This is a genomic window from Algibacter ulvanivorans (genome assembly GCF_048381495.1).
Lineage (GTDB): Bacteria > Bacteroidota > Bacteroidia > Flavobacteriales > Flavobacteriaceae > Algibacter_B > Algibacter_B ulvanivorans.
In genome coordinates, this window is sequence record NZ_JBLWGD010000001.1 from 692,058 (window position 1) to 749,728 (window position 57,671).

General features: G+C 31.7%; 57 protein-coding genes (2 of these 57 cut by a window edge). 27 read left to right on the forward strand and 30 right to left on the reverse strand.

The annotated features are described in order from the left end of the window. From secY to ctlX, 15 genes are all read left to right on the forward strand, one after another. A protein-coding gene (secY, locus tag ACNG5D_RS03215; RefSeq protein ID WP_418182047.1) for a preprotein translocase subunit SecY crosses the window boundary here: on the forward strand, nucleotides 1–343 show its 3' end. Its footprint begins 1,013 nt before the window's first position; 343 of the gene's 1,356 nt are visible here — the last part of the coding sequence; its start codon lies off the left edge, out of view; its stop codon occupies nucleotides 341–343. Between the two features lie 9 nt (nucleotides 344–352). After that, a complete protein-coding gene (gene infA, locus ACNG5D_RS03220; protein WP_007094967.1) occupies nucleotides 353–568 on the forward strand; it encodes a translation initiation factor IF-1 in 216 nt (71 codons plus the stop codon). Between the two features lie 4 nt (nucleotides 569–572). Further along, a complete protein-coding gene (ykgO, locus tag ACNG5D_RS03225) occupies nucleotides 573–689 on the forward strand; it encodes a type B 50S ribosomal protein L36 (protein WP_013305171.1) in 117 nt (38 codons plus the stop codon). 2 nt (nucleotides 690–691) lie between these two features. Further along, nucleotides 692–1,066, forward strand: a complete 375-nt coding sequence (gene rpsM, locus ACNG5D_RS03230; RefSeq protein ID WP_418182048.1) for a 30S ribosomal protein S13 — start codon at nucleotides 692–694, stop codon at nucleotides 1,064–1,066. Between the two features lie 100 nt (nucleotides 1,067–1,166). Further along, nucleotides 1,167–1,550 carry a 30S ribosomal protein S11 gene (gene rpsK / locus ACNG5D_RS03235; protein ID WP_418182049.1) on the forward strand — a complete coding sequence of 128 codons (384 nt, stop codon included), beginning with the start codon at nucleotides 1,167–1,169 and terminating at the stop codon, nucleotides 1,548–1,550. Between the two features lie 188 nt (nucleotides 1,551–1,738). Then, nucleotides 1,739–2,344: a 30S ribosomal protein S4 gene (rpsD, locus tag ACNG5D_RS03240; RefSeq protein WP_418182050.1), complete on the forward strand. Its 606-nt coding sequence runs from the start codon at nucleotides 1,739–1,741 to the stop codon at nucleotides 2,342–2,344. A gap of 95 nt (nucleotides 2,345–2,439) precedes the next feature. Next, the gene (locus tag ACNG5D_RS03245) at nucleotides 2,440–3,432 is read left to right on the forward strand and encodes a DNA-directed RNA polymerase subunit alpha (protein WP_418182051.1); all 993 of its coding nucleotides are present in this window, start codon (nucleotides 2,440–2,442) and stop codon (nucleotides 3,430–3,432) included. Between the two features lie 59 nt (nucleotides 3,433–3,491). Next, nucleotides 3,492–3,962 (forward strand): 50S ribosomal protein L17, encoded by a 471-nt coding sequence (gene rplQ / locus ACNG5D_RS03250; RefSeq protein WP_418182052.1) that lies wholly within the window; start codon nucleotides 3,492–3,494, stop codon nucleotides 3,960–3,962. 84 nt (nucleotides 3,963–4,046) lie between these two features. After that, the gene (locus ACNG5D_RS03255; RefSeq protein ID WP_418182053.1) at nucleotides 4,047–4,775 is read left to right on the forward strand and encodes a hypothetical protein; all 729 of its coding nucleotides are present in this window, start codon (nucleotides 4,047–4,049) and stop codon (nucleotides 4,773–4,775) included. Between the two features lie 7 nt (nucleotides 4,776–4,782). Beyond that, complete coding sequence (locus tag ACNG5D_RS03260) at nucleotides 4,783–5,508, forward strand: hypothetical protein (RefSeq protein ID WP_418182054.1); 726 nt, start codon at nucleotides 4,783–4,785, stop codon at nucleotides 5,506–5,508. A gap of 87 nt (nucleotides 5,509–5,595) precedes the next feature. Beyond that, the gene (gene carA / locus ACNG5D_RS03265) at nucleotides 5,596–6,699 is read left to right on the forward strand and encodes a glutamine-hydrolyzing carbamoyl-phosphate synthase small subunit (RefSeq protein ID WP_418182055.1); all 1,104 of its coding nucleotides are present in this window, start codon (nucleotides 5,596–5,598) and stop codon (nucleotides 6,697–6,699) included. A 157-nt stretch (nucleotides 6,700–6,856) separates the two neighbouring features. Further along, complete coding sequence (gene eno, locus ACNG5D_RS03270; RefSeq protein WP_418182056.1) at nucleotides 6,857–8,149, forward strand: phosphopyruvate hydratase; 1,293 nt, start codon at nucleotides 6,857–6,859, stop codon at nucleotides 8,147–8,149. A gap of 176 nt (nucleotides 8,150–8,325) precedes the next feature. Beyond that, on the forward strand, nucleotides 8,326–9,615 hold the full coding sequence (locus tag ACNG5D_RS03275) for a citrate synthase (protein ID WP_418182057.1): 1,290 nt from the start codon (nucleotides 8,326–8,328) through the stop codon (nucleotides 9,613–9,615). Nucleotides 9,616–9,766: 151 nt separating this feature from the next. Next, nucleotides 9,767–10,681, forward strand: a complete 915-nt coding sequence (locus tag ACNG5D_RS03280; protein WP_418182058.1) for a dimethylarginine dimethylaminohydrolase family protein — start codon at nucleotides 9,767–9,769, stop codon at nucleotides 10,679–10,681. A 7-nt stretch (nucleotides 10,682–10,688) separates the two neighbouring features. Beyond that, nucleotides 10,689–11,624 (forward strand): citrulline utilization hydrolase CtlX, encoded by a 936-nt coding sequence (ctlX, locus tag ACNG5D_RS03285; RefSeq protein ID WP_418182059.1) that lies wholly within the window; start codon nucleotides 10,689–10,691, stop codon nucleotides 11,622–11,624. Nucleotides 11,625–11,656: 32 nt separating this feature from the next. Here the strand turns inward: ctlX and ACNG5D_RS03290 are convergent, their stop codons facing one another. Continuing rightward, nucleotides 11,657–13,726 (reverse strand): tetratricopeptide repeat-containing sensor histidine kinase, encoded by a 2,070-nt coding sequence (locus ACNG5D_RS03290; protein WP_418182060.1) that lies wholly within the window; start codon nucleotides 13,724–13,726, stop codon nucleotides 11,657–11,659. 460 nt (nucleotides 13,727–14,186) lie between these two features. On the opposite strand from ACNG5D_RS03290, the gene argS reads away from it, so the two are divergent. Then, nucleotides 14,187–15,971: an arginine--tRNA ligase gene (gene argS, locus ACNG5D_RS03295; protein ID WP_418182061.1), complete on the forward strand. Its 1,785-nt coding sequence runs from the start codon at nucleotides 14,187–14,189 to the stop codon at nucleotides 15,969–15,971. Nucleotides 15,972–16,138: 167 nt separating this feature from the next. Here argS and ACNG5D_RS03300 read toward each other — a convergent pair whose 3' ends face one another. The 6 genes from ACNG5D_RS03300 to ACNG5D_RS03325 all read right to left on the reverse strand — a co-directional run bounded on the left by ACNG5D_RS03300 (nucleotide 16,139) and on the right by ACNG5D_RS03325 (nucleotide 21,437). Next, nucleotides 16,139–16,828, reverse strand: coding sequence for a T9SS type A sorting domain-containing protein (locus ACNG5D_RS03300; RefSeq protein ID WP_418182062.1), 690 nt, complete (start codon nucleotides 16,826–16,828; stop codon nucleotides 16,139–16,141). Nucleotides 16,829–16,935: 107 nt separating this feature from the next. After that, entirely contained in the window at nucleotides 16,936–17,115 is a 180-nt protein-coding gene (locus ACNG5D_RS03305) for a hypothetical protein (protein WP_418182063.1), read from the reverse strand. 98 nt (nucleotides 17,116–17,213) lie between these two features. Next, nucleotides 17,214–17,576 (reverse strand): hypothetical protein, encoded by a 363-nt coding sequence (locus tag ACNG5D_RS03310; protein WP_418182064.1) that lies wholly within the window; start codon nucleotides 17,574–17,576, stop codon nucleotides 17,214–17,216. Between the two features lie 20 nt (nucleotides 17,577–17,596). Then, complete coding sequence (locus ACNG5D_RS03315; protein WP_418182065.1) at nucleotides 17,597–19,951, reverse strand: TonB-dependent receptor plug domain-containing protein; 2,355 nt, start codon at nucleotides 19,949–19,951, stop codon at nucleotides 17,597–17,599. After that, nucleotides 19,944–20,840 (reverse strand): FecR family protein, encoded by an 897-nt coding sequence (locus tag ACNG5D_RS03320; protein WP_418182066.1) that lies wholly within the window; start codon nucleotides 20,838–20,840, stop codon nucleotides 19,944–19,946. Before ACNG5D_RS03320 ends, ACNG5D_RS03315 begins: the two co-directional genes overlap by 8 nt. An 81-nt stretch (nucleotides 20,841–20,921) precedes the next feature. Continuing rightward, nucleotides 20,922–21,437 (reverse strand): RNA polymerase sigma factor, encoded by a 516-nt coding sequence (locus ACNG5D_RS03325; protein WP_418182067.1) that lies wholly within the window; start codon nucleotides 21,435–21,437, stop codon nucleotides 20,922–20,924. A 147-nt stretch (nucleotides 21,438–21,584) separates the two neighbouring features. On the opposite strand from ACNG5D_RS03325, the gene ACNG5D_RS03330 reads away from it, so the two are divergent. From ACNG5D_RS03330 to ACNG5D_RS03345, 4 genes are all read left to right on the forward strand, one after another. Then, nucleotides 21,585–23,336 carry a hypothetical protein gene (locus tag ACNG5D_RS03330; RefSeq protein ID WP_418182068.1) on the forward strand — a complete coding sequence of 584 codons (1,752 nt, stop codon included), beginning with the start codon at nucleotides 21,585–21,587 and terminating at the stop codon, nucleotides 23,334–23,336. Nucleotides 23,337–23,702: 366 nt separating this feature from the next. Then, complete coding sequence (gene ffh / locus ACNG5D_RS03335; protein WP_418182069.1) at nucleotides 23,703–25,031, forward strand: signal recognition particle protein; 1,329 nt, start codon at nucleotides 23,703–23,705, stop codon at nucleotides 25,029–25,031. Between the two features lie 71 nt (nucleotides 25,032–25,102). Continuing rightward, a complete protein-coding gene (gene folD, locus ACNG5D_RS03340) occupies nucleotides 25,103–25,978 on the forward strand; it encodes a bifunctional methylenetetrahydrofolate dehydrogenase/methenyltetrahydrofolate cyclohydrolase FolD (protein ID WP_418182070.1) in 876 nt (291 codons plus the stop codon). A gap of 35 nt (nucleotides 25,979–26,013) precedes the next feature. Then, a complete protein-coding gene (locus ACNG5D_RS03345) occupies nucleotides 26,014–26,736 on the forward strand; it encodes a YwaF family protein (protein ID WP_418182071.1) in 723 nt (240 codons plus the stop codon). On the opposite strand, the gene ACNG5D_RS03350 is transcribed toward ACNG5D_RS03345, so the two are convergent. Then, nucleotides 26,729–28,108 (reverse strand): glycoside hydrolase family 99 protein, encoded by a 1,380-nt coding sequence (locus ACNG5D_RS03350; protein WP_418182072.1) that lies wholly within the window; start codon nucleotides 28,106–28,108, stop codon nucleotides 26,729–26,731. The genes ACNG5D_RS03345 and ACNG5D_RS03350 overlap by 8 nt on opposite strands. A 166-nt stretch (nucleotides 28,109–28,274) precedes the next feature. Next, nucleotides 28,275–29,147 (reverse strand): AraC family transcriptional regulator, encoded by an 873-nt coding sequence (locus tag ACNG5D_RS03355; protein ID WP_418182073.1) that lies wholly within the window; start codon nucleotides 29,145–29,147, stop codon nucleotides 28,275–28,277. 92 nt (nucleotides 29,148–29,239) lie between these two features. On the opposite strand from ACNG5D_RS03355, the gene ACNG5D_RS03360 reads away from it, so the two are divergent. Next, nucleotides 29,240–29,596, forward strand: coding sequence for a DUF983 domain-containing protein (locus ACNG5D_RS03360; protein ID WP_418182074.1), 357 nt, complete (start codon nucleotides 29,240–29,242; stop codon nucleotides 29,594–29,596). A 113-nt stretch (nucleotides 29,597–29,709) separates the two neighbouring features. Here the strand turns inward: ACNG5D_RS03360 and ACNG5D_RS03365 are convergent, their stop codons facing one another. The 10 genes from ACNG5D_RS03365 to ACNG5D_RS03410 form a co-directional block, all read right to left on the reverse strand. Continuing rightward, entirely contained in the window at nucleotides 29,710–30,396 is a 687-nt protein-coding gene (locus tag ACNG5D_RS03365; RefSeq protein WP_418182075.1) for a phospholipase D family protein, read from the reverse strand. A 66-nt stretch (nucleotides 30,397–30,462) separates the two neighbouring features. Further along, nucleotides 30,463–30,933: a RidA family protein gene (locus ACNG5D_RS03370; RefSeq protein WP_418182076.1), complete on the reverse strand. Its 471-nt coding sequence runs from the start codon at nucleotides 30,931–30,933 to the stop codon at nucleotides 30,463–30,465. Nucleotides 30,934–31,029: 96 nt separating this feature from the next. Further along, nucleotides 31,030–31,974, reverse strand: a complete 945-nt coding sequence (locus ACNG5D_RS03375; protein WP_418182077.1) for a hypothetical protein — start codon at nucleotides 31,972–31,974, stop codon at nucleotides 31,030–31,032. Between the two features lie 46 nt (nucleotides 31,975–32,020). Next, complete coding sequence (gene rluF / locus ACNG5D_RS03380; protein ID WP_418182078.1) at nucleotides 32,021–32,776, reverse strand: 23S rRNA pseudouridine(2604) synthase RluF; 756 nt, start codon at nucleotides 32,774–32,776, stop codon at nucleotides 32,021–32,023. A 20-nt stretch (nucleotides 32,777–32,796) separates the two neighbouring features. Further along, on the reverse strand, nucleotides 32,797–33,624 hold the full coding sequence (locus ACNG5D_RS03385; RefSeq protein WP_418182079.1) for an alpha/beta hydrolase: 828 nt from the start codon (nucleotides 33,622–33,624) through the stop codon (nucleotides 32,797–32,799). Beyond that, nucleotides 33,617–33,994: a cupin domain-containing protein gene (locus tag ACNG5D_RS03390; RefSeq protein WP_418182080.1), complete on the reverse strand. Its 378-nt coding sequence runs from the start codon at nucleotides 33,992–33,994 to the stop codon at nucleotides 33,617–33,619. The genes ACNG5D_RS03385 and ACNG5D_RS03390 overlap by 8 nt, the downstream gene beginning before the upstream one ends. Before the next feature lie 22 nt (nucleotides 33,995–34,016). Beyond that, nucleotides 34,017–34,997: a YitT family protein gene (locus ACNG5D_RS03395; RefSeq protein ID WP_418182081.1), complete on the reverse strand. Its 981-nt coding sequence runs from the start codon at nucleotides 34,995–34,997 to the stop codon at nucleotides 34,017–34,019. A gap of 14 nt (nucleotides 34,998–35,011) precedes the next feature. Beyond that, nucleotides 35,012–35,569, reverse strand: coding sequence for a hypothetical protein (locus tag ACNG5D_RS03400; RefSeq protein ID WP_418182082.1), 558 nt, complete (start codon nucleotides 35,567–35,569; stop codon nucleotides 35,012–35,014). A 35-nt stretch (nucleotides 35,570–35,604) separates the two neighbouring features. Further along, nucleotides 35,605–37,146, reverse strand: a complete 1,542-nt coding sequence (locus ACNG5D_RS03405; protein WP_418182083.1) for a helicase HerA-like domain-containing protein — start codon at nucleotides 37,144–37,146, stop codon at nucleotides 35,605–35,607. 78 nt (nucleotides 37,147–37,224) lie between these two features. Next, on the reverse strand, nucleotides 37,225–37,938 hold the full coding sequence (locus tag ACNG5D_RS03410) for a hypothetical protein (RefSeq protein WP_418182084.1): 714 nt from the start codon (nucleotides 37,936–37,938) through the stop codon (nucleotides 37,225–37,227). A 251-nt stretch (nucleotides 37,939–38,189) separates the two neighbouring features. Here ACNG5D_RS03410 and ACNG5D_RS03415 point away from each other — a divergent pair, with 251 nt between their 5' ends. After that, nucleotides 38,190–38,819 (forward strand): 7-carboxy-7-deazaguanine synthase QueE, encoded by a 630-nt coding sequence (locus ACNG5D_RS03415; protein WP_418182085.1) that lies wholly within the window; start codon nucleotides 38,190–38,192, stop codon nucleotides 38,817–38,819. Between the two features lie 77 nt (nucleotides 38,820–38,896). On the opposite strand, the gene ACNG5D_RS03420 is transcribed toward ACNG5D_RS03415, so the two are convergent. Further along, nucleotides 38,897–39,439 carry a DUF2911 domain-containing protein gene (locus ACNG5D_RS03420; protein WP_418182086.1) on the reverse strand — a complete coding sequence of 181 codons (543 nt, stop codon included), beginning with the start codon at nucleotides 39,437–39,439 and terminating at the stop codon, nucleotides 38,897–38,899. 178 nt (nucleotides 39,440–39,617) lie between these two features. On the opposite strand from ACNG5D_RS03420, the gene ACNG5D_RS03425 reads away from it, so the two are divergent. Then, nucleotides 39,618–39,932, forward strand: coding sequence for a DUF202 domain-containing protein (locus ACNG5D_RS03425; protein ID WP_418182087.1), 315 nt, complete (start codon nucleotides 39,618–39,620; stop codon nucleotides 39,930–39,932). A gap of 126 nt (nucleotides 39,933–40,058) precedes the next feature. Here the strand turns inward: ACNG5D_RS03425 and ACNG5D_RS03430 are convergent, their stop codons facing one another. The 5 genes from ACNG5D_RS03430 to ACNG5D_RS03450 form a co-directional block, all read right to left on the reverse strand. Beyond that, nucleotides 40,059–40,589: a VOC family protein gene (locus ACNG5D_RS03430; RefSeq protein ID WP_418182088.1), complete on the reverse strand. Its 531-nt coding sequence runs from the start codon at nucleotides 40,587–40,589 to the stop codon at nucleotides 40,059–40,061. A gap of 98 nt (nucleotides 40,590–40,687) precedes the next feature. Next, nucleotides 40,688–41,953 (reverse strand): YCF48-related protein, encoded by a 1,266-nt coding sequence (locus ACNG5D_RS03435; RefSeq protein WP_418182089.1) that lies wholly within the window; start codon nucleotides 41,951–41,953, stop codon nucleotides 40,688–40,690. Nucleotides 41,954–42,051: 98 nt separating this feature from the next. Continuing rightward, a complete protein-coding gene (gene gatB/aspS, locus ACNG5D_RS03440; protein ID WP_418182090.1) occupies nucleotides 42,052–45,384 on the reverse strand; it encodes a bifunctional amidotransferase subunit GatB/aspartate--tRNA ligase AspS in 3,333 nt (1,110 codons plus the stop codon). Beyond that, nucleotides 45,384–46,784 carry an amidase family protein gene (locus tag ACNG5D_RS03445; RefSeq protein ID WP_418182091.1) on the reverse strand — a complete coding sequence of 467 codons (1,401 nt, stop codon included), beginning with the start codon at nucleotides 46,782–46,784 and terminating at the stop codon, nucleotides 45,384–45,386. The genes gatB/aspS and ACNG5D_RS03445 overlap by 1 nt, the downstream gene beginning before the upstream one ends. Before the next feature lie 2 nt (nucleotides 46,785–46,786). Next, nucleotides 46,787–47,053: an Asp-tRNA(Asn)/Glu-tRNA(Gln) amidotransferase subunit GatC gene (locus ACNG5D_RS03450; RefSeq protein WP_418182092.1), complete on the reverse strand. Its 267-nt coding sequence runs from the start codon at nucleotides 47,051–47,053 to the stop codon at nucleotides 46,787–46,789. 624 nt (nucleotides 47,054–47,677) lie between these two features. Here ACNG5D_RS03450 and gyrB point away from each other — a divergent pair. Continuing rightward, on the forward strand, nucleotides 47,678–49,627 hold the full coding sequence (gene gyrB / locus ACNG5D_RS03455) for a DNA topoisomerase (ATP-hydrolyzing) subunit B (protein ID WP_418182093.1): 1,950 nt from the start codon (nucleotides 47,678–47,680) through the stop codon (nucleotides 49,625–49,627). Between the two features lie 82 nt (nucleotides 49,628–49,709). Here the strand turns inward: gyrB and ACNG5D_RS03460 are convergent, their stop codons facing one another. The 5 genes from ACNG5D_RS03460 to ACNG5D_RS03480 all read right to left on the reverse strand — a co-directional run bounded on the left by ACNG5D_RS03460 (nucleotide 49,710) and on the right by ACNG5D_RS03480 (nucleotide 54,138). Then, nucleotides 49,710–50,171, reverse strand: a complete 462-nt coding sequence (locus ACNG5D_RS03460; protein WP_418182094.1) for a hypothetical protein — start codon at nucleotides 50,169–50,171, stop codon at nucleotides 49,710–49,712. Nucleotides 50,172–50,324: 153 nt separating this feature from the next. Then, a complete protein-coding gene (locus ACNG5D_RS03465) occupies nucleotides 50,325–50,909 on the reverse strand; it encodes a porin family protein (protein WP_418182095.1) in 585 nt (194 codons plus the stop codon). A 33-nt stretch (nucleotides 50,910–50,942) separates the two neighbouring features. Next, on the reverse strand, nucleotides 50,943–51,725 hold the full coding sequence (locus tag ACNG5D_RS03470) for a membrane metalloprotease (protein ID WP_418182096.1): 783 nt from the start codon (nucleotides 51,723–51,725) through the stop codon (nucleotides 50,943–50,945). Between the two features lie 86 nt (nucleotides 51,726–51,811). Then, the gene (locus tag ACNG5D_RS03475) at nucleotides 51,812–52,864 is read right to left on the reverse strand and encodes a hypothetical protein (protein WP_418182097.1); all 1,053 of its coding nucleotides are present in this window, start codon (nucleotides 52,862–52,864) and stop codon (nucleotides 51,812–51,814) included. A 221-nt stretch (nucleotides 52,865–53,085) separates the two neighbouring features. Continuing rightward, on the reverse strand, nucleotides 53,086–54,138 hold the full coding sequence (locus ACNG5D_RS03480) for a hypothetical protein (protein WP_418182098.1): 1,053 nt from the start codon (nucleotides 54,136–54,138) through the stop codon (nucleotides 53,086–53,088). A 138-nt stretch (nucleotides 54,139–54,276) separates the two neighbouring features. Here ACNG5D_RS03480 and ACNG5D_RS03485 point away from each other — a divergent pair, with 138 nt between their 5' ends. The 3 genes in view from ACNG5D_RS03485 to ACNG5D_RS03495 are tightly spaced (at most 54 nt apart) and all read left to right on the forward strand, a layout consistent with a single transcriptional unit that may run on beyond the window. Next, complete coding sequence (locus ACNG5D_RS03485) at nucleotides 54,277–54,792, forward strand: RNA polymerase sigma factor (protein ID WP_418182099.1); 516 nt, start codon at nucleotides 54,277–54,279, stop codon at nucleotides 54,790–54,792. Between the two features lie 54 nt (nucleotides 54,793–54,846). Further along, nucleotides 54,847–55,761 (forward strand): FecR family protein, encoded by a 915-nt coding sequence (locus ACNG5D_RS03490; RefSeq protein ID WP_418182100.1) that lies wholly within the window; start codon nucleotides 54,847–54,849, stop codon nucleotides 55,759–55,761. Then, nucleotides 55,748–57,671 carry the 5' portion of a TonB-dependent receptor plug domain-containing protein gene (locus ACNG5D_RS03495; RefSeq protein WP_418182101.1) on the forward strand. 623 nt of this gene lie beyond the right edge of the window, so the window shows 1,924 of its 2,547 coding nt (coding positions 1–1,924); the start codon lies at nucleotides 55,748–55,750; the stop codon falls past the right edge of the window. Before ACNG5D_RS03490 ends, ACNG5D_RS03495 begins: the two co-directional genes overlap by 14 nt.

Below are 57,671 nucleotides of genomic sequence, written 5' to 3' on the forward strand. Positions count from 1 at the left end.
AATTACTGTTCCTACTAATAAAATGGCAGACGATTTAAAGCGTAGCGGAGGTTTTATACCAGGTATACGCCCAGGATCTGAAACATCTGAATATTTAGATAAAATAATGTCACAAATTACCTTACCAGGTTCTATATTTTTAGCACTTATAGCTGTGTTCCCAGCATTTATTGTTAAACTTATGGGAGTTCAACAAGGATGGGCTTTATTTTTTGGAGGTACATCATTATTAATTATGGTTGGAGTTGCAATTGACACTATGCAACAAATAAATTCTTATTTGTTGAATAGACACTATGATGGTTTGATGAAAACAGGTAAAAATAGAAAAGCAGTAGCTTAATTTTATACTATGGCAAAACAAGCAGCAATAGAACAAGACGGAACAATAATAGAAGCATTATCCAATGCTATGTTTCGTGTTGAGTTAGAAAATGGTCACATTGTGACAGCACACATTTCTGGTAAAATGCGTATGCATTATATTAAATTATTACCGGGAGATAAAGTAAAATTAGAAATGAGTCCTTATGATTTAACAAAGGCTCGAATAACTTATAGATACTAATACGATGAAAGTAAGAGCATCAGTTAAAAAAAGAAGCGCAGATTGTAAAATTGTGCGTAGAAAAGGAAGACTTTACGTAATTAACAAAAAGAATCCTAGATTTAAACAAAGACAAGGGTAATTATGGCAAGAATTGCAGGTGTAGACATACCAAAAAACAAAAGAGGAGTAATCTCTTTAACCTATATCTATGGAATAGGTAGAAGTAGAGCGAAAGAAATTTTAGCAACAGCTAAAGTTGATGAAAGTACAAAAGTTCAAGACTGGACCGATGACCAAATAGCTGGTATTCGTGATGCAGTAGGTACTTTTACTATCGAAGGTGAATTACGTTCTGAAACACAATTAAACATTAAAAGATTAATGGATATTGGTTGTTACAGAGGTATTCGTCATAGATCTGGTCTTCCATTAAGAGGGCAACGTACAAAAAACAACTCTAGAACGAGAAAAGGTAGAAGAAAAACGGTTGCTAACAAGAAGAAAGCAACTAAATAATAATTAGTCTTTAGGCTTTAGACGTTGGAAGGAATCTGTTTGAAATTATAATAGTTTAGGATTCTAGCGACTATAACTAAAACTAAAAGCTAAAAATAAAATGGCAAAAACAAGCACAAAAAAACGTAAAGTTATTATTGATGCAGTTGGTGAAGCACACGTTACTGCCTCATTTAACAACATCATAATTTCACTTACCAACAAAAAAGGAGATGTAATTTCTTGGTCTTCAGCTGGTAAAATGGGATTTAGAGGTTCAAAGAAAAACACACCTTACGCAGCTCAATTAGCTGCTGAAGATGCAGCAGCAGTAGCATCGGAAGCTGGATTGAAAAAAGTAAAGGTATATGTAAAAGGACCTGGAAATGGTAGAGAATCTGCTATTCGTTCTATCCATAACGCAGGAATTGAAGTAACAGAAATTATAGATGTTACACCTTTACCACATAATGGATGTCGTCCTCCAAAAAGAAGAAGAGTTTAATCTCGTTTAAACACGCGATTTAAATAAAGCAAAGGCTAAAATTAATATCATCTGATTTTCAGATGATATTAATTTTTTGTGTAAATTTGCAAACTGAAAAATAATAACAAGTATTAACGAGAGATTATTGGTTGTCGAAGGATAAGATTAAGACCTTAATTCATAATCACTCTCAAAACAAATTTAAAATGGCAAGATATACTGGTCCTAAAACTAAAATAGCTCGTAAATTTGGCGAAGCTATATTCGGAGATGATAAATCATTCGAAAAAAGAAATTACCCTCCTGGGCAACACGGAAACAACAGAAGACGTGGTAAAAAATCTGAGTACGCAATACAACTTCAAGAAAAACAAAAAGCTAAGTATACTTACGGTATCTTAGAGCGTCAATTTAGAGGATTGTTTAAAAAAGCAAGAGCAGCGCAAGGTATTACTGGTGAGGTGCTTTTACAACTTTGCGAATCTAGATTAGATAACGTGGTATTTAGAATGGGAATTGCTCCTACTAGAAGTGGGGCAAGACAATTAGTTTCTCACAGACATATTACAGTTAATGGTGAGTTAGTAAATATACCATCATACCAATTAAAAGCTGGCGATGTTGTAGCTGTAAGAGAAAAATCTAAATCACTTGAAACTATAGAAAGATCTCTTTCTAACTCAAGCAACGTTTATGAGTGGATAACTTGGAATTCTGACACAAAACAAGGAACTTATGTTTCTGTTCCTGCTAGAATTCAAATTCCAGAAAATATAAACGAACAATTCATAGTAGAATTATACTCTAAATAATAATTAATCACATTGGTATTTAGCCAAAGGATTTATTTGTTTTCTTCACACTTATAAATCGCGCAACTAAATAACAATTAAAACGAAGACACAATATGGCAGTATTTAATTTTCAAAAACCAGATAAAGTAATCATGATTGATTCTACTGATTTCGAAGGTAAATTCGAATTCAGACCTTTAGAGCCTGGTTATGGACTAACAGTAGGAAATGCTTTAAGAAGAGTATTATTATCTTCTTTAGAAGGGTTTGCAATTACATCGGTTAGAATTGAAGGTGTAGATCATGAATTTTCAGCAATAGCTGGAGTTGTTGAAGATGTAACAGAAATCATCTTAAACTTAAAACAAGTACGTTTTAAAAGACAAATTGAAGATATTGATAACGAATCAATTTCAATATCAATTTCTGGCCAAGATAAAATTACAGCTGGAGATTTTCAAAAGTTCATTTCTGGATTTCAAGTGTTAAACACAGAGTTAGTAATCTGTAACCTAGATCCAAAAGTGAATTTTAATATGGAAATCACTATTGAAAAAGGTAGAGGGTATGTTCCTGCAGAAGAGAATAAAAAAGCTTCAGCACCAATAGGAACAATTTTTACTGATTCAATTTACACACCTATAAAAAACGTTAAGTATAGTATTGAAAACTATCGTGTTGAACAAAAAACTGATTATGAAAAATTAGTTTTCGAAATCATAACAGATGGATCAATTACACCACAAGACGCTTTAACTGAAGGTGCTAAAACTTTAATTCACCACTTCATGTTATTCTCTGATGAGCGTATCACTTTAGAAGCTGATGAAATTGCACAAACTGAAACTTATGATGAAGAATCTCTTCATATGAGACAGTTACTTAAAACAAAGTTAATTGATATGGATTTATCGGTTCGTGCTCTTAACTGTTTAAAAGCTGCAGAAGTTGATACTTTAGGAGATTTAGTATCATTTAACAAAAATGATTTAATGAAATTCAGAAACTTTGGTAAAAAGTCTTTAACAGAGCTTGAAGAGCTAGTAAATGTTAAAGGACTAAACTTCGGGATGGATTTAAGTAAATATAAATTAGATAAAGATTAATTAATCATATTTTGCTCCTCGAATTGCGAGTTTGGTAGCAAGATGATAAAACAAAGGTCATGAGACACGGAAAAAAAGTAAACCACTTAGGTAGACAAACAGCCCACAGAAAAGCAATGTTAGCTAATATGGCTTGTTCTTTAATAGAGCATAAACGTATTAATACAACTGTAGCTAAAGCAAAAGCATTAAAACAATTTGTAGAGCCAATGATTACAAAATCAAAGGTAGATACAACGCATAACAGACGTTTAGTTATGGCTAAACTAAGACAAAAAAATGCTGTAGCAGAATTGTTTAGAGATGTTGCTGCTAAAATAGGTGACAGACCAGGTGGTTACACAAGAATTATTAAACTTGGTAATCGTTTAGGTGATAATGCTGATATGGCAATGATAGAGTTAGTTGATTACAACGAAATCTACAATGCTGGTAAAGAGAAAAAGAAAACAACTAGAAGAAGTAGAAGAGGTGGTTCTAAACCTGCAGCTGCTCCAGTTGAAGCTCAAGCATCAAACGAAGAAGAGTAAAAAATAACATATTTTTAACACTTTATACAAAAAGCAAACTTTTTTAAGTTTGCTTTTTTTTTAAATTTACTCAAATCTAAAATTATGAGAAAATTACTATTTTTTTTAGTGTTATCATCAAGTTTAATTGCAGCCCAAGGTCCTCAAGGAAGAGCTGTGAATTTATCTTCTGGTTCAAATGGTTTAGGTGGCAATGGTTATGGAACAAACAATTTATTAAACTTTGTTAAAGGCGAGTGGACTAAAACATCATCAACAAAAAACACAATTAGCGGGACTAATTATTTGTTTAACACATGGTCCAATACAGCAGAGATATATGATTTAAGTGGCAAAGGCTATAAATTGCCTAATTGTAATTTTAATGTAGCATCAAATTCGGTAGAGGCTATGTTTGATGATGCAACAAATAAAACATTTGTATTTAATACCAAAGATTTAAGTAAGGTTAGAATAGGAAACAAGGTGTTTATTAAAAAAGAAACAAATAATCAAAATAATTATTTATTAGAAATAATAGAAGAAAGCTCCAACGTATCCTTATATAAAAAATATGAAACCGAAGTGGTTTTAGCTAGTGTAAACCCTATGACACAACAAAAAATGGGGAAAGATAAAATAGATATTAAACATAGTTATTTAGTAGAAACAAATGGTAAGTTAAAAGCGCTAAAAATTAAAAAATCTACGATACTAAAATTAATGTCTGATAAAAAAGATTATATAAAAACTTTTATTAAAGACAATAAGTTGTCTGTAGCAAAAGAAAATGATTTAAAACAAATTTTTAAATATTATAACTCAATTAAATAAATTAAATATGAAAAAAATATTTTTATTAGTAACTGCATTTACAACACTTTACACATTTTCGCAAAATAGCAAAATTATTGGTTCAGGAACTTCAGCTTCAAATATGTATGGTGGTGTACAGGTAACTGCAGGTTCTAATAATGGTGTCTGGATAAAGTCAAGCGCATCAAAATCAAAAGTAGAAGGATCATATTATTTATTTAATAATTGGGTTAACAACGCATCGTTTTATTTATTAGGAAACGAAGGTTATAAAGTACCTCAGGTTAACTTTAATGTTAGGTTTAATCGTTTTGAGGCTAATATGAGTAAAAATATGGCAGTAGATTCTATTTTTGCATTTAATTCTCAATCAATAAAAAAGGTTGTAATAGGTGATAAAGAATTTGTTAAAAAGCAAATTGAAGGTAAAGGATCTAATTATTTTTTAGAAATGATTCAAGAAGGCGATAAAGTATCTTTGTTAAAATCATATAATACGGTTATAAACCCAGGAACTATTAACCCGATGACACAAAAAAAGATGCAGGCAGATAAGATAGATATTCAGTCAAGTTATTATATTGATAGAGGAGGAAACTTAGAAGAAGTTAAGTTGAAAAAATCAACGGTATTAAAGCTAATGGCAGATAAAAAGCAAGAAATAAAAAGCTTTTTAAGTGATAATAAAATATCGTTTAAAGTGGATGCCGATATTAAGAAAATTTTTAATTATTACAATTCAATCATATAATGTTAATAAGCATTTAATATATAAAGGATAAACTATTTTAGTTTATCCTTTTTTTTTAGCAATTTTGCAAAACTTTTCGAAAGACATATGAAATATCAAAAAAGACAAAAAGCCATCATTCTTCTAGCAGATGGTACTATTTTTTACGGTAAAGCAGTAGGTAATAAACAAGGAACTTCATTTGGCGAAGTATGTTTTAATACAGGTATGACAGGGTATCAGGAAATTTTTACAGACCCTTCATACTATGGGCAGCTTATGGTAGCCACTAATGCGCATATTGGTAATTATGGTGTAAATGACAATGAAGTAGAATCTAATTCTATAAAAATTGCAGGGCTAATAGTTAAAAACTTTAGTTACGAATACTCTAGAGAAGCAGCAGACGGATCATTAGAAGATTTTCTTGATAAAAATAATCTTTTAGCAATTTCGGATGTAGATACCAGAGCCTTGGTAAGTTATATTCGCGATAATGGTGCTATGAATGCTGTTATATCAACAGATGTTGATAATATTGAAGGCCTTAAAAAGCAGTTGGCAGAAGTGCCAAATATGGAAGGTTTAGAGTTAGCTTCAAAAGTATCAACCAAAGAACCATATTATTTTGGTGATGAAAATGCAACTTATAAAGTAGCCGCATTAGATATTGGAATAAAAAAGAATATTTTACGAAACATAGCAAGTCGAGATGCTTATATAAAAGTATTCCCTTATAATGCTAAGTTTGAAGATTTAGAAGCTTTTAAACCAGATGGTTACTTTTTGTCAAACGGCCCAGGAGACCCAGAACCACTAGTAGAGGCGCAAGAAGTAGCAAAAGAAATTATAAAAAGAAACTTACCATTGTTTGGAATATGTTTAGGCCATCAAGTAATAGCAAGAGCCAATGGTATTTCAACATATAAAATGCATAATGGCCATAGAGGTATAAATCATCCAGTAAAAAACTTAATTACGGGAAAAGGAGAAATTACATCTCAAAACCATGGATTTGCTGTAAATAGGCAAGAAGCCGAAGCAAATTCAGATTTAGAAATTACACACGTACATTTAAATGATAATACTGTAGCTGGTTTAGCCATGAAAAATAAGAAGATATTTTCAGTACAATATCACCCAGAAGCTAGTCCAGGTCCACACGATTCATCATATCTTTTTGATCAATTCATAGAAAATTTAAAAAAATAAAGTCAAGTAAACACCTCGGTAAATAAAATTTTTATCGAGGTTTATTTTTACTAAAACGTTGTAGAAGTAATTTCGTTAATTTCTTTAAAAACATCTAAAAATAAATAAGATTTAAACGTAAATTTGAAGTAATTAAAAGATTAAAAACAAACCAATTATGAGTATAATAATTAATATCCACGCAAGACAAATTCTAGATTCTAGAGGAAATCCAACGGTTGAAGTAGATGTAGTAACAGAAAATAATATATTAGGTAGAGCTGCTGTACCGTCGGGAGCATCAACAGGAGAACATGAAGCTGTTGAATTACGTGATGGTGGAAATACTTATATGGGTAAGGCTGTTTTAAAAGCTGTTGAAAATGTAAACACAATTATAGCCGAAGAGTTGTTAGGTGTTTCGGTTTTTGAACAAAACCTTATTGATAAAATAATGATTGATTTAGATGGTACCCCAAATAAATCAAAATTAGGAGCTAATGCCATATTAGGTGTGTCTTTAGCGGTGGCAAAAGCAGCGGCTAATGAATTGAGTATGCCATTATACCGTTACGTAGGTGGCGTTTCGGCAAACACACTTCCTTTGCCAATGATGAATATTATAAATGGAGGTTCTCATAGCGACGCTCCAATTGCATTTCAAGAATTTATGATTATGCCTGTTAAAGCTAAAACCTTTACACATGCTATGCAAATGGGAACCGAAATATTTCACAATCTTAAAAAAGTACTACACGACAGAAACCTTAGTACAGCTGTAGGAGACGAAGGCGGTTTTGCACCAAACCTAGAAGGTGGTACAGAAGATGCTCTAGATACCATTGCTAAAGCTGTTGAAAATGCAGGTTATAAATTTGGCGACGAGGTAAAAATTGCTTTAGATTGTGCTTCGGCAGAATTTTTTGTAAATGGTAAATATGATTACAAAAAGTTTGAAGGCGATTCAGGAGTAGTTAGAACAAGTAAAGAACAAGCAGAATACCTAGCAGAATTAACGTCTAAATACCCTATCATATCTATTGAAGATGGTATGGATGAAAACGATTGGGAAGGATGGAGTTATTTAACCGAATTAATTGGAGATAAAGTACAATTAGTTGGAGACGATTTATTTGTAACTAATGTAGAGCGTCTGTCTAGAGGTATTGAAAACGGTATTGCCAACTCAATTTTAATTAAAGTAAACCAAATAGGAACTTTAACAGAAACTATTGCAGCTGTAAATATGGCTCATAATGCTGGTTATACATCAGTAATGTCGCATCGTTCAGGAGAAACAGAAGACAATACTATTGCAGATCTTGCCGTAGCATTAAATACGGGACAAATAAAAACAGGTTCAGCGTCACGTAGCGATCGTATGGCAAAATACAATCAATTATTACGTATTGAAGAAGAACTAGGAGAAGTTGCTTATTTCCCTCAAGAAAAGGCATTTAAAATAAAATAAATATTATTTTAATTTCTATAGCAAAAGCGATTATTTTTTAATAATCGCTTTTTTTATATACATCAATTTTAATTTTTCTTAAATCGACGAAATCGTTATAGATAATCTTAAAAAAATAAAGAGATATTTCGTAAATTAGCGACCCGCATAACTAAATAACACTATATAGAAAAAACATGTCAGATAAAGCTATTCTAGAGATAAACGGAGAAAAACATGAATTCCCACTAATTACAGGAACAGAAAATGAAGTTGCAATGGATATTAAAGCGCTAAGAAGCGTTACAAAAGGAGTTACTACTCTCGATCCAGGATATAAAAACACAGGTTCTTGCGAAAGCGCAATTACGTTTTTAGATGGCGAAAAAGGTATTTTAAGGTATAGAGGATATTCAATAGAAGAATTGGCAGAAAAGGCCGATTTTTTAGAAGTAGCTTATCTGTTAATTTTTGGAGAATTACCCACTACAGAACAATTTGAAAAATTTCATTCAGATATCAAGAAACACTCTGTAGTTGATGATGATGTAAAAAAGATTTTAGACGCATTCCCAAAAGCAGCTCACCCAATGGGAGTTTTATCTTCATTAACAAGTGCATTAACCGCATTTAATCCATCTAGTGTTAATGTAGATTCTGAAGAAGATATGTATAACTCTGTTGTACGTATTTTAGGTAAATTTCCAATTTTAGTAGCATGGACCATGCGTAAAAAGAAAGGTTTGCCATTATATTATGGAGATTCATCATTGAGTTACGTAGAAAATGTATTAAAAATGATGTTTAAACAACCTCATGAAGAATCATATACTCAAAACCCAATTTTAGTTAATGCTTTAGATAAGTTACTAATTTTACATGCAGATCACGAACAAAATTGTTCAACATCAACTGTTAGAATTGTAGGATCATCTCATGCAGGTTTATTTGCTTCGCTATCAGCAGGTATTTCTGCTCTTTGGGGGCCATTACATGGAGGAGCTAATCAAGCTGTACTAGAAATGTTGGAAGCCATTAAAGAAGATGGAGGCGATACAAAAAAATATATGGCCAAAGCCAAAGATAAGAGCGATCCTTTCCGTTTAATGGGCTTTGGGCATCGTGTTTATAAAAATTTCGACCCTAGAGCAAAAATTATAAAAGTAGCCGCAGATGAAGTACTAGGAGATTTAGGAGTAGAAGATCCTATTTTAGATATAGCCAAAGGGTTAGAGAAAGAAGCTTTAGAAGATAAATATTTTGTAGACAGAAAACTATACCCTAATGTAGATTTTTATTCAGGTATAATATACAGAGCCATGGGTATTCCAACCGATATGTTTACAGTAATGTTTGCTTTAGGTCGTTTGCCAGGATGGATAGCACAATGGCGAGAAATGCGTTTAAAGAAGGAACCAATTGGGCGCCCAAGACAATTATATATTGGCGAAAACGAAAGATTTTTTAAAGATATCTCTGAAAGATAAATAACAATTTATTTATGTTATTAATAAGCTTCATGAAACTTTCATGAAGCTTTTTCTTTTTTTAAGCATTATTTTAAGAATAATGTAAAAAGTCTTTAATTATTCTTAGTTTTGAAGTTTATAATATGATAATGTGCTTTAAATAGAAAGTATGATAAAATTAAAGGTTAATAACGAAATAAATAGATTGCAAGCAGTAATACTCGGAACAGCACAAAGCAATGGCCCAATACCCAAAATAGAAGATTGTTACGACCCAAAAAGTGTAGAGCATATACTAGCAGGAACTTACCCAACAGAGAACGATATGGTTAAGGAAATGGAAGCTGTAGCTAAAGTTTTTAAAAAGTATAATGTTAAAGTCTATAGACCTGAAATTATTAAAGATTGTAATCAAATATTTGCCAGAGATATAGCCTTTGTAATTGACGATATAATAATAAAAGCAAACATACTTCCAGACAGAGAAGACGAATTTCAAGCCATAGATTATATTTGGAATCAAATAGCAGAAGAAAAGCGTATAGTATTACCAGAAGATTGCCATGTAGAAGGCGGAGACGTTATGCCATGGAATGATTATATATTCATAGGTACATATTCTGGACAAGATTATCCAGATATAATAACAGCAAGAACAAATACCAATGCAGTAAAAGCAATAAAAGCATTGTTTCCTAATAAAAAAATAAAATCTTTCGAATTAAGAAAATCAAATACCAACCCTAAAGAAAATGCTTTACATTTAGATTGTTGCTTTAACCCTTTAGGAAAAGGAAAAGCTATAATACATAAAAATGGTTTTTTAATAGAAGATGATTATAATTGGTTGGTTAATTTCTTCGGAAAAGACAATGTTTTTGAAATTACTAAAGATGAAATGTACCAAATGTGCAGCAATGTATTTTCAATTTCAGACAATGTTATCATTTCAGAACAAAACTTCACAAGGCTTAATACTTGGCTGCGTGAACAAGGTTTTACTGTAGAAGAAGTACCTTATGCTGAAATTGGTAAGCAAGAAGGTTTATTAAGATGTACAACAATGCCATTAATTAGAGATTAAAAATAAAATGCAACAAACAACAAATACAATTTTAATGGTTCGTCCTGTAAATTTTAGGATGAATGAACAAACCGCAGTTAATAACTATTATCAAGAATCAATTGATGGTGTTTTGCCAGAAACTATTAACACAAAAGCACAACAAGAGTTTGATAATTATGTTACTAAATTAAAGGCTATTGGTGTTAATGTAGTTGTTGTTAATGACAGGATTGAAAAAGACACTCCCGATTCTATATTCCCTAATAATTGGGTGTCATTTCATGAAAATGGAGATGTAGGTTTATATCCTATGTTTGCAGAAAATAGACGTTTAGAACGTAGAGAAGATATACTAGAAACCTTAGAAGAACAAGGTTTTGTAATTAATAATATTGTTGATTATACTAGTGCTGAAGATGAACATGTATTTTTAGAAGGCACAGGAAGTATTATACTAGATCGTGTTAATCGAAAAGCATATTGCGCATTGTCGCCTCGTGCCGATGAAGATTTATTTATAGAGTTTTGTGAAGATTTTGAATATACACCAGTAGTATTTAATGCTTACCAAACAGTAAACGGAAAGCGTAAAGCTATATATCATACAAATGTTATGATGTGTATAGGCGAAACATTCGCAGTTATTTGTTTAAATAGTATTGACGATAAAAAAGAGCGCAAAAGTGTTATTAAACACCTTAAAGAAGATGGGAAAACCATTATAGATATAACAGAAGAGCAAGTAAATAGTTTTGCCGGTAATATGCTACAAGTAAAAGGCATCAATGATGAGCGATACTTAATTATGAGCCAAGCAGCATATAATATTCTAACAGAAGCTCAAATTAAAATTATTGAAAAACACACAAAAATATTATCTAGTACTTTAAACACGATAGAAACTTGTGGTGGCGGAAGCGCACGTTGTATGATGGCCGAAGTGTTTTTACCTAAAAAGTAAGTATTAAGTAAAATAACGTTAACAAATAGTAATTAAGATGATGGCCTAGATTTTGGTAACTGTACGTAAAATGTACTACCAACACCTTTAGTGCTTTCTACCCAAATTTTTCCATGGTTTAGTTCTACTAGCTCTTTGCAAATAGAAAGCCCTAAACCAGTTCCTTTTTCATTATCTGTTCCCATAGTAGTAAACGAACTACTATTAAATAATTTACTCATATTTTCTTTAGATATACCTATACCAGTATCTGCAATACTTATAATACAACTTCCATTGCTTATATGGTTTGAAATGGTAATGGTATCTCCATTATCACTAAACTTAAGGGCGTTTGCTAATAGGTTTTGGATAACTATTTCAAACATACTTCTATCTGCATAAGCAAAATCTCGTAACGAGTGGTCAACAAGTTCTATACCTTTATTTTCCATGCGTTGTTCTATTAGCTTAACCTTAGTTTCAAAAACCTCTTGAATATCAAACAAACTTGGTTTAGGTTCTAAAGATTGCATTTGAGATTTAGACCAATTTAACAGATTAAAAAGTAGTAAAGATGCATTATTAGCATTTTCGCTTAATTCTGGTATTAAATTATCAAACTCTTCTCTAGATAGAGAGCCGTCTTTTAATAAATCAATAAAACCATTAATGGAAGATAACGAGTCTTTTAAATCATGAGAAACAATCGAGAAAAGTTTGTCTTTAACATTATTTACGCTTTCAAGGTGTTTGGTTTGTTCTAAAAAGGTTTGGTTTTCTAGTTCAATCTTAATATTTTTTTCTTCAAGATTTTGCATGTATTTAATATTGCTATTTCGTTTTAAATAAACTAAAACTAACAGCGCAGAAACTACAATTAGGGCGGCAAGTAAACCATAAAGAATAAGCTTGTGCTTGTTTGAAATTTTGTTTGTTTCAGCCATATTATTACTAGGCGTAATTTGGTTTATAGCTTGATTTGTTTCTATTTGGTTTATAGCTAAATTTTGGTCTAATTCTAAAGTGTTTTTGGTTTGGTTATTTAGCTTTATACTGCTTTTTTTTAGGCTATTGTTTAATTCGTAATATTCGCGTTGCCAAATAAATGCTCTATCAAAACGTTTGTTTGTAGAGTCTAAAGCCCGCATTAGTTTATAATGCTTTAGCAGTTCTGTTTTATTGTTTAATGTTTTTGCAATTTCTCCAGCTTCTAAAAGTTGTTTTTCAGCTATTTTTAATCGGCCTTGTTGTAAGTTTAAATGGCCTAAATTATTTAAAGCTAGCAGTAAACCTGTTTTATCTTTACTACGAATATTAATGTTATAACCTTGTACTAAATATTTTGTAGCTCGGTCGTAATCATTAAATTTTAAATACTCGCCACCAAGTTTTGGAAATATTTTTCCACGAATAGAGTCGTTATTAGTTGCGGTATTTTCTAAAACTTTTTCGTAGTATTCAATGGCTTTTCTGTGTTCCTTTTTATTAGAGTATAATTCTGCTAGTTTACCGTGCGATTCATTAATGGCTTTAGTGTCTTTAAGTTTTAATTGGATGCTTAAAGCCTTCTCGTAATAGGTAATAGCCTTTTCAAATAAATTAATGTTGTAATAAGCTTTAGCTAAATTACTATAAGCTAAATTAAGCTCGCTAGTAAGATTTCTTTTTTCAAGCTCATGTATTGCTGCTAAAGAAAACTGTAACCCTTTGTTGTAATTACCTCGTTTTATTTCTATTAAGCCAATGCTGTTATTAACTTTAGCAATGCTTAAAGTGTCTTTTAGTGAGTTAAAAAGTGTTTTAGATTTTTCGTAACCGCTAATTGCATTAATATAATCGTTTTTTTGAGCATAAATTAAAGCTTTATAAAAAGTGATTTCTGCAATTGCTATTTTGTAGTTTATAGCATTAGAAAGTTTTTCGCTTTCTATAATATATTTAATAGCCCTTTCGTAATCATTATTATCATAAAGTGCTTTAATAAGCTTTAAGGAAGTGTCTATTTTAAGAGAATCTTGCTCCTGAAATGCTAATTCTAAAGCAAGACTATCTATATCATTAGTTTGCGAAAAACTAATAAACACAGATAACATAAATAATAAAGTTGTTATTCTCCTCATTTTAACATTTAAATCGCAACTAGTTATAAAGCAAGGTAAAAGGGGTCTTAGATTTTGAGGGAATATAAGATTGCTTTATTTAATTACAACTCTTTGTTAGGTTTATTTTTTATCCGATTAAATCGAATTAATAGCATTACCACACAAAAGTTGAAAAAAGGATAATTAAAATCTAATTTTTGGGTTTTAATACCAAAAAATTAGATAAAAGGATGTCGAGAAAAACCTCTAAAAATCGACGAATAGATAAACGGTAAAAATCATAGAAAAAGAGCACTTTTGTCGATGAAATACAGCACCATAAATTTATATTAAAAACAACTTGTTTAATGTAAGAAATTTTGTGTATTTGTGTGTGTAAAAGGATTATAGAAAAAAATAATATTTATAATTTCAAAATAAATTAAAGGTTAAACTTAGATTTAAAATTCTATCTTTGCAGCCTTAAAAAAATAGTAAAATGAGCCTTCAAGACACATTATCAAAATACGTAAAACAAGCTATAAAATCAGACTTTGATGTTTCTTTAGAAACTGTAGAATTTCAAGCGACTAGAAAAGAGTTTGCTGGAGATATTACTGTAGTTATTTTTCCTATGTTACGTTTTATAAAAGGTAATCCTGTAAAAATAGGAGAAACTATAGGGCGTTATTTGGTTGATAATGTAAACGCAGTAAAAGCGTACAATGTAGTGAAAGGCTTTTTAAATATTGAAATTGATGATAGTTATTACATTAATTTTTTTAATACTGTAAAGCATAATAATAAATACGGATTTGTTTTTCCAAAGGAAGGAGATAAAGCCATTATGGTAGAATATTCGTCTCCAAACACTAATAAACCGTTGCATTTAGGGCATATAAGAAATAATCTTTTAGGGTATAGTGTTGCCGAAATTTTAAAGGCTTCAGGAAAAAAGGTTTATAAAACTCAAATTATAAACGATCGAGGTATTCATATTTGTAAAAGCATGATAGCTTGGGAGAAATTTGGTAACGGAGAAACTCCACAATCAACAGGCTTAAAAGGTGATAAACTTGTTGGTAATTATTATGTGAAGTTTGATCAAGAATATAAAAAAGAAATCCAAAGTTTAATAGCAAGTGGGAGTTCTGAGGAGGAAGCCAAAAAGAATGCACCTCTATTATTAGAAGCCCAAAAAATGCTTTTAAAGTGGGAAGCAGGAGATAACGAAGTAGTTGCACTCTGGAAAAAAATGAATGGTTGGGTTTATGATGGTTTTGCCGAAACATATCAAAACTTAGGTGTAAATTTTGATACGTTATATTACGAAAGTAATACTTATTTATTAGGAAAAGAGTTTGTAGCAGAAGGTTTAAAATCGGGTGTATTTCATAAAGAAGAAGACGGCTCGGTTTGGTGCGATTTAACAGATAATGGGCTTGATAAAAAAATAGTACAACGTGCTGATGGTACTGCGGTTTATATGACCCAAGATATAGGAACTGCTATACAACGTATTAAAGATTTTCCAGATGTTGGAGGTATGGTTTATACTGTAGGTAATGAGCAAGATTATCACTTTCAAGTACTGTTTTTAATCTTAAAGAAATTAGGTTTCGAGTGGGCAAAAAACTTATATCATTTAAGTTATGGTATGGTAGACTTACCAAGCGGAAAAATGAAAAGTAGAGAAGGCACTGTTGTTGATGCAGATGATTTAATTGAGGATATGGCAGCCACAGCTGAAGAGATTTCAGAAGAACTTGGTAAATTGGATGGGTATTCAACGAGTGAAAAGAAAACGCTCTACAAAACCATTGGCTTAGGAGCTTTGAAATACTATATTTTAAAAGTAGACCCTAAAAAACGTATTTTGTTTGACCCCAAAGAGTCTATCGATTTTCAAGGCAATACTGGACCTTTTATTCAATACACCTACGCTAGAATTCAATCTATATTAAGAAAAGCTAATTTAGACGATTCTGTAGTTATAAGTGATGTTGAAACGTCGTTACACCCTAAAGAAAAAGAACTCATTAAGCAAATTCAATTATTTCCAGAGATAATTCAAAATGCTGCCGATAACCATAGCCCAGCCTTAATTGCTAATTACACTTACGATTTGGTTAAAGAGTTTAACTCGTTTTATCAAAACGTTTCAATTCTAGGAGCCGATAACGAAACAGAAAAGGTGTTTAGAGTACAACTATCAAATATGGTAGCTAATACAATTAAAAATAGTTTTGGTTTATTAGGTGTTGATGTTCCTGAACGTATGTAGAATTTTGGTGTTCGTTTAACGTGTTTGTATATGGTTTTTGCGTTTTTAACGCACTTAATTTAGCAAATCAAGCCAAATAGAAAATCAGTAAGGATTTTTGTAAGTAGGCTAGAACTAGCAATAAATTATATACGGTGTTGGCAACTGGCTTTTTATAAATCAAAATTTTATTTTTTAATAATTCTTTTATTAAGAGTTCCAAATTCCGAGTCAATTTTCATTATGTAAAACCCATTAGATAAATCAGTAATATCTATTGTATCAAATTTGTTTTCAATAGTTTTAATACTTTGTCCTAATGAATTAAATATTTCTATTTTTATAATAGGACTATTTTGGGATTTTAAATAAATTAAAGAACTCGTTGGGTTGGGGTAAATGTCAATTTGAGGTAATTCAAATTTTGTTGTGTTTAGTGGGAAATTTTTAAAAACTGCTCCTCCGAAAACAGGCGTGTAAATGTCTAAAACCATACCATTATCTACTGAATATATCGAATATCCAGCAGCCAATAGTATAAAGTTAAAGTATTCGTTTTCAAAATTATTATGGATTTCAACTCCGCAGTCATCAGTTGTGTTTGAAAATTGGTCTGTTTCTAAAACATTAGAAAATGGTAAATTGAAAGTTCCATTAAATGTGTTACAAGCTCCTATTCCATTAAAAGTTAAATCTTCCATAATAGTTAGGGAAGGCGTTATAGTAGGTTCAATTTCTGAAACTATATAAGGTCCTGGGCTTCCATCGCTAGCCATAACAGAATATAAATACCAAGTTTGAAATAAGTCGGGATTTGGTTCTTGTGCAAAACAGTTTATTGAACAAATAATTGAAATCGAAAGTAATAATTGTTTCATAGTTCTTATTTTTCAGCTTGTTGCCAATTGTCCGTTAATATAAAATCGTTAATGTTTTATATTAAACGTTAAACGAAGGTAGCTGAAATTATTTACAAAATCAACCATTAAAAAATGACTTTTGTATCACTTTTATCTTGGTCTTCTTGTTTTTTATCAATTTGTTCAGTTTTAAATTTGGGCATATTATCTTTTCGGTAAAAGATAATAGGTATAGGTAATACAGCAGCTAAGCCTAGCATTAATAATAAGGCAAAAAAGCCTAAGTTTTTTTTAAAGGACTTCATTATAAGGTAATGCGTTTAACACCAGAATCTTGATGTTAAATGGTTAAATATGTAGTGAAAATTGCTATTTAATAGCAAGTGAAAATGACTCTATGAAGTTATTTTTGGTAGCAAACGGTTTTAATTTGCACCATAAGATTTTGCTCTAAAACTAGGTGGTTTAAAAATTGTAATAATATTACCTTTTGAGATTTTAAGGCATTAGATACATTACTAAGTTTATTGTTTAAAAGAGCCTTAAAGTTGAATTTAATAAAATATTTTAAGCTAACTTTTAATGGTAATTTGGTTAAATAGTAATTTTTAGTAACAGTATTATAAATAGAATTGTTACTTGCAAGAATTTCGGTTTGTGGTTTTTCAATTCCCGTAGGTGCATTAACATGCCCAGAAAAAGAGCTAAGAGTAATAAGTAGAATAAGGCTACTTAAGTAAAGCTTTATTTTGTTAGTATTTAACATGTTACAAATATAAATATTTTTTAAAAATGCACTCTAAAGCTAATGTTTGGTGTAATTCCTAAAGAGATATTTTCAACGGGGTTAACGTTATTGTTTTCATCTAAAATGTAGTATTTATTAATTGTGTTTTTCTTATTTAAAAGATTCCAAATAGAAGCACCAATAGTAGCTTTTGCCGTATTAGAAAGATTAAACGCATAAGTTGCAGAGCAATCTACACGTAAATAATTGTTTAAACGAGTGCTATTTGGCGAAGCGTAAACTATTAAATGGTCCTCAGGATTAGTGTTGTTAGCAGGCTGGGTATGTGGTATTCCGGTATGCCAATTTAGCCCTGAAGCAAATTTTATGTTGTTATTAGTGTATGTTCCAGCAAAGGTAAAGGCATGGGTTATATCTGCGTTATTAGGAAACTTTTTGCCTTCATTTAAATGATTAAATATATAATTGTTTTTGCTATACGAATAAGATAGCCAACCACTAATAATTTTGTTAAATTGTTTGTTTATAAGTACATCTACGCCCTTAATGTTGTAACTTCCAGTACTATTAATAAACAGGTATTGGTTTTGAAAACCTTGACTTCTTGTTGTAATACCATCAACTTTTTTTATGTAGGTTTCTGCACTTATTAAGAGTTTATTTTTGTTAAAATGTAAACCTGCAGAAAATTGTTTGCTTTTTAAAACAGGAATTGGGTGAATAACTTGATTATCATTAATAATAACCTCTTTGTTGTTATTTGAAAGTACCCAACGTCGTTTTTCAATACCTAAAAAGTCGTTTTGTAAATCTATAATTTGTGTAGTTGTCTGGCTTTTAAATTCGCCTAAAACTTCAAACCTAAAATGGTTTAAAAAACGCTGAGAAAAACTTAATCTGGGTTCTGCGAAAAGCATATTAAATTTTTCAATAAAGTTTAAACGTCCGCCAATAGTAAGTTTAGTTTTAGCATTGTTAGAAAGAAACCCAGTTTCGGCATAAGCAGCATGACTTCTTATTACATTTTTAACAAAACTTCTAAAAACAGGATTATTTACATCTTCTAAATTACTAATGCCAACTTCTGTAAATTGATAGCCTGTGTTTATTTTAAATTGATTAGTTGCTTGATAGTTAACATTTAATTTTACAGAACCATCAAACACTTCATTTTCTTGAATTAAACGTTGGTTGTTTAAGACATCAAAATTTGTTGCATCCAAATCGTAGTTTGTAACATAAATTTGCGCTGTGGTTGATAGTTTCTCATTCCAGTCTCTGACGTAAGTAACTCCAAAAGCTAAATTTTGTTGAGACAATTTGCTGTTTAAAGCTTCATCAACGTCGTTTATTGTAGATTGTTCTTCGTAATTTAAACGATTGTTTACGTTTAAAAAATGAAAACGAAGCTTGTCTTTTTTTGAAATATCATATAAAAATTTTACGGCAATATCATAAAAATAGAAAGACTCATTTTGTGTTATAGAATTGTTGTTGCTTTTCCCTTTTGAGAAATCTGAATCTTGAAAAATACGCTTAAAATATTGATCGTAAGTCGAGGTGTTTATTAAATCTGTTATAGAGCGACGAGTAGATAATTGTAACTCTATTTTTTTTGATAAAGGCACTTTTATATAACCATCGGCATTAATTAAATTGAAACCTAATCCTGCTTTAAACTTATTATCAATATCATTTGGTAATCGCATATCTATAACGCTAGAAATACCATCGCCATATTTTGCGCTAGTACCATTTTTATAAACTTTAATCTGTTTGGTTGTATAGGGGTTAAACGCAGAAATTAACCCGAAAAAATGACCAGATTGATACATTTTTATGCCATCCCAAAGTAGTAGGTTTTGATCGTGAGTGCCACCACGTACATTTATATTCGATACGGTTTCGTCTGTACTTTGTATACCAGGTATAGCTTGTATGGTTTGTAAAACATCGGGTTCAATAAGGCCTGGTAATATGCCAAAAGCTTCAGGCCTAATAGTTATTGCTCCATCGTTTAATTTGGTAATACCTGTAGTTAAATAATTATTTACAATAACCTCGTTAAGGTTTTGTATTTTAAATTCATTTTGTGTTTTTTTCTTAGATCTTATAACAACAAAACGATTATCTAGTAATTCAAAATCTAATAATGTTTCGTTTTTAAGAAATTCTAAAAGTGCTTTTATCGATAAGTTTTTATTTGGAGTATTAGCTGTTTTGTCTTTAATAGTTTTATCAGTATAAGAAAAGCTAATGTTGTAGGTTACAGAAAGTGCTTTTAAAATGGAAACAAGCGGTTGCTTTTCTTTTTGAACGGTTTGCGCTTTTAAAGAAACAGCATTCAAAAAAAATACAGATAAAACAATAGAAAAAATAAAATTTCTATTCACCTTTTAATATAATCGTATTATTTGATTTGCTATACGTTGCATGTAAAGGCAATGTAATTGATTTTAGAGCCATATCTATATTATCATGAGCAAAACTACCTGTAAATAATTGCTCAGAATCTATGTTAAGCAAAGTTATGTTTACATGGTATTGTCTTTCAAACTCTGCAATAACAGTTTTGTAAGGTAAGCTTGTAAATGTACTTGCGTTATTTAACCACGAAGGCATGGTGCGGTTTTCTTTTTCTTTAGCAATTACTTTTCCATCAATAATTAAAAAACGGTTTCCCGGTTTTAATTTTGTTTCTTTAGCGTTGTAAGTAACACCAACTAATCCTTCGTAGCAAATAACCTCAAAATAATTGTCCCTTTGTTTTACATTAAATTGAGTACCGTAAACCATAACAGTTCCTAATGTTGTTTTTACTTTAAAAGCAGAGCCTTTAGCAACTTTAAAAAAAGCTTCGCCTTCAAGTTTTACTTCACGATCATGTTTCCAATCTTTTTTATTAAAAACTAAATACGATTTTGCGTTAAGCGAAACACTAGAGGCATCTGGTAACTCTATAGTTGTTTTTTGTGCAAACTCTGTAGTAATGGTTGTGTTTAAAGTAGTTGTATAATAATATAAACTAAAACATACTGCTAGTAAGGCAGCTACTTGTATAAGAGGTTTTAACCATTTAATAGGGGGTTGCTTTTTCGTTTTTATGGCCAATAATACGTTTTCAAGTTCTTTAGATGTATTGTAATTATCTGCCTTAAAAGCTTGTAAGTTAGAGTTTAACTTTACTAAATCATCATAGTCATCAAGGTTTTTAAAAGCCTTAAGTTCTTGTTCATTTAGGTTGTTATCTAACCATTTTGATATGAGTTCTTCTCTGTTCATGATTTCTATTCAACTATATAACAGTTAACTTTAATTTTTTCCTACCCTTTAAAAAGAAATTTTTAAGCTCAATTTAAAAAGTTACAACTCTTTAATTTCTTTTCTTAATTTAATTAAAGCACCATAAATTCTTTTTTCAACCGCTTTTGTAGAAATATCTAAAATTTCTGCAATTTCTTTAAAGCGTTTACCCTCAACCCTATTCATCATAAAAGCTTCACGTTGTGCATGGGTTAAATTAGAAAGGGCTTTTTGTAATTTATTATTATACTCGGCCTCTTGCATTAAAAATTCAGGGTTTTCGTTTGTAAAAGTTTTAGGCTTAGTTTGCTTATGCTTTAAAACTACTTTTTGGTGTGCAGCTTCATTTAACATTAAGTTGTTTGCGGTAGTAAACACAAAGCTTTTTGCCTTATTAGGCGCAATTTTAGAGCAGTTTTCCCATAACTTAATAAAAGCCTCTTGTACTTTATCTTTAGGGTTTAATAAATCGCCAAATTTATAGTATAAAAAGCTATGTAAATCTTTAGCGTGTTTATTGAAGATGGATGAAAATAAATGTTCTTCACAAATGTTTTCATGTAATTTTTTCTTCATAGCAATATTCGATTCTTGCTACTAAAATAGCCTTTTTTTAAAATTTAGTTTTTACTTTTTTTAAGTTTTTTAAAATATGAGGGTAGGAATTTTTAAAGTTATCTTGTTTTATAATCAAAAGCTATGTTTAACCCAAAATCAATGACCATGAAAATTAATATGAAAACAGTATTGCTAATACCTTTTTTTGCCCTTTTACTTTTTGTTTCTTGTCAAGACGAAGTAACCGAAATTACTCAACCAGAAGAAAAAGAAGCTTTAACAGCCGAATCTGAACTAACAAATTTAATGTTCTCTACCTCTATCATGGACGGTTCTGCAGATAACATTATAGACCATGCAAGTTGCACAGCTGTAAAATTACCAGTAACGGTCGAAATTAATGGTCTTCAAATTATTATAGATTCAGAAGAAGACTTTAAAGTAATCGAAGCCATTTTTAATGAATTTGATGATGATGAAGACGAACTAGATATTATTTTCCCAATAACCATAATTCTTTCAGACCACGAAGAAATTGTACTTAACAATCAAGACGAATTAGAAGCTTTAATTGAAGATTGTAAAGAAGAAAACGAAGAGGATGACGATATAGAATGCATCGATTTTCAATACCCAATATCATTTTCGGTTTTTAATACCGATTTTCAAATTATTGATGTTGTAACCATAGAAAACGACAGGCAATTATATCGGTTTTTAAAACGCGTAAAAAATGCCGAAGTTATAGCAAGTCTTAACTTTCCAATAACTTTAGAGTATGCAGACGGAACAACACTACAAGTTAACAATAATGAAGAACTTGCAAAAACAATTAAAGAAGCAAAAAACATTTGCGACGAAGATGATGATAACGATTATGGCGACGACGATTTTACAAAAGAACACTTAGACGAATACTTGCAAATTTGCCCATGGGTAGTTTACGAGTTTAAAAGAAACGATATAAATAAAACCGAAACCTATAAAGAATACGCATTAAATTTTAAAGAAGACGGCGTAGTTGTTATGCGAGCTAGAGGCGGCAATGTGTTAACAGGAACATGGAACACTCGAGTAACCGATAGAGGCGCGCTTTTAAAGTTAGAGTTCGATACCTTAGTAGATTTTAATCTAGAATGGGTAGTTTACGATATCGAGTACGGAAAAATAAAACTTTTCGAAGTAGGAGGTAACAGAGTTATTATGAAGAAAAACTGCGATGTTGTTATAGACATTACAAAAGAACGAATTAAAGACTATTTACAAGAATGTTTATGGCGAATAGCGCGTTTAAACATTGAGGGAGTCGATACCGAAAAAAATTACATAGGCACACCACTAAAATTTTACGACGATAATATTGTAAAAATAAGAATAAACGGCAATTTCATACAAGGCAGCTATCAAATAAGCGAAAAAGATGCAGGCTTTGCATTACAAATAGAATTAGAAGACCGACCAGAATTAAAACTTGTCTGGATAATAACCTTGCTACAAGAAAACTTAATAAAACTAGAAAACATAAACAACCAAATGGTTTTAATGAGACATTGCCCAGATGAAGATGACGATCTAGAATACATAGATAACGTACTAATTTCTGGCGAGTGGGAAGTCGCAGCCTACCATATCGATGGCGAAAATAAACCAGAAGAATTCTACATGTACACCCTAAACTTTATGGAAACCGGAAACATAAAAGTAACAGACCCTAACGACGGTATTTTTAATGGCTCTTGGTTAGCATACAGAAACGAAGGCTTACATTTAGGCTTGTTTTTTGGCGACAATGCACCCTTTAACGATTTAAACCACCGCTGGAAAATACTAGAAATAACAACAGAAAGAATCGAGCTAAAAGACCTAAGCGCAAGCGGAACAATAGAACGTATTCTAGTACTAGAAAAACGCATATAAACAAACATGTTTGGTAAAAAACGAAACTTATTTTCGGTTGGTTAAGTAACTTAACAAAGTTTCATTTTTAAGGCTGTCATTCCCCATTGGCAGCCTTTTTTTATAAATCATTATAGAGTTACCACAAGGGTCGGGCTTTCACTACTCGCTCCTCCCATGTCGGGAGCTCAAACAGGCCGTTCAATCCCTAACTCGGGTAAGTTTGCACAAACCAGTAATAAATCTGCCAAAAGCAAGTAAACTTGTTAAAGTTAAAGGCAAAATCAAGCCCGAAAAAACAAAATAATTAGTTATTTTTGCATCTTTAATTGCAATTATAAATAGCAAACTACAACACTAGAATGCTAGCAGAATACACAAAACACTATGTTTAATAATTTAAGCGATAAGTTAGATAAAGCCTTACACGTTTTAAAAGGGCACGGAAGCATCACCGAAGTAAATGTAGCCGAAACATTAAAAGAAGTTCGTCGAGCATTACTAGATGCCGATGTAAACTTTAAAATAGCCAAACAATTTACCAATAGCGTAAAAGAAAAAGCCCTTGGGCAAAACGTATTAACCACGTTACAACCAGGGCAATTAATGGTTAAAATTGTAAAAGACGAGTTAACCCAACTTATGGGTGGCGATGCCGAAGGCATTAACCTATCAGGAAAGCCAAGTATTATATTAATGTCTGGTTTGCAAGGTTCTGGTAAAACCACCTTCTCAGGTAAATTAGCTAACTACCTTAAAAACAAAAAAACAAAAAAACCATTATTAGTAGCCTGCGATGTATATCGTCCAGCCGCAATAGATCAATTACATGTTGTAGGAAAGCAAATAGGCGTTGAGGTTTTTAGCGATAAAGGCAATAACGATCCAGTAGCCATATCGCAAGCAGCCATAGCACATGCAAAAGCAAATGGGCATAATGTGGTTATTATAGATACCGCAGGTCGTTTAGCTGTCGATGAGGCCATGATGACCGAAATATCAAACATCCATAAAGCCATAAACCCACAAGAAACCCTATTTGTTGTAGATTCTATGACAGGGCAAGATGCTGTAAATACAGCAAAAGCCTTTAACGATGTATTAAATTTCGATGGGGTTATCCTTACCAAATTAGATGGAGATACGCGTGGAGGTGCAGCCATATCAATAAAATCGGTAGTAAATAAGCCTATTAAATTTATAGGAACCGGCGAGAAAATGGAAGCTATAGATGTGTTTTACCCATCACGTATGGCAGACCGTATTCTAGGCATGGGAGATGTTGTATCTTTAGTAGAAAGAGCACAAGAACAATTTGATGAGCAAGAAGCACGAAAGCTTCAAAAGAAAATAGCCAAAAACCAGTTTGGATTTGATGATTTCTTAAAACAAATTCAACAAATTAAAAAAATGGGAAACATGAAAGACCTTATGGGTATGATTCCTGGAGCTGGTAAAATGTTAAAAGATGTAGATATTGATGATGATGCTTTTAAAGGCATTGAAGCCATAATACACTCAATGACACCAAAAGAACGCACCAATCCATCTGTATTAAACGCCAGCAGAAAAAAGCGAGTTGCAAAAGGTTCAGGTACTTCGGTACAAGAAGTAAATCAACTTTTAAAACAATTTAACCAAATGAGCAAAATGATGAAGATGATGCAAGGCGGTGGCGGTAAAAAGATGATGCAGATGATGAAGAATATGCGCTAATCTAATACAAAGCTATAAACAATAAATTTGAGTTACTAAAGGCAAGCCCGATAGTTAACACCCTTCAAAACATGACAATATTAGACGGAAAGAAAGTAAGTAACGACATAAAAAATGAAATTGCAGAACATGTAACTTCTATGATTTCTAAAGGAGAAAAAGTACCGCATCTTGCTGCTATTTTAGTAGGTAACGATGGTGCCAGTATGACCTATGTTAATGCTAAAGTAAAAGCCTGCGAAAAAATAGGTTTTAACTCTACACTTATAGAATTACCAGACTATACTTCTGAAGAAGAGTTACTTGGAAAAATAAACGAACTAAATACTAATAACGATATTGATGGTTTTATTGTACAATTGCCACTACCAGATCAAATAGATGAGCAAAAAGTATTAATGGCAATCGATCCAGATAAAGATGTAGACGGGTTTCATCCTGTAAATGTAGGGCGAATGGCTTTAGATTTACCAACATTTTTGCCAGCAACACCTTATGGCATTATGGAGCTGTTAGAAAGATACCAAATAGAAACATCGGGAAAAAATGTAGTGGTTTTAGGAAGAAGCCATATTGTTGGCAGACCAATGAGTATTTTAATGAGCCAAAAACGCAAAGCTGGCGATGCTACAGTAACCGTAGTCCATAGCCGATCTAAAAACTTAGAAGAAATTACTAAAGATGCAGATATTATTGTAGCAGCTATTGGTATTTCAGAGTTTTTAACTGGCGATATGGTTAAAGAAAATGTTGTAATTATTGATGTTGGTATTACAAGAGTGCCAGATGCTACAAAAAAGAATGGTTACAGGCTTGCTGGCGATGTGCATTTTGAGAGTGTAAGCAAAAAAGCAAGTTACATTACACCCGTTCCTGGCGGCGTTGGCCCAATGACTATTGCCATGTTGCTTAAAAATACGTTGTTAGCTAGAGAAAGGCATAATTAACGTAAAAAAGTATTTAACTTTAATTAAATTGCATTATGAGTTTTTTAATTTTTAATGCAATTTTTTTGTTAACAAGAGTTACTATTGGTAGTTTTCAGCATATTTTTCCAATAGTAGTTTCACTTTTATTTTGTGTTTTATTTATCAATTACGCAAAACGTAAATTAAAAAAAAACAAACAACAAAAAGTACTTCATGTTTTTGCTTGTTTAGTAAGTCTTACAGTATTAGTATTCCATTTGCACAAAATTAGTATAGGTAATTATTTGGTTTCTACAGATTTGCCTTTGTATTTATGCAGCTTAATGGGCTTAATTATTCCTGTTTTTACCTACTACAGAAAGTTTTGGATGTACGAAATTTTACTTTTCTGGATAATAGGAGGCACCTTACAAGGAGTAATAACACCCGATATAGAATTTGGTTACCCAAGCTTCGATTATTTTAGATATTGGGTTGTGCATTTAGGGCTTTTAATCATTATTTTTTATGCCACTTTTGTATTTAAAATGCGACCTAAGCTTAAAAGTGTATTTAAGTCATGTTTTGCATTGCAGGTTTATGTTGTAGTTATTGTAATTATTAATATGCTTTTAAAAGCGAATTATTTTTACCTTAATAAAAAACCAGAATCGGCATCGGTATTGGATTATTTTGGCGATTGGCCGTGGTATATTATTGTGGTACAAATAATAATTATACCGCTATTTTTACTTATTTATTTACCATTTTATCTTACTAAAAAAAAGTTTAAATAGCGTTATTAAACCTTTCAATAGCTTGTAAAATTTGGTTTACGCGTTTTATTTTTAATTGTTTCATATACACATAACTATTATCTAATAACTGTTGTATGGTAGCGTTGTTAGCATATTCTTTTCTTAATTGGTATAGTCTTGTTGCGGTTATTAAATCGTCTTCAGAGTGTGCAGAACCGGTATATTCTTGTAACATGGTTAAATAAGTAAAGCCAAATTGTGTGGTTGGTTCAATGATGGTGCCTTCGCCAAAATCATTCCAAGTTACTATTTGTATAAAATCGGCACTTTCAAAACTCGAATTGTTTAACGATTCAATAAAAGTTAATCCGTCGTTATTTGGTAAAACCCATTCGTTAGCTCCATTACCCCAACCGCCTTCAGTATAAAAACTTTTAAAACCTGGGTATGTAGAGCCTATTGTTATTGAATTGCCATTGGCATAGGTGGCATAATAATAGTCTTGCGCAGCTAGGTGGTCTGGTGCTACCCATAAAAACTCGCCAGAAAAAAGGTTACCTAGGTTGTTACTAAGCCCCCATAACGAGATTAAGGTAGGTTGTTCTTCAGTAAAAACATTATAAATGGTATTCCAATCGTTTTCATTTGTTAGATGGTGGGGCCCGAAAATGGATATAAATTTTGAACCATTAAATTCTAAGTAATTAGAACTTTCAAAATATACATTTTTAATGTAGTTAAAATCTTCTTGTGCTCTTAAAACAGGATTGTTGTTGGTATTGTTGGTTTCCATAAAAGCCACTCTATCTTCGTACATAATCGAAAAATCTAAATCTATATTGGCTAGTTTAGGAATAAAAGTTTCAGTAGCGTTTTTTATTAGTCCATAATCATGGATGTTTCTGCTGCCATACCAATCAAATATTACACCATCAATGCCAGCTAATTTCATTAATAAAAAGTGGTATTCTTGTAAGTCGGGATCAGATGAGGAATAAGGCCCTATTAATGGGTTGTAGTAAGAAGCTATTTCATTTTGTCCGTTTTCATCTATAATATCTGGGTTTTTATTTGTCATGGTCCAATGTTGACCCCAATAACCATCGTAAGGTTTAGACTGAAACCAAGGCATATAGTGTACATATACTTTTTTGGGGTTAGATTTATTTATTGTCATACCTTGATTTGCTTTTGCTGTAAAGCCTTTAGGTTTATTGTTTATAAAATTAAGTTCCTCATTTAATATTTGTTGAAGTATAGAATCGTTATATACATGAGTATATTCTGGAATTTTATAGCTTTTGTTAATACTAGAATCTGTTAGTTCTATATTATTTTCGCATGAAATGCATAAAAATATAGCGCAAATAAAGTAGTAGGCATATTGCCTTTTTTTAAGAAAATAAAACATAAGTAGGTGGTTTGGTTATTACAAATGTATTAATAAATTTAAATAAAATAGATTAAAAGCTTAATTTTTCGATGAAATGTAATTTTTGTAAGAAAATAAATAAAACGTAATTTATTAATTTTATAGTGTAAATTAAGTTGTCGTTTTTTATATTAGTAAAATGTAATTAAAAATATTTTCTTCTAAAATCTAAAGGGGTAACGCCTGTTTTAGATTTAAAAAACTTTGAGAAATATGCATAGTCCGAGAATTCGAGCGTATATGCAATATTGGCTAAATTATCTTTAGAGTGTACAATTAACCGTTTTGCTTCTAGTATTAACCTTTCGGCAATTAATTGGCTTGTTGTTTTATTTAATGTTTTTTGTACCACTCTGTTAAGGTGTTTGGTAGTTATGTTTAATTTATGGGCATAAAATTTTGGTAGTTTTTCTTTATAGAAATGGGTGTTTATTAAATGCTCTAGGGTTTCAAGTATATTAGTGTAATTTGAAGTATAAAGTTTTTCTAAATTAATATTAGCTGTATAAGCTCTTGTTAATTCTATATAAATACTATTTAAGGAATTTACTATTTTAAGTTCTCTTAAAATATTGGATTGTAAATATTCTGTATAAACTTCTTGAAATTTAATACTTAATATATCAAATTGACTAGAATTTAATTCTAGTACTGGAGGGTTTTGGTACGAGTAAAAAAAAGGAAATGCCTGTAGAGTATGGCTTAAAAAATTAAGTTCATAAAACGCTTGCGAATGAAAAAATATAAATCCTTCGGGCTGGGTTTCGAATTTCCAAAAATGAGTTTGACCTGGTTTTAAAAAGAATACCTTGCCAGGACTTATTGTGTATTGATTAAAATCGATTTCGTGCGTACCTGTGCCTTTAGTAAAGAGCACACATAGATAGAAATTATGACTATGGGGTTTGTTTATTAAACTTTTGTTGCGTTGAATGTGGTTTGAAAAAGCGTTTATATACACGCCACTAAGGTGTGTTGACTCTTTAAATTGATTGATATTTAAAACGGGTATTTTCATAAAAGATGTCCTAAAAGTACAAAAAATAGTGTGTATATTATAAGAATATATATGCTTTAGGTTATAATTTTGCAGTATAATAAATTAGTATTATGAGTACATTTTTAGATGCTTTAAATTGTAAGTGTCCCAATTGTAAAAAAGGACATATGTTTAGTAATAAGGGGAATATTTTGCTGTTTAATATTCCTAAAATGCATAATACATGCCTTGTTTGTAATTATAAATTTGAGAGAGAAACAGGTTTCTTTTTTGGTGCTATGTTTGTAAGTTACGCGCTAGCAGCTGCACAAATGATAGCAAGTCTTATGGTGTTTTGGTATTTTATTGATTTATCGCCTTTAAGAGTTTTTGCCATTATAGTTGTAATAGCATTTTTATTAAGCACTATTAATTTTAAACTGTCAAGATCTATTTGGATATATTTGTTTTATAAGAATGAAACGTGAAGTGGTTTTGTGTATGGTTTAATAGCGTCTAACATCAACTATTATTTATAGAGGAATTTTCGAGTAGACCAGAACCAAGCAATGAATTATATGAGTTGTTGTGAGTATTGTTTTTAGTTCGATAATTTCTTTAATTCTTTCTCTAATTTTTGATATCGTGCTTTTCCAAGTTCTGTTGCTCTTAAAATTGCTGTTCCGTCTTGATATAATTCATCTTTTTCGAAGTCTACTATTTCTCTTGCCTTGTTAGAGATGAATTCATATAAGTACTGTGAACCACTACTATAGTTTTTAAAAGAGTATTTTTTATTTAAATTAAAGAATAACCGTCTCATAGAGTAATCTTCTGTACTGTCGATAATGTCTTGAAAATTATGATTTGAATGTTCTGATTCTAAAATGATTCTAACTTCGTTTAATGTATCTTTATAATTTTCATTGTCATTAAGATAGTCTAGCTTCACTCCAATTTCGTGATTGTTAATTTGTGAGTATTCATAAAGGTTCATTGATGAAATTAATGCAATTTTATCGTTTATATATATTTTAGAATGCAAATTTCTAATTGAAAAAATATTTACATTTTTAAAAGATTTTAACCATTTTGATTCGTTGAAATTCAATTCTTTTTCACGATGTAAAAAATATACGTTTTCCACTCTCTTAAAAGCATCCGATAATCTAACTTTTAGTCTTTGATTTAATTTTAAGTATGGTGTAACTAAAATAAGATGTTTTTCAGCATTATTTAGAATTTGTTCTATCTCATATGATATTTCAGTAGTTCCAATTATTTTCAATTTTTAATTTTTTTTGGTTATATGTTCTAACTAACAATGAATTATACTCGTTTTAGTGAGTCGTTTTTAATCTTTTTTTATTGTAAATGTTGCAGTTAATCCAACACTAAAGTTTCGAGGTAGTTTTTCAACACCGAAAATAGCTCTTGAATGTTTGCCCTTTTCTTCTAATGCGTTTACAAACAAGTCTGAAGCTCCATTTACTACAATTGGCGAGTCGTCCCAGTCAATTCCTGATTGAAAATATGCATCAATATGATTAAGTCCGATAACGTTGTTAAATCCTATTTTATTTTCTATTTGGGCCAAAACATTCAAAGCACACAATTGCATTGCTTTGTAGCCTTGTTCTGTTGTAATTTCATTTCCTAAACGCCCTTGATAAAGGTATTTTTCATTTAAAATAGGAAATTGAATAGCAATATAAGCAATGTTATCTCGCACATTTACCGAAACGTAATTTCCACCTGGTGCTGAGATTTTAGGAAGTTTAAGACCGAGATTTTTTAAATTTTCTTTTGGGTTTAAATTTTTCACTTCTGTTAGTTTTCAGACAATTTATTGTTTTCTGGTGCTTTTCTGTGATTTAGCAACTTTAAATTATTGTTGTTAAACAAAAATTATAAGGTTTTGTTAGCTGTAGTTGTTTTCTTCTAATTGATTTAATATGCTTTCCCAACTATAAGAATTTCTTAAGTATTCAAATAATTCAGTTAACCATTCTGTTTGTTCAATTGTATTTAGATTCCATTTAAGAAGTCGTTTTGGGCGTATTTCCATTTTTAAAACATATCCATAAAAATTTAGTCTATAACTGTCATCTAATGGCAGACTTAATTTTTTTCTAATTAATGACGCAGTTTTACCAGTATTATGTGGTAGAGTTCCTGGTCCAATGCTTTCAATTGATATATTAGTTGAAATGTATTTGTTTTTAATTAGAATAGTCCTTTTGTTTTCATTACCCAATACACTATATTTTGTTTTGCTTGGTAAGACAAATTTTATTTCAGAATTGATTTTTTGAATTAAATGGTTTTCTGGATAAATACTGTGTAAAGTTTTTTCATCCATAATAGTTATATCATTGTCAGCATCATTTTTTCGAGAAGTAACGGATGAAGTCATATCAAAGAAAGGCTCACTTTCTTCATAGTCAACTTGCCAATGTTGTGAATATCTCTTGTTAATTAAATGAAGTAAAATAATCTCTGCAATTTCTATTTTGTTTTTATCAGATGTGAGTGGTAAGCTGTCTTTGTTATGTGCATAGAAAACAGTTGTTTCCATTGTGCCACGATTTACTAGTTCAGAAGTTCCTTCGTGATGAGTTACTAATCTATTCAATATAAACGGGTCTTCTGTAATGCTAAACACCATTTTGTCTTTTTTAATTTCAAGTGGTTTGAATAACTCAAAAAGAAATAGCCCAAAAGCTATAACGACTGGTACTAAAAGAGATTTAAAGCTTAATTCGATAACCTTTTCGTTTCCTTGATTTTCAAAAAGAAACCAAATGCATAAAGCGACAAGAATTGTTACCAATCCGATTATAATTATTAATTGCCAATTATTCATTTTCATTAGGTTATTTGTTCTAATTACTGCCAACAAGCGTATACCATTATTTTTTTTGTTTATTAGAAACAAATGCTTTAGTTGAATTTTCTAGTAATTTGGTTAAGTTGTTAAACTCTTCTTTGGTTAATTCTCGATACTCACCAATTGGGGTGTCTAACTTAATATTCATTATTCTAACACGTTTTAAGGTTTTTACTTCGTAGTTTAAATAATCGCACATACGGCGAATTTGCCTGTTTAAACCTTGGGTTAAAATAATTTTAAAAGTATAAGTGCTTAGCTTTTGTACTTTGCATTTATTTGTGGTTTTATTAAGCTCGGCTAACGGAATTCCTCCAGACATGCGCTCTATAAATGTTTGAGAAATGGGCTTGTCTACAGTTACTATATATTCTTTTTCATGATTATTGCTGGCACGCAAAATTTTATTTACAATATCACCATCATCAGTTAAAAGAATTAAACCTTCGCTTGGTTTATCTAATCTGCCAATAGGGAAAATACGTTTTGGGTAGTTTATAAAATCTATAATATTATCTTTTTCTACCGTAGTATCGGTTGTACAAACAATACCTACAGGTTTGTTAAATGCTAAATAAACAAATGCGGTTTTTGTATTTTTTATTTCTTCACCATCAACTGCAACAACATCATTTGGCGCAATTTTGGTACCCATTTCTGGTACTTTACCATTTATAGTAACTCTACCAGCGTTTATAAGCTTATCGGCTTCTCTTCGAGAGCAATATCCAACTTCGCTTAAAAATTTATTGATGCGTTTTAATATAATTTCTGCCATGCTTCAAAAATACAATAATCTTAAGCGTTTAAAAAGTTTAAAATGTGTTGATATACAGGTGCAGACTTAAGCCCGTGTCCAAAACCATTTGTGGTTATAAAACTAGAGTTGTTATAATTTTGTTTAAACATTAAGCCATCGTTGTAAGGAATAATTTTATCTTTTGTATCGTGAATTACAAGACCTTTGGCAGTAATGGTTTTAGAAAAGTTGGCTGGAGAAAAATATTCTGGTAATTGATTAAAGTGTTTTAATATGTAATTTTTTAATGCTTCTGAAACCCGTTTGTTATAGCCCATCATGTTTTCATAACGGTTAAAAACTCCAATAAAATTGGCGGGCGAACCTAATAAAACTAGTTTTTTAATAGATTTTAATTGGTATTTATGCTGAAAAAAAACAGTAGCCATTCCGCCAACCGAGTGCCCAATTATGGTGTGTACGTTAAATTTTTTTACAACAAGGTTTATACATTCAGAATATATTAAAGCATTAAATGTTTTTCCGCCAGATTTTCCGTGTGCCGGCGCATCAAGGGCTACAATATTGTAATTTTTATTTTTTAATTCTTCAATTAAATCTTTCCACCTATACGCATTGCTTTCCCAGCCGTGGGCTAGTAAAATGGTTTCTTTTTCGCCTTTCCAATAATAGGTTTGTATTAATGTGTTTTCAAACTTAATATAGTCTTGCGAGGCGGTTTTTAAATACTCTAATTCTGTTGTAGTTGTTTTGCCTTTACGCGGCGTAGAGAATAATTTAATAGCTAATTTAGCGGCGTATTTTGATGAAAAATAACTAATACAGTTTATAAAGAATCCTAAAATTTTTGGTAGGTATTTATTCATCTATATCTTCTCTGTTTACTAAATTTATAGAAAATGCAGGGGTACATATTGCTATGTATTCGCATACTTCTGTAAACGGATTTGAATATTGTACTCTTGTATTTTTTTCTATTTTAATAGATTGGCCAGCTTCTAAAACAATTTGTTCGCCTTCAATTATAAATTGTTTTTTGCCGCGTATTATAAATGTGTATTCATCAAATTCTGGTGTTTGAAAAGGCTCGCTCCAACCAGCTGGAGCTTTCATATGCGCAATACTTATTTTAGAATTGCCGTTTGTAGTGTTGCCAAAATGCTCTTTTATAATTTTTCCATCGGTTGTTGGAACAATAAATGGATTGTTTTGAATGGTGTATTTTTTTTGAGACATATTTAATTTTTATAGTAAAATATTAATGCTGGTCTTGAAGCGGTTTTTTCTTAATCATACCGCCTTTTAAATCTTTAACAACCCCCATAATAACAAAGGCATTTTTGTCAATTTTATCAATTTCGGTTTGAAACTTTGCAAGTTCTAAACGGGTTATAACAGTATAAATAATGTCTTTGTCGTAGCTATCTCCGCTTTTGCCATAACCGCCTTTTCCTGCGTAAATGGTGCAAGCTCTTCTAAGTTCTTGTGTAAGCATGATTCTTAATTCTTCATGCTTGTTTGATATTATGGTTACGCCTACATATTCTTCTACACCATCAACAACAAAATCTACAGTTTTTGCTGCTGCCAAATAAGTTAAAATAGCATATAGCGCAGTTTCTATAGATAATACATAGGCGCCAACAGAAAATATTAAAATGTTAATTAGTAGAAGCACATCTCCAATGGTTAGTGCTAGTTTTCTGCCTAAATATATGGCTAAAACTTCTGTGCCGTCAATAACACTGCCTCCTCTCATAGATAAACCAATGCCTAAGCCTAAAAAAAAGCCTCCAAATACTGCTATTAGTAATTTATCGTCGGTTATAGTTGGGTAATTAACGTAATGAACAACAATAGCTAAAAAAGTAATGGCAACTATACTTTTAATGGCAAATTTGTTTCCTATGGTTTTTGATGCTAAAATGATAAAGGGCAGGTTAACAATAATTAATAAAATACCCAGTTTAATTGAGGTTAGGTTTTCTAGAAGTAGAGAAATACCTGTTGCGCCCCCATCAATAAAGTTATTAGGAAGTAAAAAGCCTTTTAAACCAAAACCTGCAGAAAATACGCCTATAGTAATAAAAATAAACTCTCTTATAGCATGGGCTATTTCTACTTCATACTTTCTTACCAAGGGCACTATTTGTTTTTTAGATACTGGTGCATTGGCTTGCTTTTTTTCAAGCCTTTTACGTGCTATATCTATTAGTATTTTTGATAAGAAAGGATTCATTTATAGGCTTTTTATTAATGATTCCAGTTAATAAAAAAGTACTTTACTTTAGCGTTATCTGGAATGTGTGTTGCTTCAAACTTTAAATTCATATCAAACCTTAAGTTTGCAGGAAGCTCTTTTTTGTCGATAGTAAAGCTGGCATTAATTTTGTCTATGCCTACAACTACAGAGTTAATTAAATTACTAATTCTCGATATTTTATAATGATCTTTAATATCTTTAAAAGTGCTTATTGTTGTTATATTTTTATCGGTTTTGTATCGCTCGTCTATAATATGAATACTGCCTATTGTAGATGTAGAGTCTAAAGCATATTTTGGTGTAAGTGTTAATAGTTTTTTTCCGCCTTTTTCAAAAATATCTATATTGTTTATATTACCTGTAAACTCGTCGCCACTAATAAATTTAACTATAGAGTCGTTTGCGTAAATATTTTTTAAATCTTTAACTTGGGTAGAGTCTGTTAACAAACCTATATGCTGTTTACTAACCTCAAAAGGGTTTTGTGTATTGTTACAGCTAATAAATATTAGGGCTAAGGCTATTAAGCCTAAAAATGATTGGCGCATAAAAATGTATTTGTTATTAAATGTTAATTGTAAATTTATTTTTTCATGACTTTAGTTAAAATACCAAATACGCTTCTTATAAAAGTAGCGCTTGTAAGCACTTTAACAATAGGATTCATGGCAGTACTTTTACGTCTTGTACGTGTTGTTCTTTTTTTAGATTCGGCTTTTTGTAATGCTTCTTTTTCTTTTTTTGCTTTTTCTTTAGCTTCTTCAGCTTCAGCTCGTTTTATTTTTTCATTAAGCATTTCGTAAGCACTTTCCCTGTCAATGGTTTCGTTGTATTTTTTTACCATTTTAGATGTTGCGAGTAAATGGCTTAATTCTGTATCGGTTAAAACATCCATTCTGCTCATTGGAGCTCGCATCATTGTAGCCGCAAGTGGTGTTGGACGTCCTTTTTCATCTAGAGCAGATACTAAAGCTTCTCCAATACCTAAAGATGTTAAAACTTCTGTGGTGTTGTAATACTCTGAGTCTGGATAGTTTTGTGCGGTAAGTTTTATTGCCTTTCTGTCTTTTGCAGTAAAGGCTCTTAGTGCATGTTGAATTTTTAAACCTAATTGACCTAAAACAGCTTCGGGAACATCGGTAGGGTTTTGTGTTACAAAATATAAACCAACGCCTTTGCTTCGTATTAGTTTTACAATGCTTTCTATTTGATTTAATAGCGCTTTTGATGCTTCGTTAAAAATTAAATGTGCTTCATCTATAAATAGCACTAATTCTGGCCTGTCGCTATCTCCTTGTTCTGGAAATGTAGAGTATATCTCGGCTAGTAAGCTTAGCATAAATGTAGAAAACAGTTTTGGTCTGTCTTGAATATCTGTTAGTCTTAATATGTTTATATAACCTCTACCGTGTTCATCAACACGTAATAAATCGTCAACATCAAAAGAGGTTTCGCCAAAAAATAAATCGGCACCTTGTTGTTCAAGTTCAACTATTTTTCTTAAAATAGCTCCGGTTGAAGCTGTTGAAATTCTTCCGTAAGATTCTGTAAATTCTGCCTTGCCTTCTTGAGTAGCGTACTGTAATATTTTTTTAAAGTCTTTTAAATCTAGAAGGGGCAATTTATTATCGTCGCAATACTGAAAAATAACGGCTACTATGCCAGATTGAGTTTCGGTTAAATCTAAAATTCTAGAAAGTAAAACCGGACCAAACTCGCTAACTGTAGCTCTTAAACGTACTCCATCTTGTTCAGAAAGTGTTAAAATTTCTACAGGAAAAGGTTTGGCTTCAAAGGGTAAGCCAATTTTTTCGTGACGTTCGTCTATTTTTGGGTGGCCAGGACTTGGTTGCGCCAAACCACTTAAATCGCCTTTAATATCCATTAGTAAAACAGGAACCCCTTTATCACTTAAATTTTCGGCTAAAACTTGTAACGATTTTGTTTTTCCAGTACCCGTTGCGCCTGCAATTAATCCATGACGGTTCATGGTTTTTAATGGTATTTTTACATGTGCGCCAGTTACGGTTTCGCTATTTAACATAGCAGCACCAACAGGAATAAAATCGCCCTTAGTTTTGTTGCCTTCTGTAATATAATTGAAAAAAGTTTCCTTGTTACTCATGCGTTATAATTTTGCATAAAAATAAAGGAAATTAAAAGAAGAAAAAAATTAGACTAAGGCTAAAAATGATGATAAAAACTATCTGTAAGCTTCAAAAATAACAACGATGTCTTCGGTATGGTCTGTAACATCAATAGTAAAACCATTATTATTAAAACTAGCAATAGATGCAGCTGTTAACCCAAGGTTATTACCATTTTGGTTAGAGTATCTAATACCAATAGCTCTAGCGTTTGATGCATATCTAGATATATCGTTAATAGAATTGCCATTGCCACCAACATAAATAACTTGTTGTTGTATACCTCCGTTATAGTTCGTGGCAAACCCCATCATGGTGCCGTAGGCGTTTTGAAACGTATTATTATTGTTACCTACACCATTATCAGCATTAATATTATAACGTTCTACATTGGCATGGGCAGAAAATTTTATAGATGAAGGCATAAATGGTAATCCGCTAATGGTTTGGTTGCCAATACCCGAAATTATAAATGCACCCATGTAAACCGAAGAGTTCGTATTTAAGGGTGTCCAAATAGATGCTGTGGTAGTGCCAGAGTTGTACTCAATACGGTTAGTGGTTGTGTTAAAAACAATTAAACCGTTAGCAGGGTTTGTAATGGCGTTTATTTGTGTAGTCGATAATTTTGGAATTAATAAACCTTTGTCTGTAGACTCTATGTGTAATACAGACGAAGCATCTGGAGATGTTGTACCAATACCAACTTGTGCAAAACTAAAATTACTGTACACGAATACCATGAACAGTATTGAGAGGATTTTTTTCATTCTAGAGAGATAATTTTAGCAATTTACTTATGTAAAATCTATGTAAAGGTGAAAAAAAACTACTAAAGAACCAATTAATTTAGCCTAAAATATTTTTTTAAATTACTTTAAACACTAGTAGTACGCATTTTTTTGTAAGTAATTGCTTTAGGATAAAGATCTTTGTTTTTAAATAAAATAAGAAAAACTAAAATGTAGTTAACAATCCCTTTCTTTAAATATATGTACATTTGCACCCTAAATTATTATAGATGAAACAAGATGTCATGCAACTGGTAGAAAAAGGTGAAATGTTGCCTTTAATGGAGGAGTTTTATACTATTCAAGGCGAAGGGTTTTATAAAGGGACAGCTGCCTATTTTGTTCGTATTGGCGGTTGCGATGTAGGCTGCCATTGGTGCGATGTAAAGGAAAGTTGGAATGCAAATTTACACCCTCCAACCGAAACGTCTAAAATTGTTAAAAACGCAAAAACATATAGCGATACTATTGTGGTTACTGGAGGCGAGCCCTTAACTTGGGATATGACCGCCTTAACAACACAATTAAAAGATCAAGGTTTGCAGGTGCATATTGAAACCTCAGGAGCGTATAAATTAACAGGTGTTTGGGATTGGATTTGTTTATCGCCAAAAAAAATGAAGTTACCTACTCCAGAAATTTACCAAAAGGCAAACGAGTTAAAAATGATAATTTATAATAAAGACGATTTTCGTTTTGCAGAAGAACAGGCTGCTAAAGTAAATAAAGATTGTATTTTGTATTTGCAACCCGAGTGGAGTAAACGCGATAAAGTTGTACCCGAGATAGTAGATTATGTCATGAAAAACCCTAAATGGAAAGTGTCATTACAAACGCATAAATACTTAAATATACCGTAAAAGGTATAAATAAAACGATAAAAAAAGTTCCGATAGTTTTAAACATACTACCGGAACTTTTTTATATAAAATAGGGTTTAGTTTGTAAACGGAACAACAACCCTAGTAGTGCCCCACGCTAAATGCATATTGGCACCATTATCATTATTCTCAAAAGCTATAGAAAAGTTTTCAATCGAGCTTCCATTAGTTGTTACAGGAGCTTTTACTCTTACAACATCATTAGCTTCGTTATAGGAGTAAGCTCCCCAAACATTTACATCTTTGCTTAAAATAATAGTCCATTCTTTTTCACCAGGAATAGTAAATAACGAATATGTACCAGCAGGAATATTTTGCCCACTTATTTTCATATTCTTATAAATAGTAATATCGGCAGCTTCATTAGCGCCAGTTCTCCAAACCTTTCCGTTAGGAGCTAAATCACTTAAACTACGTCCTTTTAAATAAGGTCTGCTATACACAACTTTAATAATGGCAGGGCTTTTTCTGTCCATTTTGTAAAAAGAAGCATCAAGCGGGCTTTTGTCTACTTCTGCAAATTTTTGGGCATTAACACTTGTCGTTAAAAGCATAATAAAAGCAAAAGCAATTGTTGATAATAAGGTTCTTTTCTTCATAATTAAATTTTATTTTGTTTGGTTTAAAATTAAACCAAAACCATCTTAATTTTTTTATAAAACTGAGTTTATAATGTTAAAGTTTATAAAATAGCTTCAGCATTTTTTTAATCGAGTGTAATAAAACGTAATTAATTTAAAATGGATTACTTTTATAAAACATTAAAATTAAAAGATAATGAAACTGTTAAAATTTGGAAGAGACTTTAAACCCGACGAAAAAGTAATTCTTAGAGATTATTTGGCCATTGAGCGAACCCGACTAGCAAACGAGCGTACATTATTATCTTACATCAGGTCGTCATTATATTTACTAATTGGCAGTTTAGCTTTTTATCAATTAAAGGAGTTTCCTAATTTTAAATATTTAACCTTTGTATCATTAGCCTTTAGTGCCGTTTTTTTTGTAATAGGTGTGTTTAGGTTTAGGCTGTTAAAAAAAAGTTTAAAACAATTATATTACATGTCCGAGTCTACCGAAAAAAAAGTATAGAAATACATTAGGGCGTTACCACAAGGGTCGGGCTTTCACTACTCAATCTTTTTGCGAAAAGGCAAAAAGGATTTCAAACAAACCGTTCAATCCCTAACGCTAATTAATATTAAAAATAAGAAGTATTTACTGTAAATTTAATTGCCAAGAAACACTAAACTTATCAATTACCCAACCAAATTTTTTGCTAAAACCATAATTATTTAGCGGCATGGCAATTTCACCATTTTCAGCTAATTTAGAAAACAACCTATTAAGTTCGGCTTCGTTTTCGCATTCTATATAGTTAGAAACGGCAGGAGTAAAACCCCAATCATGTATAGCAGGGCTATCACTACACATAAACAGCTTACCGTTTAAGCTAAATGTACCATGCATAATTGTGCCTTCTTTTCCAGGCGCGCCTTTTTCCCAACGTTTTACATTAACAATTTTAGAATTATCGAACAGTTTTACGTAAAAATTCATGGCTTGTTCTGCATTTTCTTTCTGGAAAGTTAAAAAAGTAATAATTTTTTGGCTTGAAGTTTTTTTTAAGCTGTCGTTTTCTTTTTTAAGTTTTTCAAGCGTAATAAGGTTATTGGCGTCTTCTTTTTGCTTATTACAGCCTATTAATATAAAACTAAACATGAATATAAAAGGCAAAACTTTTTTCATTTTGAAGTTTTTTTTAAGTTGATATAAACTAAAATAAGCAATTTTAAACAAGTATAACAAAACGGTTAAACTAGTGTTTTATTTGGCAAAGTAAATATTTAAAGTTTAACAAATTTTTTAATAGTGCGGCCAGTATTACTATGAAAGCCTAAAATATAGGACCCTGTAGCCAAATTTTCAACATTAAACGTGTAAGTTTTAGAGCCTTTAGTAAGAATTGCATCTCTAGTTAGTTGTTTTAAAAAATTGCCATTAATATTATAAAGTTCAATTAAAATATTATCACCTATCTTGTAATTAATGGAGAACTCTAATAATTTATCGACTGGGTTTTTAGAAAAAGAAATATCAAGATCTTTCTTGTAAATTTCAGAATTGCTAGTGTTTAAAGTTTGCGTAGTGTATTTATAAATTGTAGCACCGGCAGCATATGCAAGAGAATTGTTTATAATAAAAATACGGTTTAAATTACCACCAACGTTTAAGTTTGTCCAGGTTTCACCACCATCATTAGTTTCATGAAAACCTGTGGTATGGCCGCCCATCCAACCTTTGGTTTCAGATACAAAACCTACAGCTTCAACACCACTTTCTGGAGCATTATAACTATCCCAAGAGTTGCCTCCATCTAAAGATTTTATTAGTTTTCCTGGGTTTGGGCTAGAAGCGTAAATGGCGCCAAATATCGCATTAGGGTTGTTATCTAAAATTTGAAGTTTCCAAACATATTCTCCTGGTATATTGGCTTGATATATGTTAGTCCAAGTTAGGCCACCGTCGGTTGTTTTTAAAACAATGGCTCCTGTATTATTTCGGCCAGCTGCAAAGCCATTTAACTCGTCTAAAAATTTTATTTCAACCAGCGCATTTGCGTAAGCAGCCATGTTTATATAGCTCCATGTGTTTCCGCTATCGGTAGACTTTATTATATGAGCTGGCTGAAAATAAGCACCACAACCGTAAATTGTAGAGTTGCCAACAGCATCAATACCACAAATAGCATTAGGGTTAGGTGTAATGTTTACTACCGACCAATTATTTCCACCATCAGTTGTTTTGTAAAATGCACCATTAAGAGTGCCTAAAAAGCCAATGTTTTCGTTTAAAAACTCAACATTTCTAAAATACTGGTTGTTGCCGGGTAAATCAGAATGGTTTAATTGTTCGGTCCAGTTTAAGCCGCCATCTTCAGTTTTGTATACAGCTCCATGTTGTCCGTTTGCTGCCCAGCCTAAATTGGTGTTTAAAAAAAACACATCGTCAAATCTGGTGCCATCGTAATTGGTAACAATATTAGGAGTTTCTTGCCAAGTCTGGGCAAATACGCTAAAGCTAAAAAGTAAAAATGCGTAGGTTAATTTCATGCGCTTTGTTATTAGTTTAATTTTTAATAAAATAAATACAACTTCCATTACAATATTAAAACATTGTAATAGAAGTTATATAATAACAAAACTACTGTTTATTTTTTTAGAATCCTTACATTCATCTCTTCTACCTTATTGTCAGATAGTTGAGATGGTGCTCCAAAGAGTAAATCTTCACTAGTTCCTGTTTTAGGGAAAGCCATAACTTCTCTAATAGATACTTTTTTCTCTAAAATCATCATCAATCTATCAACCCCCCAAGCAATACCGCCATGTGGTGGCGCACCATAATGGAAGGCTTTGTACATGGTGCCAACACTTTTAAGCATTTCTTTTTTGTTGTAGCCCATATTTTTGTATGTGGCTTCTAATATTTCAGGTTTATGGGCACGTACAGAACCGCCACCAATTTCGTAGCCATTTAGTATTAAATCGTATTGTTGCGCAATTATGCTTCCAATTTCTTCTTCTTTACCATTCATGTGTTTTTCTATATCATAAATGGCTGGCATCGAGAATGGGTTGTGCGTAAACGTCCAACGGTTTTCGTCTGTTTTTTCAAACATAGGAAAATCTACAACCCATGCTGGTCTTAACTCTTTAGGGTTTATTAAGCGTAGCATTTTTCCTAATTCTTGGCGTACAGCATCTAAAGCTTTGTTTGCCGTTGCATAATCTGCAGCAGAAAAGAATACAATGTCGCCAATTTGTGCGTTAGTTTTTTCTATAATTCTAGCAGCAATATCTTCACCTAAAAACTTAATAATAGGCGATTGTAAATCGTTTTCGTTTACAATAATATATGCTAATCCGCCAAGTCCATGGCTTTGTGCCAGCGTGGTTAATTTTTCAATTTGTCCTTTCGATAAGCGTTTTTTACCTTGTTCTTGGGCAGATACTTTTATACATTTTACTATGCCGCCAGCTTCAATAGGTTTACTAAATACTTGGAAAGTGGTATCTTTTACAATGTTTGTAATGTCTTGTAGTTTTAAACCAAAGCGCAAATCGGGTCTGTCGCAACCGTAGCTATCCATGGCTTCTTTATAGGTAATAACTTCAAACGGATGTAAAATCCATTTTTTGCCATAAATTTTTTCAACTATAGTGTTAAACATTGTTGTGTTTAAATCTATAATTTGTTGCATACTTGCGTATGCCATTTCAATATCTAGCTGTGTAAATTCTGGTTGGCGATCGCCACGAGAATCTTCATCCCTAAAGCAACGTGCAATTTGGAAATATTTTTCGTAACCACTAACCATAAGCATTTGTTTAAATTGCTGTGGTGCTTGTGGTAGTGTGTAAAACGAACCTGCTTGTTTTCTAGTTGGCACAATAAATTCGCGCGCGCCTTCATCTGTTCCAGCACTTAAAATTGGTGTTTCAATTTCAAGAAAATCTTGTTCGTCTAGAATATCGCGCATCATTTTAATTACCTTATGGCGATTTACAATGGCTCTACGTACATCGTCATTTCTATGATCTAGATATTTATATTGAAAACGTACAGTTTCGTTTGTTTTTGTGGCTCTTTTTATTTCAAAAGGAAGTGTTTTGGCAAGGTTTAGTATATCTAAATTGGTAGCTTCTAATTCTATTTTACCTGTTCTTGAAGCAGGATTATAGTCGTCTTCTTTACGTTTAACAATAGTTCCAGAAACGGTAATTACCGATTCGGGTTTAAGTTTTACTAACTCGTCTAGATTAGCAAACGATTCTCTACTTAATCGTACTTGAAACATTTGCGTGCTAGAATCGCGTAAATCTATAAATATTAATTCGCCATGATCTCTAACGCTAGATACCCAACCAGAAAGTGTTACGCTTTTAGAAATGCTATTGTCTGATATTTCTGAAATAACATGCGTTCTATATTCGTCTTTAATTATTATGGGTATTTCGGGTAAAATTTCTTCTGCTTTTGCTTCTTGTTTTTGGCTTTTTGTTATTGGTGCTTTGTCTTTGTTGTTTGTTGTCTGGCTAATTGTTGCTCCTGCAAGCGAAGCTAAAATTCTCTCACGAATTATTTTTCCAGAAGCGCCTTTTCCAATAATTGCAATTACTTTTCCAACAAGAATACCAGCTTTACCTTGGTTGCCTGCCTTAATATCGTTTGTAACGGCTTCGTTTTCTGAAATTACCTTGGCTATAGCGTCTTCAATTTTAGATTCTGAAATGGTATTAGCCTCAAAGTATGTTTTGTAGTCGAATTTAGAATTTTCTAATAACGATTTTATGGCATTTTGAACTAAAACAGAGGTTACTTTATCTGCTTTAAATAAACTGAATATGTCTATGAAATCTGAAATGTTTTCAATTTTATAGTAGTCTTCAGCTTTAATATTGTTAGTTAATGTTTTTGCAACAAAAGAAGGTTCTTTAATAACATTGTTAATAGTTACAAAGGTTTTGGATCGTAACGAATCGGCTGTAAAAAACTTTGCGTCTTGAGGTAAAACGCCTCCTTTAATTAAAATAGACTCTACGGCAAAAGGTAGAGTGCTTAAATCTACATTAATAGACTCTACAACGTCTTTTATAGAAACAAAGGGTAAATCGGGCTCTGATATAAAACGGTAATCGGCTTCAAATTCCTTTTTACGCATGGTTTTGGTTTGCTTAAGCTCGGCATCCCATAATACGGTTGTTTGGTCTGGTCTAAATTTTTTGTGCTCTAAAAAGTAGTTAAGTTGTTTTTCAACTTCTTCTTTTAAAGCATCAATCATAAACTTAAACGAGTTTAGGTTTTTTATTTCGGTACGTGGGTTTAAGTTATAATCGTGTTTTTTACGAAGCGAAACAGAAACATCCGATTTAAATTCGCCTTTTTCAAGATTAGCTTCAGAAATCCCTAGGTTTTGAACAATACGTTGTATGTATTGCGCATAGGTAGAGGCATCTTCAATATGGCGTATACAGGGTTCGGTTACAATTTCAATTAAAGGTACACCAGCTTTATTAAAATCGACTAACGATGTTTTTTTCTCGTGCATTAATTTTGCAGCATCTTCCTCGATATGTACTTGCGTTAAATTAACTGTAAACTGGCTTCCGTCGTTACGAAAACAAGATACAGAGCCATCTGGAATTACAGGGTTGTGAAACTGGGTAATTTGTATGTTTTTAGGGTTGTCTGGGTATTCGTAATGTTTTCTGTCCCAAGAAATGACTTCGTTTTCAAAAGTCGATTTTACGGCCTTTCCAAAATAAATAGCTTTGGTAATGGCCTCTTTATTAATGGCAGGTAAAACGCCCATTTGCCCTGTACAAACCGAACAGATGTTTTGATTGGGTTGTTCTATTTCTTGGTTTGCACAAGAACAGAATAATTTGGTTTTTGTATTTAACCGAACGTGGGTTTCTAAACCAATTACTAACTCTAATTCGTGCTTTTTAAGTTGCTCGTTTAATTGTTCTAAATCCATTATATCGTGTCTTTTAAGAAGTTAGCAAACTTCAAAACGAGTTCGTCATTATTTTTTGCTGCCGTAATTTGTAAGCCTGTTGTTGTGCCTTGTGGTATTGTTAATGTTGGTAATTGCCCTAAACTAAAACCAACGGTATAGGCATCGCTTAAATACATGGCATGTGGGTTTTTTAAACTATCACCAATTTTGGGTGGTGTACTTGGTGTAACAGGAGATATGATAATATCTACTTCGTTAAAATCGTTTTCAAAATTTTTAGAAAAGGAATCGCGTAGGGCTAAGCTTTTTAAATAAATTTCATCTGAAAAACCTTGAGATAATACTTGGTTTCCACCAACAATACGGCGTTTAGTTTCTTCAGAAAAGTTTTTAGAGCGTGTTACAGCGTAGGTTTCTTTTAAATTTTCAGATTCTATACGGTTACCGTAATTTGTACCATCTAATCTGGATAGGTTTGATGCTGTTTCGGCCATAGCTAACGTGTAGTATGTTGATACTAAGGTTTCAGACTCGAAGAAGTCTAGAGCTTTAACAGTAATGCCTTTTGCTTTTATTTTTTCAATGGTTGCTAAAAAATCTGTTTTTATGTTGGCATCAATCGCATTACTTTCAATAAAATTCTTAAAATAACCAACAGTTTTTATGGTTTCAGAATTTAAAATACTATCTGTAGTTATTTCCGCGGAAGCGTAAGAGGTTTGGTCTTTTGCATCTTTACCACTCATAACGTTTAATACAATGCGAATATCTTCTATCGATTTTGCTATAGGGCCAACACAATCTGTAGACGATGCGTATGCCATTAAGCCGTAACGCGAAATGCGGCCATAGGTTGGTTTTAAACCATAAACATTATTGTAACCAGCCGGTTGGCGTACAGAGCCTCCGGTATCGCCACCAATAGAAAAAACGGTGTAGTCTTTGGCAACATTAACAGCAGAGCCTCCGCTAGAACCACCACCAACTAAGTTTGGGTTTGTAGCGTTTTTTACAGCGCCAAAAATAGTGTTTTCGCTAGACGATCCGTGTCCAAAACTATCACAGTTTTCTTTTACTAATGGAATAGCGCCAGCATCTAATAGTTTTTGAATTGCGGTTGCTGTATAGGCCGATTTGTAGTTTTTAAGTAAATTTGAACTGGCTGTAGTATAAGTGCCTTGTACCATAAACACATCTTTAATACCAAAAGGAATACCTTCTAGTAAACCAATAGTTTCTCCGTTTGCTATTTTGGTGTCTACTTTAGCAGCAAGCTCTAAAGCTAAAGTATCTAATAAACTATTTACGGTGTTGTTTGTGTTTTGTTTTAATTGTTCTAATTTACCTTGAATTAAAGCGGTACAAGATATATCTTTGTTCATCAGTTGTTGATGAATACGGTGTATTTGAGAACTCATAATTATTCTTCTATAACTTTAGAAACTACTAAATAGCCATTTTTTTCTTTTGGGAAATTTTCGATAATGATTTGCTTTTCTGTTGCAGAGCTATCTATAACCACATCGTCTCTTAAATCATTTAAAGACACCGCATTATTATGATTGTTAAAAGCATTATTATTTGTAGTATTAGCGTTTTTAATAACTTCAAATAATTTGTTTACGGCCTCGCTAGGCTGTGCGCCTTTAATGCTCGACAATACGTCGACTGTCATAATTTTACTCATCTGTTCTTAAATTAATTTATAAAAAAAGCCCTCCGATATCGGAAGGCTTTATATATTTTATAACAATAACCTTCCGAACCCTAAATATTAGGATTGTTGAAATTAATATTATTGTTATTATTTGTCATTACGTTTTTTAATCGAGTTCAAATATAAATAGAATAAATAGACTAGGCACTATTTTTACAAATATCCTAAGTCGTATTGTCAAATTAATAATAAAGATATGGTAATTTGTAAGTTTCTTAGCTTAATAAGTAATAATGCTTATATATTTTTAATAACAAGTAGGTAAACCTACTTGTAAAATAAAGATGTAATTAGCCTTTTTTGTACTATTAGATAAAAAAACGATAGCTTGATAAGTCGCTTTTAAGACGTTTTATGTTTTTTGTATTTCAGAAATGATTTTTAAAATGTTAAAATTGATTTTAAGGTCGTTTTTAGGCGATTTAAGCCCTTTTTAAGTAATTAACAAATGTTGATAATTATCTGTTGAAGGCTATAAAAAGCTTTTAAAAGGCTATATAATTTTGTATATTTGTTTGTATTCAGAAGGATGCTAAAAAGCATCCTTTTTTGTGATGTAAAGAGTTATTAAAATAAAAGAAAAAAATATAAAATATGAGCGAACCTAAAGAAGAGTTTAATAAACACAATTATTCGGCAGATAGTATTCAGGCTTTAGAAGGTATGGAGCATGTGCGTATGCGTCCGTCGATGTATATTGGAGATGTAGGTGTACGTGGTTTACACCATTTAGTTTACGAGGTTGTAGATAACTCTATTGATGAGGCTTTGGCTGGGCATTGTAATAATATTACCGTAATTATAAACGAAGATAATTCGATAACAACCGAAGATGATGGTCGTGGTATTCCAGTAGATTTACATAAAAAAGAAGGTGTTTCTGCACTAGAAGTTGTAATGACTAAAATTGGTGCCGGCGGTAAGTTTGATAAAGATTCTTATAAGGTTTCTGGAGGTTTACACGGTGTAGGTGTAAGCTGTGTTAATGCATTATCGGTTCATTTAAAAGCAACAGTTTACAGAAACGGAAATATTTACGAGCAAGAGTACGAGCGCGGAAAAACATTGTATCCTGTAAAAACAGTAGGAGAAACCGAAAGACGAGGAACCACAGTTACTTTTAAACCAGACCCCACAATTTTTACACAAACTTTAGAGTATAGTTATGATACTTTAGCGAGTCGATTACGTGAATTGGCGTATTTAAATAAAGGCATAACAGTTCATTTAATAGATAAAAGAAATGTAAATGAAGATGGCGAGTTTGAAAAAGAAACGTTTCATTCTGAAAATGGATTATCTGAATTTATACAATATTTAGATGCTACTCGAGAGCCATTAATGAAAGATGTTATATCTTTTGAAGGAGAGAAAAATGGTGTGCCAGTTGAGGTTGCCATGATTTATAATACATCTTATGCAGAAAATTTACACTCTTATGTAAATAACATTAATACGCATGAAGGAGGGACGCATTTATCTGGTTTTCGTCGTGGTTTAACGCATACTCTAAAAAAATATGCCGACGAATCTGGTATGTTAGATAAGCTAAAGTTTGATATTTCTGGTGACGATTTTCGTGAAGGTTTAACAGCTATTGTGTCTGTAAAAGTACAAGAACCTCAATTTGAAGGGCAAACCAAAACAAAATTAGGAAACAGAGAGGTTTCGGCTTCTGTAAGTCAAGCGGTTTCTGAAATGCTTTCAGATTATTTAGAAGAACATCCAGACGATGCTAAAACCATTGTGCAAAAAGTAATATTGGCAGCACAAGCACGCCATGCAGCGCAAAAAGCTCGCGAAATGGTGCAGCGTAAAACGGTAATGAGCATTGGAGGTTTGCCAGGGAAATTAAGCGATTGCTCAGAGCAAGACCCAGAAAAATGCGAAGTATTTCTTGTCGAGGGAGATTCGGCAGGCGGAACTGCAAAGCAAGGGCGAGATAGAAACTTTCAAGCCATCCTTCCGTTAAGAGGAAAAATATTAAACGTTGAAAAAGCCATGACACACAAGGTTTTTGAAAACGAAGAAATTAAAAATATTTTTACAGCTCTTGGTGTTACTATAGGTACTGAAGAAGATAGTAAAGCATTAAATCTTTCAAAATTAAGATATCATAAAGTAGTTATTATGTGTGATGCCGATATTGATGGTAGCCACATTGCAACATTAATATTAACATTTTTCTTTAGATATATGAAAGAGTTAATAGAAAACGGCCATATTTATATTGCTACGCCGCCATTATATTTAGTAAAACGAGGGGCTAAAAAACAATACGCTTGGTCTGATGCCGAACGTGATGCTATTGTAGCCGAGTTTGGAGATGGTAGTAAAATACAACGATATAAAGGTCTTGGAGAGATGAATGCAGAACAACTATGGGATACGACTATGAATCCTGAGTTTAGAACTATGCGTTTAGTACAAATAGATAACGGTACAGAAGCCGATAGAATTTTCTCTATGTTAATGGGAGATGAGGTTCCGCCGCGTAGAGATTTTATTGAAAAGAACGCTATTTACGCAAATATTGATGCGTAATTAATGCTTAAATATTAAAAAAGCCGCTTATGTAAGCGGCTTTTTTGTTTATAGATTTTGGGGACTAATTCAATCTGATATGCTAAATGCCTAAGCCAACACGAACTCTTGGCGTATTTAATCTAACATTTGTATTTATAGAAGTGCTTCTTCTAGGGTATCTGTTATAATAATAGTTGTCGTATCTGTAATAATAATACGCCGCATGATTATAATAGGAATGTTCATGATGACAATGTGAGTTACAATGGTTGTAATGCTCGGCATAGGCATCTCTTTTTCCTTTCATGTAGGCTTTGTAGGCTTGTCGGTCTTTTTTCTTTAAATCTTTTTCGTAAGCTTTTTGTTCGTTCCAAAAGGCTTTGCTTTCTTTTTCGCTTTCTGCTTTAAATTGTTGTTCGTATTTAGCATCTTCTGCAGCACGCTTTTCGTAATACGATTTTTTATCAATTTTAGTTTCGCTTTTAACTTCCGTGTCTTGCGCATTTATAGTAAATGATAGGCCAATTGCTAAAATAAATATAGATGTTTTAATTGTTTTCATAACTGTAATTTTTAAGGTTATTAATTGCTCCTTTTTGAGAGCTTTCATATATAAGACACCTTAAAAGTATTTTACCCTACATTTTTTATTTAAAACAAAAAAAGCTAGCTTAAAAACTTAAGCTAACTTTTAGTGAGTTTGAAAATTAGGTGATTAAAAATCGAATCCTAGAGAGAATTGCCAAACTCTATTTTGTGGGTTTCCTTCGTCGTAAATATCACCTAAACCTAAATGATATCTTACGCCAAAGCTTAGGCCTGAATTGGTTTTAAGGCCGCCGCCAAAATTTACACCCCAATCAAAATTGCGAGGTTCAAATTCTTGCGAGGTGTCAAATACACCAAAACTACTATCAAATTCTTCTTTATGCGAAATGGCATAACCAACTTGCGGGCCAGTTTCTAAAAAAATGTTAGTCGAAGGATATGCTTTAAACATTACAGGTAAATTTATATAATCTAGTTTTTGTGTAAAAGTGCCGCTACTATCTTTTAATTCGTAACCTTGTTGCGAGTATAAAAACTCAATTTGTAAAGCGATAGCTTCATTTAAAAACGATTCGCCATAAAATCCAGCATGAAAGCTATGTCTTTGTCCAGTTTCTGTTTCGCCATCAAAACTAACGGCAGCCAAGTTGTAGCCAAATTTTATACCTGCTTTTGATGTGTTTTGGTCTTGGGCATTTAAATTAAAAAAGGCGCAAATAGTTATTGCTAAAATTGTAAGTTTAGTTTTCATAATAATTAAAAATTTGAAATTTAAAAAGTGTGTTTATTTGCCTCCGTTTGCCTGTAAATCGGCAATGCATTGCTTGTCTAATTGCGGCGCAGAGCTCATATTGGCCATGTTGGCTATTCCGGCGCTTGTTTCGGCTGCCCAATACATTAAGCAGTTTTCTTCGTTACAATGTTTTGGGTGTTCTTCATCTTCGTGTTGGTTTTGCATATCCGATCCTAAATTGGTTAAGCCTAGAATATGTCCAAATTCGTGAGTTATAACAGTAGTTTCTAGTAAATCTCTTTCAGGTTCGAAAGGGCTATTGCTTAAACCTTGAATAGTTTCTTGATATATAACAAACGAAGTATTCCAGTATGCTGTGCCTAGTACAACGCTAGAGTTGGAGTCGTTTTCAGATTTTCCATCAATAAACAAAGCCCAAACTGCAATTTTATTTGCTGTATTGTAGTTTTGCCGTTGTGTTCTTTCAATATCTGCAATGTCTTCTATAGTATAAGTGTTTTTTCCGGGCGATGGAATTTCGCGTTTTTCGACAGTTATGCCATTAGGTTTAAAGGTTCTGTTGTTTAAAAATGAAACAAAATTATTAATAGCGGTTTCTGAAGGTTTAAAGCCTTTAACATAAACCAACTCGATTACCATGCTTTTAAATTTGGTTTCTGATAGTAAATCGTTTGCCGAGCTACCTGTTGTTTGTCGGTTTAAGTTTTTATTAATAGTAGTGTTTTGGTTTTCTTGGTTTGTAACCGATTCGTCTTTAGAGCATCCAAAGGTGGTAGTTAATACGAGTATGGCTATTAAAAGTTTATGTTTCATTTTGTTTGTTTTTTTATTAAAAGCAGCTACCATTTGGGTAGGGTAGCTGCTTTACCATAACATACGTAACAAATACTTAGCTAGTTTTAAATTTTAGTTAATACTAATGTTACTGCTGCATTTGTTGAACTTTGTAGGCTAATTGTGTTTTCAGAATAACTTGATACTTTCCATGTATTATTTAACAATTCGAATGTTGCATTGTTAGAAAATGTTAGCGATATAAATACTTCAAGTTCTGATGCTACTTGGTAAGTGCCTTCAATGTTTTCTATAGTTGCGTTTACTGTGTTTTCGGCAATACAAGTTAAGTTGTTTGCAAAATTAATAGTATAGTCTGCATAATCATTAGCTTTGTTAACTCCAGCAGAGATAAAAGATTCTACTTTAAATTTGCTTTCAACTAAAATAGCTTCTAATTCTTCGGCATCTTCTTCAGCATCATTTATAGTTTCATCTGTACCTAAGCATTCGGTAATTCTTGCTTGTAAATCCATGTCGCTAGTAATTTCTACTACAGTATTTCCGCTTAAGGTTGCAGTAATTGGGTAGTTTACAGAAAATAATGCGTTATCATCAAAGTTATTCATGTATGCATATAATTGTTGTTCAGACTCAATAACAACACTACCAGTTTGTTCTACATTTAAATCGAAAGTTAAAATGGTAATAGGGAAATCGATATTTAAACAGTTAATGGCATTTTTAGCTTCGTTTTCTGCGGTTTCGCAGGCGTTAATAAGTGCATCGTATTCTGTTTGGTTTGTAACCTCTACTTCTGTGTAGTTACTAAGTTTTACAGATAAAGGGAACTGTAATTCAATAGTGTCATCATCATTTGTAAACTCTCCAAGTATATTTAACACTAAATTGTAATCGGCTTCGCTTATAATTGTAATTTCGGTGTTGTTAATTGTTGCTGTTACTGGTAATAAAATAGAAGAACAGGAAATGCCATCTAAAAAATCATCAAAACTACCATCGTGCATTGAAGAGCGCTCTAAATTATTTGCTGTAGGAGATGTGGCATTGTTTGTATTTTCTCTATTTCCGTTTTCGCTATCAATTTCATCTTGGCATGATGTAAGAGCTAAGATTGATGTAAATAAGATAGCGGTTAATAATTTTAAATTTTTCATGATTTTAATGTTTTGGGTGTGTTTAAATTTCTTTTTCATAGCGATTTTTTTCGCTTTCTGTATTTAAGACAATTTAGTTTTAATTTACCCTACCTTGGTTTTAAAAAAAAATAATAATTATAGCAAAGTAAGCTAAAAGTATATAATTAATTTAAAAAAACAGCTGCCTTATATAGGGCAGCTGTTTAAACCTAAACTGTAATTGCAAATACAAATTCTAGTTATATTTGGGCTAATACTAGAGTTGCGGCAGTATTTGTTGTGCTCTTTAGAGAGATTGAGCTTTGAGAATAGCTTGTTATTTCCCAAGAGTTATTTAATAACTCGAAAGAGGCATTCCCAGAAAAGTTTAGGTTTACATATACTTCAATTTGCGATGTTACATTATAGGTGCCTTCTATAGTATCAATTCCTGTTATGGCTGTATTTGTAGCTTCGCAAGTTAAATTTCCAGCATATTCAATGGTGTAATTGGCGTAATCTTCGGTTTTTTCAATATTGTCGTGTATAAAAGATTGTATTTTAAAAGCGCCTTCAACTAAAATAGTTTCTAAGGCTTTTGCGTTTTCTTTTGCACTTTCTTTATCATCTTCAATAGCTATACATTCTGAAATTTTAGTTTTTAAATCTAAATCGCTAGATATACTAATTACTGTTTCTCCGTTTACAGTAGCCGATATAGGATAGTTAACAGAGAATAATTGTGTGTTATCAAGATTACTTATATAAGTGTATAATGCTTCGTTAGATTCTAACACAATGCTCCCTGTTTTTTGAAAATTAATATTGTAAGTAGCTAGAGTAATAGGGTAGTCTATGGCTAAACAGTTAATGGCATTGGTTGCTGCGCTTTCGGCTTGAGAACATGCCGATAGTAATAAGTCGTATTCTGTTTGGTTTACAATTTCAACTTGTGTATAGTTGCTAATGTTTACTGAAATTGGAAAATGTAAAACAACTGTATCTTCGTCATTATTATATTCAGCTAAAATATCTAGTACCGTTTGGTAATCTGCTTCGCTTGTAAGGCTTACTTCGGTTCCGTTTACCGTAGCAGTTGCGGGTAGTATAATAGAAGCGCAGGAGTTGCCATCTAAAAAGTCGTCAAAACTTCCGTTATACATTGATGAACGTTCTAAGTTTTTAGCTGTTAAAGAATTTGATGAGTTTGCATCTGGGTTTTCTTCAACAACATTATCGTCGTTATCTTGACAAGATGTAAATCCAAATAGAGTTAGTAATAAAATTGCTGTAATAAATTTTAAATTTTTCATGATAATAGTTTTTTGGGTTTTAAATTTTTCTTTGTTAGCGCTTTTTTTCGCTTTCTGAGAGTAAGACAACCCAAAAAATATTTACCCTACTTTTGTAATTATATTTTTTATTTTTATTCTAAGAAATTTAACTTGAAAATGAGTAATAACAAGCCTAGTTTGTGTGAGGAAACCTACTTTAATAATTTTTATTTAGAGCATGTACAACACGCCAGTAATTTTGCATATTATAAATGTGGCAACAAGGATAATGCGCTAGATTTGGTTCAAGATGCATTTTCTAAAATTTGGGAAAACTGTTCTAAAATAGATTTAGCAAAAGCTAAATCGTATTTATTTACTACCGTAAATAATTTGTTTTTAAATAAAGTAAAACATAATAAAGTGGTTTTAGAGTATGCAAAAGCATCACCTTATGTAGATGAGACAAACGAAAACCCTGAGTATATATTAGAAGAAGAGGAATTTAAACACAAATTAGAAAAAACTATAGCCTTGCTTACCAATGCCCAGCGCGAAGTTTTTTTGCTTAATAGGATAGAGGGTAAAAAATATAGAGAAATAGCAGATTTGTTAGGGGTTTCTCAGAAAGCTGTTGAAAAAAGAATGTCTGGAGCATTAAAAACATTAAGAACTCATATAGAAAATATATAAGTTAAGGTAGGGTAGAATTAAATGTAAGTGTCTTACTTATAGAAAGGAAGCAAAATGAATAAAGAAAACGACATATTAAAATGGTTTAACGGAGAAATTTCGTCTGAAGCTATTAAAACAAAGTATCCAGATGAAGATTTTTCGGTATTAGAAAAAACAGGATTTTATGCTAAGCAATTGCGAGCCCCAAAAGTAGATGCAGAAAAAGCATTGGCAGATTTTAAGAGGCGCTTATTTAAAAAGAAAACTCCTAAAGTAATTCCATTAAACGTTAAATCGTTTATGAAGGTAGCAGCGGTTTTAGTTGTGTTGCTAACATCGTCTTATTTTTTGTTTTTTAACAATACAAAGTCTTTTGAAACTCAAATAGCACAAACCGAAACTTTTAAGTTGCCAGATGAATCTGAAGTTATCTTAAACGCGCAATCAAAATTATCATTCAGTAAAAAAGAATGGGAAACCAATAGAAACTTAAAATTACAAGGCGAAGCCTTTTTTAAAGTAACAAAAGGCGAAAAATTTACCGTAAATACAAAAGCGGGTTCTATACAGGTTTTGGGTACACAATTTAATGTAAAGGAGCGTTTAAATTATTTTGAAGTGCAATGTTACGAAGGCTCGGTAAGTGTAACCAGTAGCCAAGGGCAGGTCATTTTAAAGCCTGGAAATATCTTTAGAGTAGTAAATGGTGAAATAAAAAAGGTTAGAAACTTTAATGCAGAAACCCCATCATGGCTAGCTAAAGAATCTAGTTTTGATAATGTGCCGCTCTGGCAAGTTATTAATGAGTTGGAAGTGCAATATAATATAGTGATTAATGCTAAAAACATTGATGTTTCTAAGACTTTTTCTGGAAGTTTTACACATACAGATAAAAACATTGCCTTACAAGCAGTAACAATTCCATTAAGGTTAAGCTATAAAATAAACGGTAAAAAAGTTGAATTTTATAACTATGAATCAAAATAAGAAATATTTAATAACTCTAGTTTTAATTGTTTTTGGTTTTTCTAATGTACAGGCTCAAGAAAAGACAACCTTGTTAAATCTTATAGCGCATTTAGAAACGACATTTAATGTGAAGTTTTCTTATTCAGAAAACGATGTTAAAGACGTGGTTACTAATATGCCGCTTGATACAGATACGCTTACAAGTATAATAGATCATTTAAATGCAACAACAATTTTAAATTTTAAATTTTTAACAGAGCGTTATATTACAATTTCAACTTTAGAAAAAAGGGTAACAATATGCGGTATTTTAGTTTCAGAATCTGATAAAGAGCCGCTTTTTGGCGCTTCAATTTTAGTTGACAACACATCAAAAGGTAGTATTGCAAATGAAGATGGAAAGTTTCATTTAACTAATGTAGATATAAACCAACACGTTGTTGTTTCGTATTTAGGTTTTAAAACACAGTTAATTTCTGTTAAAGATCTTATGCCACTAAATGGCGATTGTAAAATTATTAAGTTGCTAGAAAAAAGCGAATTGTTAAATCAAATTCTAATAGAAAAGTATTTAACAACAGGACTGCAAAAATACATTGACGGAAGTACGGTTTTAAATACCAAAAAATTTGGAATACTTCCTGGGCTTACCGATCCAGATGTTTTACAGTCTATTCAGGCCTTGCCAGGGGTTGAAAGTATTAACGAAAGTATAGCAAATATAAATGTACGCGGTGGAACGAACGATCAAAATTTAATACTATGGGATAATATTAAAATGTATCATTCTGGTCATTTTTTCGGGCTTATCTCTGCGTATAACCCTTATTTAACCAATAAAGTTGTTGTAACTAAAAACGGAACCTCAAGTGCGTTTAGTGATGGTGTTTCAAGCACCATAAATATGTTTACCAAAAATAAAATTGACAATACATTTTCTGGTGGTTTTGGCGCTAATTTAATTCATGCCGATGCTTTTTTTGAAATACCAATAAATAAAAAATTAGCATTGCATGTGTCTGGCAGACGTTCGTTTACAGATGTTTTAAGTTCTCCAACGTATAATAAATATTTTGATAGAAGTTTTCAAGATAGCGAACTCACAACAAATAGCGATAATATAAGCGAAAGCAACAGAACGTCTGAGTTTTTCTTTTACGATTATACCGCTAAATTACTTTTTAATTTAAACAAACAACATAAGTTAAGAGCTAATATAATAGGTATATATAATAACTTAGATTATACAGAGAGTTTTACAAATAATACTAACGAAACCGAATCTAAAACTAGCAATTTAAAACAAGAAAACTTGGGAGTTGGAGTAAATTGGAACGGGCAATGGAACGATAAATTATCAACCAATATTAATGTTTTTTATTCAAAATATAATGTAGATGCGGTAGACTATAGAATAGAAACCAACCAGCAACTAATACAAGCTAATGAGGTTTTAGAAACCGGAATTAAACTAAAAACTAATATTAAAATTAATACTAATATTAATTTTTTAAGCGGTTATCAATTTAGTGAGATAGGTGTTTTAAATGGTACAGCGGTTAGCGCGCCAGCTTATAATAAAACTAAAAAAGATGTTTTGTTAAACCACGCTCTTTTTGGCGAATTAGAATTTAATAAAAACAACACCTATTTAAGGTTAGGCGGTAGAGCAAACTACTTCCAGAAGTTTAGTAAACTAATTATCGAGCCGCGTTTAAATTTTAGACAAAAGCTATCTTCTCAAATAGCATTAAAATTACAAGGCGAATTTAAAAATCAATCTGCTACACAAATAATAGACTTTCAAGATGACTTTTTAGGTGTTGAAAATAGGCGGTGGATTTTAGCAAATAATGGGTCTATACCAATTTCAGAAAGTAAACAAGGGTCTTTTGGTGTCGAGTTTAATCGTAAAAATTTATTGATAG

Coding starts and splice junctions, on each gene's coding strand:
- ACNG5D_RS03390 (WP_418182080.1), bottom strand. CDS start 33,994: ATGTCTCAAAAAAAATACACCATTCAAAACAATCCATTTATTGTTCCA.
- ACNG5D_RS03350 (WP_418182072.1), bottom strand. CDS start 28,108: ATGTTTTATTTTCTTAAAAAAAGGCAATATGCCTACTACTTTATTTGC.
- ACNG5D_RS03355 (WP_418182073.1), bottom strand. CDS start 29,147: ATGAAAATACCCGTTTTAAATATCAATCAATTTAAAGAGTCAACACAC.
- ACNG5D_RS03260 (WP_418182054.1), top strand. CDS start 4,783: ATGAAAAAAATATTTTTATTAGTAACTGCATTTACAACACTTTACACA.
- gyrB (WP_418182093.1), top strand. CDS start 47,678: ATGAGCGAACCTAAAGAAGAGTTTAATAAACACAATTATTCGGCAGAT.
- ACNG5D_RS03485 (WP_418182099.1), top strand. CDS start 54,277: ATGAGTAATAACAAGCCTAGTTTGTGTGAGGAAACCTACTTTAATAAT.
- ACNG5D_RS03375 (WP_418182077.1), bottom strand. CDS start 31,974: ATGAATAATTGGCAATTAATAATTATAATCGGATTGGTAACAATTCTT.
- ACNG5D_RS03310 (WP_418182064.1), bottom strand. CDS start 17,576: ATGTTAAATACTAACAAAATAAAGCTTTACTTAAGTAGCCTTATTCTA.
- ACNG5D_RS03325 (WP_418182067.1), bottom strand. CDS start 21,437: ATGAAGAAAAAATTACATGAAAACATTTGTGAAGAACATTTATTTTCA.
- ACNG5D_RS03360 (WP_418182074.1), top strand. CDS start 29,240: ATGAGTACATTTTTAGATGCTTTAAATTGTAAGTGTCCCAATTGTAAA.
- ACNG5D_RS03275 (WP_418182057.1), top strand. CDS start 8,326: ATGTCAGATAAAGCTATTCTAGAGATAAACGGAGAAAAACATGAATTC.
- eno (WP_418182056.1), top strand. CDS start 6,857: ATGAGTATAATAATTAATATCCACGCAAGACAAATTCTAGATTCTAGA.
- ACNG5D_RS03395 (WP_418182081.1), bottom strand. CDS start 34,997: ATGAATCCTTTCTTATCAAAAATACTAATAGATATAGCACGTAAAAGG.
- argS (WP_418182061.1), top strand. CDS start 14,187: ATGAGCCTTCAAGACACATTATCAAAATACGTAAAACAAGCTATAAAA.
- ACNG5D_RS03420 (WP_418182086.1), bottom strand. CDS start 39,439: ATGAAGAAAAGAACCTTATTATCAACAATTGCTTTTGCTTTTATTATG.
- ACNG5D_RS03385 (WP_418182079.1), bottom strand. CDS start 33,624: ATGAATAAATACCTACCAAAAATTTTAGGATTCTTTATAAACTGTATT.
- ACNG5D_RS03470 (WP_418182096.1), bottom strand. CDS start 51,725: ATGAAACATAAACTTTTAATAGCCATACTCGTATTAACTACCACCTTT.
- ACNG5D_RS03290 (WP_418182060.1), bottom strand. CDS start 13,726: ATGAGGAGAATAACAACTTTATTATTTATGTTATCTGTGTTTATTAGT.
- ACNG5D_RS03305 (WP_418182063.1), bottom strand. CDS start 17,115: ATGAAGTCCTTTAAAAAAAACTTAGGCTTTTTTGCCTTATTATTAATG.
- rluF (WP_418182078.1), bottom strand. CDS start 32,776: ATGGCAGAAATTATATTAAAACGCATCAATAAATTTTTAAGCGAAGTT.
- ACNG5D_RS03490 (WP_418182100.1), top strand. CDS start 54,847: ATGAATAAAGAAAACGACATATTAAAATGGTTTAACGGAGAAATTTCG.
- ACNG5D_RS03465 (WP_418182095.1), bottom strand. CDS start 50,909: ATGAAAACTAAACTTACAATTTTAGCAATAACTATTTGCGCCTTTTTT.
- ACNG5D_RS03430 (WP_418182088.1), bottom strand. CDS start 40,589: ATGAAAAAAGTTTTGCCTTTTATATTCATGTTTAGTTTTATATTAATA.
- ACNG5D_RS03245 (WP_418182051.1), top strand. CDS start 2,440: ATGGCAGTATTTAATTTTCAAAAACCAGATAAAGTAATCATGATTGAT.
- ACNG5D_RS03475 (WP_418182097.1), bottom strand. CDS start 52,864: ATGAAAAATTTAAAATTATTAACCGCTATCTTATTTACATCAATCTTA.
- ACNG5D_RS03405 (WP_418182083.1), bottom strand. CDS start 37,146: ATGAGTAACAAGGAAACTTTTTTCAATTATATTACAGAAGGCAACAAA.
- ACNG5D_RS03445 (WP_418182091.1), bottom strand. CDS start 46,784: ATGAGTTCTCAAATACACCGTATTCATCAACAACTGATGAACAAAGAT.
- ACNG5D_RS03345 (WP_418182071.1), top strand. CDS start 26,014: ATGAGTTTTTTAATTTTTAATGCAATTTTTTTGTTAACAAGAGTTACT.
- gatB/aspS (WP_418182090.1), bottom strand. CDS start 45,384: ATGGATTTAGAACAATTAAACGAGCAACTTAAAAAGCACGAATTAGAG.
- rpsK (WP_418182049.1), top strand. CDS start 1,167: ATGGCAAAAACAAGCACAAAAAAACGTAAAGTTATTATTGATGCAGTT.
- rpsM (WP_418182048.1), top strand. CDS start 692: ATGGCAAGAATTGCAGGTGTAGACATACCAAAAAACAAAAGAGGAGTA.
- ACNG5D_RS03415 (WP_418182085.1), top strand. CDS start 38,190: ATGAAACAAGATGTCATGCAACTGGTAGAAAAAGGTGAAATGTTGCCT.
- ACNG5D_RS03460 (WP_418182094.1), bottom strand. CDS start 50,171: ATGAAAACAATTAAAACATCTATATTTATTTTAGCAATTGGCCTATCA.
- ACNG5D_RS03280 (WP_418182058.1), top strand. CDS start 9,767: ATGATAAAATTAAAGGTTAATAACGAAATAAATAGATTGCAAGCAGTA.
- ACNG5D_RS03480 (WP_418182098.1), bottom strand. CDS start 54,138: ATGAAAAATTTAAAATTTATTACAGCAATTTTATTACTAACTCTATTT.
- ACNG5D_RS03330 (WP_418182068.1), top strand. CDS start 21,585: ATGAAAATTAATATGAAAACAGTATTGCTAATACCTTTTTTTGCCCTT.
- ACNG5D_RS03435 (WP_418182089.1), bottom strand. CDS start 41,953: ATGAAATTAACCTACGCATTTTTACTTTTTAGCTTTAGCGTATTTGCC.
- rplQ (WP_418182052.1), top strand. CDS start 3,492: ATGAGACACGGAAAAAAAGTAAACCACTTAGGTAGACAAACAGCCCAC.
- ACNG5D_RS03320 (WP_418182066.1), bottom strand. CDS start 20,840: ATGAACAGAGAAGAACTCATATCAAAATGGTTAGATAACAACCTAAAT.
- ykgO (WP_013305171.1), top strand. CDS start 573: ATGAAAGTAAGAGCATCAGTTAAAAAAAGAAGCGCAGATTGTAAAATT.
- folD (WP_418182070.1), top strand. CDS start 25,103: ATGACAATATTAGACGGAAAGAAAGTAAGTAACGACATAAAAAATGAA.
- ctlX (WP_418182059.1), top strand. CDS start 10,689: ATGCAACAAACAACAAATACAATTTTAATGGTTCGTCCTGTAAATTTT.
- rpsD (WP_418182050.1), top strand. CDS start 1,739: ATGGCAAGATATACTGGTCCTAAAACTAAAATAGCTCGTAAATTTGGC.
- ACNG5D_RS03425 (WP_418182087.1), top strand. CDS start 39,618: ATGAAACTGTTAAAATTTGGAAGAGACTTTAAACCCGACGAAAAAGTA.
- ACNG5D_RS03300 (WP_418182062.1), bottom strand. CDS start 16,828: ATGAAACAATTATTACTTTCGATTTCAATTATTTGTTCAATAAACTGT.
- infA (WP_007094967.1), top strand. CDS start 353: ATGGCAAAACAAGCAGCAATAGAACAAGACGGAACAATAATAGAAGCA.
- ACNG5D_RS03255 (WP_418182053.1), top strand. CDS start 4,047: ATGAGAAAATTACTATTTTTTTTAGTGTTATCATCAAGTTTAATTGCA.
- ffh (WP_418182069.1), top strand. CDS start 23,703: ATGTTTAATAATTTAAGCGATAAGTTAGATAAAGCCTTACACGTTTTA.
- ACNG5D_RS03410 (WP_418182084.1), bottom strand. CDS start 37,938: ATGAAAAAAATCCTCTCAATACTGTTCATGGTATTCGTGTACAGTAAT.
- ACNG5D_RS03400 (WP_418182082.1), bottom strand. CDS start 35,569: ATGCGCCAATCATTTTTAGGCTTAATAGCCTTAGCCCTAATATTTATT.
- ACNG5D_RS03450 (WP_418182092.1), bottom strand. CDS start 47,053: ATGAGTAAAATTATGACAGTCGACGTATTGTCGAGCATTAAAGGCGCA.
- carA (WP_418182055.1), top strand. CDS start 5,596: ATGAAATATCAAAAAAGACAAAAAGCCATCATTCTTCTAGCAGATGGT.